The sequence below is a fragment of the Azospirillum tabaci genome, from assembly GCF_014596085.1.
GTDB lineage: Bacteria > Pseudomonadota > Alphaproteobacteria > Azospirillales > Azospirillaceae > Azospirillum > Azospirillum tabaci.
In genome coordinates this window covers 1-56170 of the sequence record NZ_JACCJY010000039.1, presented here as the reverse complement: position 1 = coordinate 56170, position 56170 = coordinate 1, and the positions used below count along the sequence as shown (strand labels likewise).

General features: G+C 68.8%; 54 protein-coding genes, 1 tRNA gene and 2 pseudogenes (1 of these 57 cut by a window edge). 27 read left to right on the top strand and 30 right to left on the bottom strand.

From position 1 onward, the window contains the following. The 9 genes and pseudogenes from H0B54_RS26220 to H0B54_RS30060 all read left to right on the top strand — a co-directional run. On the top strand, positions 1-858 hold the 3' portion of the coding sequence (locus H0B54_RS26220) for an ABC transporter substrate-binding protein (RefSeq protein ID WP_188262766.1). Its footprint begins 729 nt before the window's first position; the window shows 858 of its 1587 coding nt (coding positions 730-1587); the start codon falls outside the window, past its left edge; its stop codon occupies positions 856-858. 163 nt (positions 859-1021) lie between these two features. Next, positions 1022-1963 (top strand): ABC transporter permease, encoded by a 942-nt coding sequence (locus tag H0B54_RS26215; RefSeq protein WP_137143262.1) that lies wholly within the window; start codon positions 1022-1024, stop codon positions 1961-1963. Between the two features lie 14 nt (positions 1964-1977). Continuing rightward, positions 1978-2886 carry an ABC transporter permease gene (locus H0B54_RS26210; RefSeq protein ID WP_211109563.1) on the top strand — a complete coding sequence of 303 codons (909 nt, stop codon included), beginning with the start codon at positions 1978-1980 and terminating at the stop codon, positions 2884-2886. A 1-nt stretch (position 2887) separates the two neighbouring features. Continuing rightward, a complete protein-coding gene (locus H0B54_RS26205; RefSeq protein ID WP_188262765.1) occupies positions 2888-4492 on the top strand; it encodes an N-acyl-D-amino-acid deacylase family protein in 1605 nt (534 codons plus the stop codon). Between the two features lie 22 nt (positions 4493-4514). Continuing rightward, entirely contained in the window at positions 4515-4898 is a 384-nt protein-coding gene (locus tag H0B54_RS26200; RefSeq protein WP_094304977.1) for a RidA family protein, read from the top strand. Between the two features lie 94 nt (positions 4899-4992). Then, entirely contained in the window at positions 4993-6051 is a 1059-nt protein-coding gene (locus H0B54_RS26195) for an alanine racemase (RefSeq protein WP_188262764.1), read from the top strand. 29 nt (positions 6052-6080) lie between these two features. Next, the gene (locus H0B54_RS26190) at positions 6081-7085 is read left to right on the top strand and encodes an ABC transporter ATP-binding protein (RefSeq protein WP_188262763.1); all 1005 of its coding nucleotides are present in this window, start codon (positions 6081-6083) and stop codon (positions 7083-7085) included. Beyond that, positions 7082-8083 carry an ABC transporter ATP-binding protein gene (locus H0B54_RS26185; RefSeq protein WP_188262762.1) on the top strand — a complete coding sequence of 334 codons (1002 nt, stop codon included), beginning with the start codon at positions 7082-7084 and terminating at the stop codon, positions 8081-8083. The genes H0B54_RS26190 and H0B54_RS26185 overlap by 4 nt, the downstream gene beginning before the upstream one ends. Before the next feature lie 220 nt (positions 8084-8303). Next, positions 8304-8729 (top strand): annotated as a pseudogene (locus tag H0B54_RS30060) (IS6 family transposase); the annotation flags it as partial. Between the two features lie 137 nt (positions 8730-8866). Here H0B54_RS30060 and H0B54_RS30055 read toward each other — a convergent pair. From H0B54_RS30055 to H0B54_RS26135, 9 genes and pseudogenes are all read right to left on the bottom strand, one after another. Then, positions 8867-9697 (bottom strand): annotated as a pseudogene (locus tag H0B54_RS30055) (type I-C CRISPR-associated protein Cas8c/Csd1); the annotation flags it as partial. 68 nt (positions 9698-9765) lie between these two features. Next, positions 9766-10338: a type I-E CRISPR-associated protein Cas5/CasD gene (locus H0B54_RS26170; protein WP_211109562.1), complete on the bottom strand. Its 573-nt coding sequence runs from the start codon at positions 10336-10338 to the stop codon at positions 9766-9768. A gap of 217 nt (positions 10339-10555) precedes the next feature. Next, positions 10556-11308: a TlyA family RNA methyltransferase gene (locus tag H0B54_RS26165; RefSeq protein ID WP_188262759.1), complete on the bottom strand. Its 753-nt coding sequence runs from the start codon at positions 11306-11308 to the stop codon at positions 10556-10558. An 89-nt stretch (positions 11309-11397) separates the two neighbouring features. Further along, positions 11398-12306, bottom strand: coding sequence for a histidine kinase dimerization/phosphoacceptor domain -containing protein (locus H0B54_RS26160; RefSeq protein WP_188262758.1), 909 nt, complete (start codon positions 12304-12306; stop codon positions 11398-11400). Between the two features lie 248 nt (positions 12307-12554). Continuing rightward, entirely contained in the window at positions 12555-14471 is a 1917-nt protein-coding gene (dxs, locus tag H0B54_RS26155; protein ID WP_188262757.1) for a 1-deoxy-D-xylulose-5-phosphate synthase, read from the bottom strand. Between the two features lie 18 nt (positions 14472-14489). Beyond that, positions 14490-15356, bottom strand: coding sequence for a polyprenyl synthetase family protein (locus H0B54_RS26150; protein ID WP_094305460.1), 867 nt, complete (start codon positions 15354-15356; stop codon positions 14490-14492). 25 nt (positions 15357-15381) lie between these two features. Beyond that, on the bottom strand, positions 15382-15636 hold the full coding sequence (locus tag H0B54_RS26145; protein ID WP_094305390.1) for an exodeoxyribonuclease VII small subunit: 255 nt from the start codon (positions 15634-15636) through the stop codon (positions 15382-15384). 156 nt (positions 15637-15792) lie between these two features. Further along, positions 15793-16722, bottom strand: a complete 930-nt coding sequence (locus tag H0B54_RS26140) for a histone deacetylase family protein (protein WP_188262756.1) — start codon at positions 16720-16722, stop codon at positions 15793-15795. Between the two features lie 165 nt (positions 16723-16887). Next, positions 16888-17115 carry a sulfurtransferase TusA family protein gene (locus tag H0B54_RS26135; protein ID WP_094305388.1) on the bottom strand — a complete coding sequence of 76 codons (228 nt, stop codon included), beginning with the start codon at positions 17113-17115 and terminating at the stop codon, positions 16888-16890. Positions 17116-17385: 270 nt separating this feature from the next. Here H0B54_RS26135 and H0B54_RS26130 point away from each other — a divergent pair, with 270 nt between their 5' ends. Continuing rightward, positions 17386-17745, top strand: a complete 360-nt coding sequence (locus H0B54_RS26130; RefSeq protein ID WP_094305386.1) for an ArsR/SmtB family transcription factor — start codon at positions 17386-17388, stop codon at positions 17743-17745. 18 nt (positions 17746-17763) lie between these two features. On the opposite strand, the gene H0B54_RS26125 is transcribed toward H0B54_RS26130, so the two are convergent. Then, positions 17764-18171, bottom strand: coding sequence for a DUF423 domain-containing protein (locus tag H0B54_RS26125; protein ID WP_246472825.1), 408 nt, complete (start codon positions 18169-18171; stop codon positions 17764-17766). Between the two features lie 180 nt (positions 18172-18351). On the opposite strand from H0B54_RS26125, the gene H0B54_RS26120 reads away from it, so the two are divergent. After that, the gene (locus H0B54_RS26120) at positions 18352-18909 is read left to right on the top strand and encodes a response regulator (protein WP_188262755.1); all 558 of its coding nucleotides are present in this window, start codon (positions 18352-18354) and stop codon (positions 18907-18909) included. On the opposite strand, the gene H0B54_RS26115 is transcribed toward H0B54_RS26120, so the two are convergent. From H0B54_RS26115 to petA, 4 genes are all read right to left on the bottom strand, one after another. After that, a complete protein-coding gene (locus tag H0B54_RS26115; protein WP_188262754.1) occupies positions 18884-19435 on the bottom strand; it encodes a DUF924 family protein in 552 nt (183 codons plus the stop codon). The two genes, H0B54_RS26120 and H0B54_RS26115, sit on opposite strands and share 26 nt — an antisense overlap. Positions 19436-19553: 118 nt before the next feature. Next, complete coding sequence (locus H0B54_RS26110) at positions 19554-20318, bottom strand: cytochrome c1 (protein ID WP_188262753.1); 765 nt, start codon at positions 20316-20318, stop codon at positions 19554-19556. Further along, positions 20318-21586: a cytochrome b gene (locus H0B54_RS26105; protein ID WP_094305383.1), complete on the bottom strand. Its 1269-nt coding sequence runs from the start codon at positions 21584-21586 to the stop codon at positions 20318-20320. The genes H0B54_RS26110 and H0B54_RS26105 overlap by 1 nt, the downstream gene beginning before the upstream one ends. A gap of 29 nt (positions 21587-21615) precedes the next feature. Next, complete coding sequence (gene petA / locus H0B54_RS26100; protein WP_094305382.1) at positions 21616-22185, bottom strand: ubiquinol-cytochrome c reductase iron-sulfur subunit; 570 nt, start codon at positions 22183-22185, stop codon at positions 21616-21618. Positions 22186-22441: 256 nt separating this feature from the next. Here petA and H0B54_RS26095 point away from each other — a divergent pair, with 256 nt between their 5' ends. Together H0B54_RS26095 and hemF are read left to right on the top strand one after the other, a co-directional pair. Continuing rightward, positions 22442-22915 carry a tRNA (cytidine(34)-2'-O)-methyltransferase gene (locus H0B54_RS26095; RefSeq protein WP_188262752.1) on the top strand — a complete coding sequence of 158 codons (474 nt, stop codon included), beginning with the start codon at positions 22442-22444 and terminating at the stop codon, positions 22913-22915. Between the two features lie 20 nt (positions 22916-22935). Beyond that, positions 22936-23823: an oxygen-dependent coproporphyrinogen oxidase gene (gene hemF, locus H0B54_RS26090; RefSeq protein WP_246472824.1), complete on the top strand. Its 888-nt coding sequence runs from the start codon at positions 22936-22938 to the stop codon at positions 23821-23823. 10 nt (positions 23824-23833) lie between these two features. On the opposite strand, the gene H0B54_RS26085 is transcribed toward hemF, so the two are convergent. From H0B54_RS26085 to H0B54_RS26070, 4 genes are read right to left on the bottom strand one after another with little or no spacing between them, the layout of a single operon-like run. Continuing rightward, complete coding sequence (locus H0B54_RS26085; protein WP_188262751.1) at positions 23834-25072, bottom strand: CCA tRNA nucleotidyltransferase; 1239 nt, start codon at positions 25070-25072, stop codon at positions 23834-23836. 25 nt (positions 25073-25097) lie between these two features. Continuing rightward, positions 25098-25403 (bottom strand): DUF6111 family protein, encoded by a 306-nt coding sequence (locus tag H0B54_RS26080; RefSeq protein WP_188262750.1) that lies wholly within the window; start codon positions 25401-25403, stop codon positions 25098-25100. A 13-nt stretch (positions 25404-25416) separates the two neighbouring features. Beyond that, complete coding sequence (locus H0B54_RS26075) at positions 25417-26091, bottom strand: CoA pyrophosphatase (protein WP_188262749.1); 675 nt, start codon at positions 26089-26091, stop codon at positions 25417-25419. Further along, complete coding sequence (locus H0B54_RS26070) at positions 26088-26660, bottom strand: DUF1285 domain-containing protein (RefSeq protein ID WP_094305377.1); 573 nt, start codon at positions 26658-26660, stop codon at positions 26088-26090. Before H0B54_RS26070 ends, H0B54_RS26075 begins: the two co-directional genes overlap by 4 nt. A gap of 190 nt (positions 26661-26850) precedes the next feature. Here H0B54_RS26070 and H0B54_RS26065 point away from each other — a divergent pair, with 190 nt between their 5' ends. The 5 genes from H0B54_RS26065 to H0B54_RS26045 all read left to right on the top strand — a co-directional run bounded on the left by H0B54_RS26065 (position 26851) and on the right by H0B54_RS26045 (position 33973). After that, positions 26851-27894, top strand: coding sequence for an AAA family ATPase (locus H0B54_RS26065; protein WP_094305376.1), 1044 nt, complete (start codon positions 26851-26853; stop codon positions 27892-27894). Positions 27895-27904: 10 nt separating this feature from the next. Next, positions 27905-28804 carry a DUF58 domain-containing protein gene (locus H0B54_RS26060; protein WP_188262748.1) on the top strand — a complete coding sequence of 300 codons (900 nt, stop codon included), beginning with the start codon at positions 27905-27907 and terminating at the stop codon, positions 28802-28804. A gap of 168 nt (positions 28805-28972) precedes the next feature. After that, positions 28973-31723, top strand: coding sequence for a DUF4159 domain-containing protein (locus tag H0B54_RS26055; protein WP_188262747.1), 2751 nt, complete (start codon positions 28973-28975; stop codon positions 31721-31723). Further along, entirely contained in the window at positions 31720-33819 is a 2100-nt protein-coding gene (locus H0B54_RS26050; protein ID WP_188262746.1) for a glutamine amidotransferase, read from the top strand. The genes H0B54_RS26055 and H0B54_RS26050 overlap by 4 nt, the downstream gene beginning before the upstream one ends. 79 nt (positions 33820-33898) lie before the next feature. Beyond that, positions 33899-33973: transfer RNA gene (locus H0B54_RS26045), tRNA-Gln, on the top strand. A 473-nt stretch (positions 33974-34446) separates the two neighbouring features. Here the strand turns inward: H0B54_RS26045 and H0B54_RS26040 are convergent. The 3 genes from H0B54_RS26040 to H0B54_RS30050 all read right to left on the bottom strand — a co-directional run bounded on the left by H0B54_RS26040 (position 34447) and on the right by H0B54_RS30050 (position 36729). Further along, complete coding sequence (locus tag H0B54_RS26040; protein WP_188262745.1) at positions 34447-35268, bottom strand: hypothetical protein; 822 nt, start codon at positions 35266-35268, stop codon at positions 34447-34449. Positions 35269-35340: 72 nt separating this feature from the next. Beyond that, positions 35341-36045 (bottom strand): glutathione S-transferase C-terminal domain-containing protein, encoded by a 705-nt coding sequence (locus tag H0B54_RS26035; RefSeq protein WP_188262744.1) that lies wholly within the window; start codon positions 36043-36045, stop codon positions 35341-35343. 339 nt (positions 36046-36384) lie between these two features. After that, a complete protein-coding gene (locus H0B54_RS30050; RefSeq protein WP_425490090.1) occupies positions 36385-36729 on the bottom strand; it encodes an ATP-binding protein in 345 nt (114 codons plus the stop codon). A gap of 137 nt (positions 36730-36866) precedes the next feature. Here H0B54_RS30050 and H0B54_RS26025 point away from each other — a divergent pair, with 137 nt between their 5' ends. From H0B54_RS26025 to H0B54_RS26005, 5 genes are all read left to right on the top strand, one after another. Continuing rightward, on the top strand, positions 36867-37373 hold the full coding sequence (locus tag H0B54_RS26025; protein WP_188262742.1) for a sigma-70 family RNA polymerase sigma factor: 507 nt from the start codon (positions 36867-36869) through the stop codon (positions 37371-37373). Then, complete coding sequence (locus tag H0B54_RS26020) at positions 37373-38320, top strand: FecR family protein (protein ID WP_211109559.1); 948 nt, start codon at positions 37373-37375, stop codon at positions 38318-38320. The genes H0B54_RS26025 and H0B54_RS26020 overlap by 1 nt, the downstream gene beginning before the upstream one ends. Positions 38321-38431: 111 nt before the next feature. After that, positions 38432-40927 (top strand): TonB-dependent siderophore receptor, encoded by a 2496-nt coding sequence (locus H0B54_RS26015; RefSeq protein ID WP_246472822.1) that lies wholly within the window; start codon positions 38432-38434, stop codon positions 40925-40927. Continuing rightward, entirely contained in the window at positions 40927-42150 is a 1224-nt protein-coding gene (locus H0B54_RS26010) for an efflux RND transporter periplasmic adaptor subunit (RefSeq protein WP_246472820.1), read from the top strand. Before H0B54_RS26015 ends, H0B54_RS26010 begins: the two co-directional genes overlap by 1 nt. After that, positions 42147-44084: a MacB family efflux pump subunit gene (locus tag H0B54_RS26005; RefSeq protein ID WP_188262739.1), complete on the top strand. Its 1938-nt coding sequence runs from the start codon at positions 42147-42149 to the stop codon at positions 44082-44084. Before H0B54_RS26010 ends, H0B54_RS26005 begins: the two co-directional genes overlap by 4 nt. A 31-nt stretch (positions 44085-44115) precedes the next feature. Here H0B54_RS26005 and H0B54_RS26000 read toward each other — a convergent pair whose 3' ends face one another. Genes H0B54_RS26000 through H0B54_RS25965 form a run of 8 tightly spaced genes read right to left on the bottom strand, consistent with a single transcriptional unit; the run spans position 44116 to position 50019 of the window. After that, positions 44116-44979 carry a metal ABC transporter substrate-binding protein gene (locus H0B54_RS26000; protein ID WP_188262738.1) on the bottom strand — a complete coding sequence of 288 codons (864 nt, stop codon included), beginning with the start codon at positions 44977-44979 and terminating at the stop codon, positions 44116-44118. After that, positions 44976-45866 (bottom strand): metal ABC transporter permease, encoded by an 891-nt coding sequence (locus H0B54_RS25995; protein WP_188262737.1) that lies wholly within the window; start codon positions 45864-45866, stop codon positions 44976-44978. Before H0B54_RS25995 ends, H0B54_RS26000 begins: the two co-directional genes overlap by 4 nt. After that, the gene (locus tag H0B54_RS25990; RefSeq protein WP_188262736.1) at positions 45863-46591 is read right to left on the bottom strand and encodes a metal ABC transporter ATP-binding protein; all 729 of its coding nucleotides are present in this window, start codon (positions 46589-46591) and stop codon (positions 45863-45865) included. The genes H0B54_RS25995 and H0B54_RS25990 overlap by 4 nt, the downstream gene beginning before the upstream one ends. Beyond that, positions 46588-47520 carry a metal ABC transporter solute-binding protein, Zn/Mn family gene (locus H0B54_RS25985; RefSeq protein ID WP_188262735.1) on the bottom strand — a complete coding sequence of 311 codons (933 nt, stop codon included), beginning with the start codon at positions 47518-47520 and terminating at the stop codon, positions 46588-46590. Before H0B54_RS25985 ends, H0B54_RS25990 begins: the two co-directional genes overlap by 4 nt. Then, positions 47517-48068, bottom strand: coding sequence for a DUF6162 family protein (locus tag H0B54_RS25980; RefSeq protein ID WP_188262734.1), 552 nt, complete (start codon positions 48066-48068; stop codon positions 47517-47519). The genes H0B54_RS25985 and H0B54_RS25980 overlap by 4 nt, the downstream gene beginning before the upstream one ends. Positions 48069-48090: 22 nt before the next feature. Next, positions 48091-48408 carry a hypothetical protein gene (locus tag H0B54_RS25975; RefSeq protein WP_094305361.1) on the bottom strand — a complete coding sequence of 106 codons (318 nt, stop codon included), beginning with the start codon at positions 48406-48408 and terminating at the stop codon, positions 48091-48093. Then, positions 48405-48863 carry a hypothetical protein gene (locus H0B54_RS25970; RefSeq protein WP_188262733.1) on the bottom strand — a complete coding sequence of 153 codons (459 nt, stop codon included), beginning with the start codon at positions 48861-48863 and terminating at the stop codon, positions 48405-48407. The genes H0B54_RS25975 and H0B54_RS25970 overlap by 4 nt, the downstream gene beginning before the upstream one ends. A 7-nt stretch (positions 48864-48870) precedes the next feature. Next, entirely contained in the window at positions 48871-50019 is a 1149-nt protein-coding gene (locus H0B54_RS25965; protein WP_188262732.1) for a PepSY-associated TM helix domain-containing protein, read from the bottom strand. Positions 50020-50346: 327 nt separating this feature from the next. Between H0B54_RS25965 and H0B54_RS25960 the strand changes: the two genes are divergently transcribed. Continuing rightward, on the top strand, positions 50347-51690 hold the full coding sequence (locus H0B54_RS25960; protein ID WP_343069034.1) for a sensor histidine kinase: 1344 nt from the start codon (positions 50347-50349) through the stop codon (positions 51688-51690). 395 nt (positions 51691-52085) lie between these two features. Here the strand turns inward: H0B54_RS25960 and H0B54_RS25955 are convergent, their stop codons facing one another. Continuing rightward, positions 52086-53123 carry an amidoligase family protein gene (locus H0B54_RS25955; RefSeq protein ID WP_188262731.1) on the bottom strand — a complete coding sequence of 346 codons (1038 nt, stop codon included), beginning with the start codon at positions 53121-53123 and terminating at the stop codon, positions 52086-52088. A 135-nt stretch (positions 53124-53258) separates the two neighbouring features. Between H0B54_RS25955 and H0B54_RS25950 the strand changes: the two genes are divergently transcribed. The 3 genes from H0B54_RS25950 (at position 53259) to H0B54_RS25940 (ending at position 56006) form a co-directional block, all read left to right on the top strand. After that, the gene (locus H0B54_RS25950) at positions 53259-53732 is read left to right on the top strand and encodes a hypothetical protein (protein ID WP_188262730.1); all 474 of its coding nucleotides are present in this window, start codon (positions 53259-53261) and stop codon (positions 53730-53732) included. Between the two features lie 978 nt (positions 53733-54710). Then, a complete protein-coding gene (locus H0B54_RS25945; protein ID WP_094305355.1) occupies positions 54711-55208 on the top strand; it encodes a sigma-70 family RNA polymerase sigma factor in 498 nt (165 codons plus the stop codon). Between the two features lie 3 nt (positions 55209-55211). Next, on the top strand, positions 55212-56006 hold the full coding sequence (locus H0B54_RS25940) for an anti-sigma factor family protein (protein WP_188262729.1): 795 nt from the start codon (positions 55212-55214) through the stop codon (positions 56004-56006). Positions 56007-56170 lie beyond the last annotated feature (164 nt).

Here is a 56170-nt window from a genome sequence, read left to right as displayed (position 1 = left end):
GAGTTGCGCTTCGTCCCGGTGCCGAACGCCGCGACCCGGGTGTCGGGCGTGCTGGCCGGCCAGTACCAGTTCGCCGACAGCCTGCCGGCGGAAACCCTGCCGCGCATCAAGGACGCCGCCGGCGTCAAGCCGGTGATCGTCAAGCCCTTCGGCTTCCCGCTGATGATCATGAACACCAAGACCGGGGTGATGGCGAACCCGAAGGTGCGTCAGGCGGTTCTGGCGGCGCTGGAACCGAACGACATGCTGCTGGCCGGCCTCGGCGATCCCGCCTTCGTCCAGGCGGAGGGGTCGATCTACGCCCAGGGCACGCCCTATTTTGATGCGGCCAGCGCCAAGCCCTACAGCGACCATGCCGCCGGCAAGGCGAAGGATCTGCTGAAGGCGGCCGGCTACAAGGGCGAGCCGATCCGCATCATGACCTCGGTCCAGTACGAGTTCCTGTACAAGATGAGCATGGTGGCGCAGGCCCAGCTCGAAATGGCCGGCTTCAAGGTCGATCTGCAAGTGCTGGACTGGGCGACTCTGCTGCAGCGCCGCGGCGACGACAAGGGGTGGGACGCCTTCTTCACCTACCACACCTTCGTGCCGGAGCCGTCGCTGATCACGGTGCTGAACCCGAGCTATCCCGGCTGGTGGGACAGCCCGGCCAAGCGCGAGGCGCTCGCCGCCTTCAACCGCGAGATGGACCCCGCGGCCCGCAAGGCGAAATGGGTGACGTTGCAGACGCTGTTCTACAGCGAGGTGCCCAGCGTGAAGGTCGGCGAGTTCTACAACCTCGCCGCCAGCAGCGACAAGCTGACCGGCTACACGCCGACGCCTTGGCCGTTCTTCTGGAACACCGACCTGAAGGGCTGAGGGCAGTTGAAAGCTCCCTTTCCTGAATGCCCCCTCTCCCCCCGGGGAGAGGGTCGGGGTGAGGGGGATTTCAGTACGTGGCTATCCCGAGAATCCCTGCCGCGCGCCCCCTCACCTTAACCCTCTCCCCGGGGGAGAGGGGATTTCTTCTGGGACCGCAACCATGCTCGTTTACATCGTCCGCCGGTTCGCCGGCATGATGATCGTCATGCTGCTCGTCGCCATGGTGGTCTTCGTGATCGCCCGCGTGGTGCCAGGTGATCCCGCCGCCGTCATGCTGGGGTCTTCCGCCACGCCGGACGACATCGCGGCGTTGCGCAGCCGGCTGGGGCTCGATGAGCCGCTGCTGACGCAGTTCCTGCTCTATCTCGGGCAGATCGTCCGCTTCGATCTTGGCGAATCCATTTTCCTGAACCGCCCGGTGGTGCAGGCGCTGGCCGAACGGTCGGAGCTGACGGGTCTGCTGACCATGATGTCAGTGGGGATCGCCATGCTGATCGGCGTGCCCATCGGCATCCTGTCGGCGGCCAAGCGCGGCGGGCTGATCGACCAGGCCGCGGTCGGGCTGGCCATGCTGGCGGCGAGCATTCCCAGCTTCTGGATCGGGCTGACGCTGATCAAGTATCTGGCGGTCGACCATGCCTGGTTCCCGGTCGCCGGCTATGGTCCGCCCGAAGCCGATCTGATGGAGCGGATGCGCCATCTGGTGCTGCCGGCCATCGCGCTCGGCATCCCGAACTCGGCGCTGATCCTGCGCTTCACCCGCACCAGCATGCTGGACGTGATGAGCAACGATTACGTCCGCACCGCGCGGGCCAAGGGGTTGCCGCCGCTGGTCGTCGTGCTGAAGCATGCGTTGCGCAACGCGATGATCCCGATCCTGACGGTGATCGGCCTGACCACCGCGGTGATGATCGCCGGCGCCATCGTGACGGAGACCGTGTTCGGCCTGCCCGGCGTCGGCAATCTGATCGTCTCGGCCGTGCTGCGCCGCGACTATCCGGTGATCCAGGGCGCCCTGCTGGTGGTGTCCGCCATCTATGTGCTGATCAACCTGACGGTCGACCTGCTCTATGCCGTGGTCGATCCGCGGGTCCGTTATTGAGAGGGAGGGTTCCAATGGCAAGCGTCCCCGCCGGTCACGGCAACGTCTCCCTTCCCTCCCCGGCCAAGCCTCACCGCAGCCGCTCGCCGGCCGCCCTGCTGATGCGCCAGCTGTTCCGCCGCCGACTGGTGGTGCTGTCCTTCCTGATCATGCTGACGATCCTGGCGGTGGCGCTGCTGGCGCCGTGGATCACGCCGTTCAACCCGATGAAGATGGACATCCTTGGCCGGCTGAAGCCGCCGTCGGCCGCCCACTGGTTCGGCACCGATGAATATGGCCGCGACGTGCTGTCCCGCGTGATGCTGGGCGCCCGGCTGTCGCTGCTGGTCGGGCTGCTGGTCGTGGTGGTGGCGACGCTGATGGGCACGCTGCTGGGGCTGGCCGCCGGCTACATCCGGCCACTGGACGGCGTGCTGATGCGGCTGACCGATGCGCTGATGGCCTTCCCGGACATCCTGCTGGCCATCGCCTTCATGGCGGCGCTGGGGCCGTCGCTCTACAACGTCGTGCTGGCGCTCGGCATCGTCTATACGCCGCGTGTCGCCCGCGTGGTGCGCGCCGCCTGCCTCGTGGTGCGCGAGATGCCGTTCATCGAGGCGGCGACGGCGTTGGGCGCCTCCACGCCGCGCATCGTCTTCCTGCACATTTTGCCCAACCTGATCTCGCCAATCCTGGTGCAGGCCACCTTCATCTTCGCCTACGCCATTTTGACGGAGGCGGCACTGTCCTTCCTCGGCGTTGGGGTGCCGCCAACAACGCCGACCTGGGGCAACATGATCGCCGGCGCCCAGCAGTATTTCCAGCAGGCCGACTGGCTGATCCTGTTCCCCGGCTGCGCCATCGTCCTGACCGTGCTGTCGCTCCAGATCGTCGGCGACGGGCTGCGCGACGCGCTCGACCCCCGGCTCCAGAAGGCGAAATGAGATGAGTGCCACTTTCCTCATTAAGGGCGCCCGCGTCATCGACGGCACCGGCGCCCCCTGGTTCCCCGCCGACGTGCTGGTGGAACGCGGACGCATCACCGCCGTCGGCCCGATGCTGGACGCGCCCGACGCCGAACCGCTGGAGGCGCAGGGACGCTTCCTGGCTCCCGGCTTCATCGACGCCCATTGCCACGACGACCTGATCCAGTTGCGCCAGCCCGGCCGGCCGGAAAAGGTGGCGCAGGGCGTCACCACCGTGGTGGTCGGCAACTGTTCCTTCGGTCTCTACCCGCAGAGCCCCGACAGCGACGGCCCATTGCGCGAGCATTTTGGCAACCTGCTGGGCACCGTTTCGGATCAGGAGACCTTCGCCGATTTCGCCAGCTACCGCTCCGCACTCGACGGGCGCGGCACCGCGATCAACCTCGTCTCGCTGGTCGGGCACGCCGCCCTGCGCCTCGCCGTTATGGGCTGGCAGAACCGCGCCGCCACCGCCGAGGAGCGCGAGGCGATGGCGGCCCTGCTGGCCGAGCAGCTTCGCCAGGGCGCGCACGGCCTGTCGCTCGGCCTCGTCTATCCGCCCAGCGCCTGGGCCGACCGCGCCGAGCTGGTGCGGCTGACGGAGGTTGTGGCCGAACATGGCGCGCTGCTGACCGCCCATGTCCGCTCCTATGAAGGCGGGCTGATCGCCTCGGTGGACGAGTTTCTCGAACTGCTGAAAGCGGGTGGAGCGAGCGGCCTGCTGTCCCATTTGCAAGCGGCTGGGCGGCCCTACTGGGGCAGCCTGCCGCGGGCGGTGGAGCGGCTGGAGATCGCGCGCAAGGGCGGCACCGACGTCAGCTTCGACATGTACCCCTACCCGGCCGGCTCCAGCACCATCCTGCAACTGCTGCCCCCCTCGGCTCTCGCGGGCGGGGTGGTGGCGCTGCTGGCGCGCATGGCCGATGCGGACGGGCTAGCGGCCTTGCGCCGCGCCGTGGAAGACGGAGAGGCGCCCGGCGATGCAGGCTGGGAATCCAAGATCCGCCTGATCGGCTGGGAAAATGTCCGTATCGGCGGCGTCGGCGAGCCGAGCCTGCGCACGCTGGAAGGGCTGTCGCTGACCGACATCGCAGAGGTGGCGAAGGAACAGCCCTTCGACACGCTGGTCCGCCTGATCCGCGCCGACCGTGGCCGCACCAACATCGTTATGTTCCAACTGGACGAAGCCGATCTGGAAGCCGCGCTGTCGCACCCGCTGCACATGCTGGGGTCCGACGGGCTGCCGCGCGAAACCGGCAAGCCGCATCCCCGCGCTTTCGGCAGTTTCCCGCGCTATCTCGCCCGTGCCCTGAACGGCGAGGGCAAGCTGGGGCTGGAGGATGCCGTGCGCCACATGACCGCCGTCCCGGCGCAGCGCTTCGGCCTGTCCGACCGCGGGCTGATCCGGCCGGGCATGGTGGCCGACCTGACCCTGTTCACCGCCGATGTGGCGGACCGCGCGACCTTCCAGGACCCGACGCGCCCGCCCCACGGCATCACCGACGTGCTCGTCGCCGGACAGTTCGTCCTGCGCGACGGCGGGCACACCGGCGCGCGTCCGGGCAAGGCCCTGGTCCGCGTCTGATATTCAAACCTGTGAGGACCGAATGACCAACCGCAAGCCGATCTTCGCCGAAAAGGGTGCGAAGCCCGCCGGCCAATACAGCCACGCGATCGTCGCGAACGGCTTCGTCTACGTGTCGGGCCAGGGGCCGCACCATCCGGAGACCGGCGCGCTGCCCGAGGATTTCGCCGGCGAGGTGCGCCAGACCCTGCGCAACCTGGAAATCATCCTGAAGGCCGCCGGCACAGACCTTGCCCATGTGGTGAAGGTCAACAGCTATCTCAGCGATCTCGGCCGCTTCCAGGAATACAACGCGCTCTATTCGGAGTTCTTCCCGACCGAGCCGCCGGCCCGCACCACCATCGGCTGCCAGCTGAACAACATCCAGGTGGAAATCGACTGCATCGCCGTCCTGCCGCAAGCATAGGTATGGCGGCGTAACATCTTCTACACACGGCCGATCCCATGGCTCCGCCGCCGGGATCGGCCCATTTCCCGAATTCGTGTTCCGGAGCGGTCCCATGCGCGTCGACGATCTCGACACTCCCGTCCCCGTCATCGACCTCGACAGGGTCGAGCATAACCTGACCAAGATGCAGGCCTATTGCGACCGGCACGGGTTGGCGCTGCGCCCGCACATCAAGACCCACAAGCTTCCCCAATTCGCGCTCCGCCAGATCGAGCTGGGCGCCGTCGGCATCACCTGCCAGAAGATCAGCGAGGCGATGGTGATGGCGGAGGCCGGCTGTGCCGACATCCTGCTGACCTACCCCATCGTCGGCGCCGCCAAGGTGAAGCCGCTCGCCGAGCTGGCCGGCAAGACGAAACTGACGGTGGCGCTCGACAACGCCGTGGCCCTCGACACCGTGGCGGCGGCCGCGGCGGAAGCCGGCGTCGAGATCGGCATTCTGGTGGAGTTTGACAGCGGCGACGGCCGCTGCGGCGTGCAGACCCCGGATGAGGTTCTGACACTGGCCCGCCGCGCCGCCGGCAACGGCCTGACCCGCTTCCGCGGCCTGATGACCTACCCGCGCGGCCCCCGCACCGTTCCGTTCGTGGCAGAGACGCGCGCCCTGCTGGACGGCGCCGGCATAGCGGTGGAGACGGTATCGGTCGGCGGCACCCCCGGCTGCTGGGACACCCACGAGCTTCCCGGCGTGACCGAGCTGCGCGTTGGCACCAACATCTATCACGACCGCGCCACCGTCGGCGCCGGGGTGGCGACGCTGGACGAGTGCGCCGTGCATGTCCACGCCACCGTGGTCAGCCGCCCCACCCCTGACCGCGCCGTGCTGGATTGCGGCAGCAAAACGCTGTCGAGCGACCGCGTCGCCCCGTCGGTGGGCGAAGGGTTCGGCCTGATCCTCGACTGCCCCGACGCGGTGATCGTCCGCGTCAACGAGGAGCACGCGGTGGTCGACCTCAGCAAGTGCGCGGAGCGGCCGGAAATCGGCGACCGCGTGCGCATCCTGCCCAACCATGTCTGCGTGGTGACCAACCTGCACGACCGCATGGCGATCAGCCGCAACGGCGAGGTCGTCGGCGACTGGCCGGTGCCGGCCCGCGGCTGCACCCGCTGATCCGCTGAACCCAATTCCGGGATCCCGTCATGGACACTGACCTCACGCTCGACATCCGCAACCTGCAAACCCACTTCACCGCCGATCCCGGCGTGTCGAAGGCGGTGGACGGTGTGTCCTTCGCCGTGCGCCGCAACGAGACGTTGGCCGTCGTCGGCGAATCCGGCAGCGGCAAGTCGGTGACCAGCCTGTCAGCGATGCGGCTGATCCCGTCGCCGCCTGGCATCATCGCCGGCGGCGAGATCCTGTTCCGCGGCCGCGACGGGCAGGTGCGCGACCTCGCCCGCCTCAGCGAGCGCGCCATGCGCAGCGTTCGCGGCAACGAGATCGGCATGATCTTCCAGGAGCCGATGACCTCGCTGAACCCGGTCTACACCGTCGGCGACCAGATCGGCGAGGCGCTGCGCTACCACCAGGGGCTGGACCGCCGGGCAGCGCGGGCGGAGGCGCTCGCCATGCTGAAGAAGGTCGGCATCCCGGCGGCGGAGCGGCGATTGGACGAATATCCGCACCAGATGTCGGGAGGCATGCGCCAGCGCGTGATGATCGCCATGGCGCTGGCCTGCCGCCCCACCCTGCTGATCGCCGACGAGCCGACCACCGCGCTGGACGTGACCATCCAGGCGCAGATCCTCGACCTGATGCGGCGATTGCAGGAGGAGACCGGCACCTCCATCCTGTTCATCACCCACAATCTGGGCGTGGTGGCGGAGGTGGCTCACCGGGTAGTGGTGATGTATGCCGGTCGCATCGTCGAGGAAGGCGATGTCCGCTCCCTGCTGAAATCGCCGAAGCACCCCTACACCCGCGGGCTTCTGGCCTGCATGCCGCATCTGGGCCAGCGCCGCGGCGACGGCGGCCGGCTGCACGCCATCCCCGGCAGCGTGCCGAGCCCGTTGAACCGCCCGCGGGGGTGCACCTTCGCCACGCGCTGCCCGCTGGCCGAGCCGGCCTGCACCGCCGCCGAACCCGTTCTGGAGCCGGTCGGCCCCGACCATTCCGCCCGCTGCCGCCGCTGGAGAGATGTGCAATGACCGCCGTCACCGTGTCCGAACAGCCCCTGTTGAGCGTGCGCAATCTGGAAAAGCGCTTTCCCGTACGCGGTGGGCTGCTGCAACGGCCGGTCGGCTGGGTGAAGGCGGTGGACGACCTGTCCTTCGACCTGAACCGCGGCGAGGTGCTGGGGCTGGTCGGCGAATCAGGCTCCGGCAAGACCACCGCCGGGCGCAGCATCCTGCGACTGATCGAGCCGACCGGGGGCTCCATCCGCTTCGACGGACAGGAGATCACCGGCCTGCCGACGGCCGAGATGCGGGCGCAGCGCCGCCGCATGCAGATCGTCTTCCAGGACCCCTATGCTAGCCTCGACCCGCGCCAGCGCGTGCGCGACGTGATCGGCGAGGCCCTGGTGATCCACAACATCGGCACCCGCGCCGACCGCCGCGACCGTGTGGCCGCGCTCTTGGAGAAGGTCGGCCTGACCGCCGATGCCATGGATCGCTTTCCGCACGAATTCTCCGGCGGCCAGCGCCAGCGCATCGGCATCGCCCGCGCGCTGGCGGTGGAGCCCGACTTCATCGTGGCGGACGAGCCGGTGTCGGCGCTCGACGTCTCGGTGCAGGCTCAGGTGGTGAACCTGCTGGGCGACCTGCAGCGCGAGCTGGGGCTGGCGGTGCTGTTCATCGCCCATGATCTGGCGGTGGTGCGCTACATCAGCGATCGGGTTGCGGTGATGTATCTCGGTCGCCTGATGGAGATTGCTCCGAGCGACTCGCTCTACGAGCGCCCGCGTCACCCCTACACCATGGCCCTGCTGTCGGCCGCCCCCGACCCGGACCCGGATGCGCCGAAGTCTCGCATGCTTCTGGACGGCGACGTGCCGAGCCCGATGAATCCGCCGTCGGGCTGCGTCTTCCGCACCCGGTGTCCGTTCGCGTTGCCGGCTTGTGCGGCGCCAGAGGCGCGGACGCTGCGGGAGGTGGCGCCGGGGCATTCGGTGGCGTGCATCCGGGATGATGTGCGGGTGGGGTGAAGATCTGTATTACGCTAGATGTTCAGTCCCAGGGTGTTATGGTGGGGAATGGCCTTGAAACGATGTGACGTCCGAGCTGGCGTCGCGCCGCACGCCGGCCGTGATGCCGCCGATCGCCACCACGGCCATGACCGCCACGGACAGGAAGGTCGCGCGCCAGCCGAAGGCATGCCCGACGACGGCACCGAGCGCAGGCCGAGCGGGCGTTGTCACGGGAACGGTGGCGGCGCGCCAGTCGCGGGTTTATCTTGCTCGGAGGCCGCCGCTTTCGTATGCCCGCCATCAATTTCCGCCCGCGGTCATCCGGCACGCGATCTGGCTCTATCTCCGGTTCACGCTTAGTTACCGGGATGTCGAGGAGTTGTTAGCCGAACGCGGCGTGGAGGTGTCCTACGAGACCATCCGCCGCTGGGTCCTGAAGTTTGTGCCGGCCATCTCCGGCAACCTGGGGCGGCTACGTCCCAAGCCCAGCCCACGCTGGTACTTGGATGAAATGGCCGTACGGATCGGCGGCCGGCTGATGTATCTGTGGCGAGCCGTCGATGATGAGGGTGAAATTCTGGATTTGTTTATCCGGCGCCGCCGGGACAAAGCCGCGGCCGGTAAGTTGATGCGCAAGCTGCTCAAAAAGCATGCGTTTGTCCCACGCAAGTGACGACCGACCTGCCGGGGTCGATCCCGAGCCCAACGGCCTGGGCCGCAGACGGAACGCCCAGCCAATCCCAACTCCGGCCGGCTTGCCGCCGGTCGTTCCCGTCGCGTACGGGGATCAGGCGGTCCGGTGGGGCGCAGCGCGGCGGTCACCAACGCCTCGACCTGGCGGGCCGCTGCCTCGCCGTGAACGGCGGCGTCGGCCCAGAACACCGTGGTAGTGTCGCCGATGCGCAGCGTGGCGCGGCTGCCCGGTGCCAACAGGGCGTTGAGCGCGGCGCCGTACCGAAAGGCGGCGGCCTCCGACACCGGGGCGTTGTCCCCCTGGCGCTTGCCGTGGGAGGTGAAGGCGGCCTGATGGAAGGAGACCAGCGAGGCGCCGGTCTTGCGGGCTCCCGACACGCCTTTGATGACGGGATGCAGGCGGGCGGTCGGCGCGGTGCAGCCGCTGACCAGGCACACCGCCTCGGGCCGGTCGCCATCGCTGGCATGGGGCTCCCACACCGCTCGTGCCGCCGGGCGGTCGTGTAGGAAACGGGGGCGGCCGTCGGCATCGGTGTCGCCGACAAGGCGGAAGACAATGATGCGGTCGAGCAACGCCGGTGAGAACGGAGCCTGGCCGAAGCGCTCCGGGGTCTACGAGCGCAGGAAGCACCGGACGGCCAACAGACCGGGATCGTCCGTACCGTCGAACAGTAGCTCGTGCCAGTCGCGGAAGGCGGCGGCGCGGTCGGCGTAGGCCCGTGGTTCGCTCCCTTCTGCCGGGCGGCCAAGCCCGAGGACATAACGGCTGTTGTCCCACAGGAAGAACGGAGGAGGCTTGATCCCCGACCGCTTGAACGAGCGTGGCACCGTCATCGGCCGCCCGTGGCTCTGGCCCTTCGCCCCGAGCCGCAGATCGTTGCAGGCGATGGCTTCACCATTGGTGGACAGCACGAGGCCGAAGGTGATGCGTTCGCGGGTGAAGCCGAAGGGGTGTCAATGGCAGCGTTCCAGCCGGTCGTAATGGGCCGCAAGAGCGGCAAGGACGCTCATGGCCGCACCGCCGCCGCAACGAAAGGCGGAACGTCGATGACGCCGTCGCGCAGGACGGCAGGAAAGAAGCGGGAGGCATGATTGTTGGCGTAATTGATGTCCAGCAGCATGAGACCGAGGTCGCGGTCGCGCTGGTCGCCGGGGAGTTCGTGCATCGGCGGGGGGCCCTCCCAGAGCATGACGTCGGCCGGAAACTCGCCGGTGCCGAGGCAGGGAGAGCGGAAGCATTGGCCGCGGCGGGTGACGATAGTACGGGGGATGTCCAGCCGGTCCCCAACCGGGGCGTCATCGGTCAGGGTGAGGCGGGCGGTGATGAGATAATCAACCTCAACCAAGATGGTGGCGGCGCGTCGTTGCCGGTTGTCGGCGGCGACTCGCGGCAGGGTCTGAAAGGCACCGTTCCGCATGGCATGGCGCACCGAGGCAACCGGGATGCGGTCACCGATCTCGTTGCGGCTCAGCGACTGGAAGCGGATTGGCTTGAGGACATGGATGCGGTCGATGATCCAGCGCAGCCCGGGGTTGCCAATACACGCTGTCGCAGATACCGTGAGCGGTGGGCAGAGCAATCACATCGTAGGAGACGCGTCCGGTCTCGAACTCCGCGCGACAGAAGCAAGATCGGATCCCCGAGGAGCGCAATGCAACGCTGCGCGACATGGAGAGCCTCCTGCGGTGAGCGTTCACCAGCAGGACATTCATTTTTCATTTCGCTGAGAGCACACGATTGTTGCGGACCATTTCATGGTTCCGCGGAGTGCGGTTTATGGGTGCTCTCGCAACAGTTTACGGTTCTATCCAGAGGTCCTTGACCGCCCCGATCAGGAACTCCTTGTTCCCTTCGGGGCCGGTGATCGGGCTCTCGGTGACGTCGAGCACCCGCCAACCCGGAAGCGCGTCGAGCCAAGCGCGGATGCGGTCGCAGACCTCCTGGTGCAGGTGCGGCTCGCGCACCACCCCGCCCTTGCCGACGCGGCCCTTGCCGACCTCGAACTGCGGTTTGATGAGGGCGACGAGCCGCCCGCCCGGCACGGCCAGGGCGAGCGCCGCAGGCAGCACCACCTCCAACCCGATGAAACTGGCGTCGCACACCACCATGTCCACGGGGTCGGGAATCTCGGCGCTGGTCAGGTGGCGGGCGTTGGTCTTTTCCAGCACGACCACCCGCGGGTCATTGCGCAGCTTCCAAGCCAATTGCCCATGCCCGACGTCCACCGCGTAAACCTTGGCGGCGCCGCGGGTCAGCAGCACGTCGGTGAAGCCGCCGGTCGAGGCGCCCACGTCTACGGCGGTCAGGCCGGTGGGGTCGAAACCGAAGACGTCCAGCCCCTTGGCCAGCTTCAGCCCGCCGCGCGACACCCAGGGATGGTCCTGCCCCTTCACCGACAGCGGAGCGTCCACAGCGATGGGATCGCCGGCCTTGTCGATGCGCTTGGTGTCGGAATAGACCAGCCCGGCCAGGATCAGCGCCTGCGCCTTGGCCCGGCTTTCGGCCAGCCCGCGCTCCACCAGCGCCACGTCCGCACGCACCCGCGCCATCTCACATCTCCCCCGTCGGCAAGGGTGGATGCATGGCGCAGGACGCGGCGTTCGGCAAGAGGCGATGAACCGTCAACGACGGCGGACGGTCAGAAAGGAAGGTCGAGGACAAAGCGCGCGCCGGGAGCATTCGGCTCCGCGCGCAACTTGCCCTTCAATTGGCCGGCGAAGGCCCGCGCCACCTTCATGCCCAGCGAGTCGGCCCGCGCCACCTCGAAACCCGGAGGCAGGCCGCGCCCGTGGTCGGCCACGGTCAAGCGGCGGCCGCCTTCGTCGCGCGGCACGAGGCTGACCTCGATGTCTCCCGGGCTGCCCGCGGCGTAGGCGTATTTGGTGGCGTTTCCAACCAGTTCATTGAGAATGAGGGCGAGCGGGATCACCGAATCCACCGGCAGCATCGCCTGTTCCACCGTCACCGCGATGCGCCGTTCCGGCCCACCCACCGCAAAGTGGCTTTCCATCTCCCGGCAGGCGTCTCTCAGATAGGCTCCGAAATCGACAAGGCTGCCACGGGCGGCGGCGTGAACGCGCTGATGCGCCTGGGTCACCGTACCGATGCGGCTGCACGCCTCCTGAAAGGCACGGCGCATGTCCGGGTCCTTGGCCGACAGGGTCTGGAGCGTCAGCAGGCTGGATACGAGCTGGAGCGTGTTCTTGACCCGGTGGCTGACCTCACGCGCGTGATGGTGCGCGGTCTCGGTCGATTCGGATTCGGTGGGACGCAGGGTGACCAGCAACGACGGTCCGCCGTCCAATGCGGCCAAATCCAGGTTCCAGGACACTTCCTCCGGTCCGGCGATCCGCAGGCGGGCTCCCTCGCCGTTGCTCAACGTCTGGGCAACGCGCTCGGCGGAGACCTCCGGGAAGCGGTCTGTCAGAGGATGACCCGGCTCCAAGCCCAGGGCGCGCATGGTCGCGTTGGCATAAAGACAACGAAAGGACGCCCCGTCGATCACGGCGGTCGGCGTCGGAGACGACTCGACGATGGACCGGAACATCCCCGGACCATCCTGAGCCGATGCGCCGTTTTCGTCGGATGCGCGCCCAGCACCCGCTGCAAACACCTGAGGCATGTTCGACAAACCCAGTCCCGCCGGAAACGTTAATTATCTATTGTTTTCGAATTGTAAGACAGCGGTCCCAGCCGCACCAGAGAAAGCGCCCCGCTCAACCTTAGGCTAATGGCATTAGCCCCTTCGTCCAGGTTGGGATCTTGGGGTCGGGCGGCAGCGCTTTCCTTGAGGCTTCAGGCCCGCACCGCCGCCGCCTCGATCCCCAACGCCTGCAGCACGGTGGCGACGATGTGGCGGGCGGCCAGACCGGCTTCCTCATACTGCTTGGCCGGGTTGTCATGGTCGAGGAAGCGGTCGGGCAGGACCATCGGACGGATCTTCAACCCGCCGTCCAGCAACCCGGTCATCGCGAGGTGCTGCAGCACGAAGCTGCCGAAGCCGCCGACCGAGCCCTCCTCGATGGTGATCAGCACTTCGTGATCCAGCGCCAGACGGCGCACCAGTTCCACATCCAGCGGCTTGGCGAAGCGCGCGTCCGCCACCGTCGTCGACAGGCCACGCGCGCCCAGCTCCGCCGCCGCCTTGCGCGCCTCGGCCAGACGCGTGCCGTAGCTGAGGATCGCCACCTTGCTGCCCTCCTGAAGGATGCGGCCCTTGCCGATGGGCAGCACCTCGCCGCGCTCCGGCAGTTCCAGCCCCACCCCCTCGCCGCGCGGGTAGCGCAGCGCCGAAGCGCGGTCATCGATGGTGGCGCTGGTCGCCACCATGTGCATCAGCTCCAGCTCGTCCGCCGCCGCCATCAGCACGATGTCGGGCAGGCAGCCGAGATAGGCCACGTCGAAGGCCCCGGCGTGGGTCGCCCCATCCGCCCCGACCAGACCGGCGCGATCGAGCGCGAACCGCACCGGCAGGCGCTGCAGCACCACGTCGTGCACCACCTGGTCGTAAGCGCGCTGCAGAAAGGTCGAATAGATCGCGCAGAAAGGCTTGAAGCCCTCCGTCGCCAGCCCGGCGGCGAAGGTCACGGCGTGCTGCTCGGCAATGCCGACGTCGAAGCAGCGGTCGGGGAAGCGCTGGCCGAACAGATCCAGCCCGGTGCCGGACGGCATGGCCGCGGTGATGCCGAGGACCTTGGGGTCGCGTTCGGCCTCGGCGATCAGGGCGTTGGCGAAGACGCGGGTGTAGGTCGGGGCGTTGGACTTGGGCTTGGACTGGGCGCCGGTGACGACGTCGAACTTGGCCACCGCGTGCAGCTTGTCGGCCGACGCCTCGGCGGGGCCGTAGCCCTTGCCCTTCTTGGTGACGACGTGGATCAGGACGGGTTTGTCGTCCCCGGCGTCGCGCACGTTCTGGAGCACCGGCAGGAGATGGTCCAGATTGTGACCATCGATCGGACCGATGTAATAGAAGCCCATCTCCTCGAACAGCGTGCCGCCGGTGACCATGCCGCGGGCGTATTCCTCCGCCCGGCGCGCCGCCGTGCGCAGCGGGCGCGGCAGCTGCTCCGCGATGTCCTTCGCCAGGTGGCGCAGGCTGAGGTAGGGCTTCGACGAGATCAGCCGCGACAGGTACGCGCTCATCGCGCCGACCGGCGGGGCGATGGACATGTCGTTGTCGTTCAGGATGACGATCAGCTTGCTGTTCGCCGACCCCGCGTTGTTCATCGCCTCATAGGCCATGCCGGCGCTCATCGCGCCGTCGCCGATCACGGCGATCACATGGTTGTCGCGGCCCAACTGGTCGCGCGCCACCGCCATGCCCAGGCCCGCCGAGATGGAGGTGGAGCTGTGGCCGGCGCCGAACGGGTCGTACTCGCTTTCCGACCGATTGGTGAAGCCCGACAACCCGCCGCCGGTGCGCAGCGTGCGGATGCGGTCGCGGCGCCCGGTCAGGATCTTGTGCGGGTAGCACTGGTGCCCGACGTCCCAGATCAGCCGGTCGGCCGGGGTCTGGAACACGTAATGCAGGGCGACGGTCAGCTCGACCACCCCCAGCCCGGCGCCCAGATGACCGCCAGTCACCGACACCGCGCTGATGGTTTCCGTCCGCAGCTCGTCGGCCACCTGCCGAAGCTGTTCGGGCTTGAGCGCCCGCAGGTCGGCGGGGGTGCGGACGAGGTCGAGAAGCGGCGTCTTGTCGTTGGGGGTCACGTTCAAAACGTCCTCCGTTCAGGTCCGCCGCGCGACGACGAAGTCGGCGACCGCTTTGAGAATATCGGCGCGCCCGTCAAAGATCTCCAGGTGCGCCTTGGCCTGGACGGCCAGCATCGCGGCCTGCGAGCGGGCGCGGTCCCGCCCGAGGATGGACACGAAGGTCGACTTTCCGGCCTCCGCGTCGCGCCCGACCGACTTCCCGGTCTCTGCTTCCGTGCCTTCGACGTCCAGCAGGTCGTCGACGATCTGGAAGGCCAGCCCAAGATCGTGGGCGTAGGCGCGCAGCGCAAGGCGCTGCGGCGGCGGGGCCTTGCCCAGAATGCCGCCGGCCTCGCAGGAAAAGGCGATCATGTCGCCGGTCTTCATGCGCTGGAGCCGGGTGGTGGTGCCGAGGTCGAAGGCTTCATGCTCGGCGATCAGGTCGAGCATCTGGCCGCCGACCATGCCGTGCGGCCCGGCCGCCTTGGCGAGCGCCGCCACGAGCTGGCAGCGCACGTTCGGATCCTCGTGGGTCGCCGGATCGGCCAGAACCTCGAAGGCGTAGGTCAGCAGGCCGTCGCCGGCCAGGATGGCGGTCGCCTCGTCGAATTTGCGATGCACGGTCGGCTGACCGCGGCGCAGCTCGCCGTTGTCCATCGCCGGCAGGTCGTCGTGGACCAGAGAGTAGCTGTGGACGAACTCCACCGCCACCGCGACGCGCAGCGCGCAGTCCGGATTGACGCCGAACAGCGCCGCGGATTGGCACACCAGGAAGGGGCGCAGCCGCTTGCCGCCGTTCAGGCAGCCGTAGCGCATCGCCTCCAGCACACGCGATTCGGGGAGGTCGGTGGTCGGCAGGAGGTGCAGGATCGCACGTTCCACATCCGCCGCCATGTCGGCCATGGCTGTCTTGAGGTCGGTCTGCACGTCAGTCGATCCGGGCGGGTTCGGTGCCGAGGGTGCCGTCGGCGGCAATGGTGATGCGGTCGATCTTGGCCTGGGCCTCCCGCAGCTTCGCCTCGCAATGCCGCTTCAGCGCGGTGCCGCGCTCGTAGGAGGAGATCGCGTCGTCGAGCTTGCCGCGCCCGTCCTCGAGCTGGCGCACGATGCGCTCCAGTTCGGCCAGCGCGTCCTCGAAGCTGAGGGCGGCGATGTCGGGGGGAATGTTAGCGAGGTCAGCCATGATCCATCCGGCCAATGATCCATACGATGGGGTGCCCGCGATGGGACCGAAAACCGAAATTATGGCTCAACCCCCAAATGCGCAAGGCCCGCGGCGGGCGTATCACGCTCCCACCACGGGCCTAGCCGGAAGAATTGGCCGGAAGAATCGGAAAGTTCAGCAATACATCAATTCGCGCACATGCGCCGCGGAGGCCGACGCCAGGGCGCGCAGGTTGTAGCCGCCCTCCAGCACGGACACGATGCGGGCGCCGCAATGGGTACGGGCCAGATCGCCCAGCTTGCGCGTCGCCCAGGCGAAGTCGTCGTCGGTCAGGTGCAGACCGGCCAGCGGGTCGCGCGAATGGGCGTCGAATCCGGCGGAGATGATCAGCAGGTCCGGTTTGAAATGGTCAATGGCCGGCAGGATGATGTGGGTCATCGCGTGCCGGAACTCCGGCGAGCCGGACATGGCCGCGAGCGGCGCGTTGACGCAGTTGCCGTACTCGCCCTTCTCCCCCGCGTCGCCCGTGCCGGGATAGAGCGGCGACTGGTGGGTGGAGCAATAGAGCAGGTCCGGATCGCGCTGGAAGATGTCCTGTGTGCCGTTGCCGTGATGGACGTCGAAATCCATCACCGCCACCCGCTGGAGCCCGTGCACCGCCCGGGCGTGATAGGCGCCGACCGCGGCGTTGTTGAACAGGCAGAAGCCCATGGCCTTTTCATGCTCGGCGTGGTGCCCCGGCGGGCGCACGGCGCAGAAAGCGTTGCGCGAATGGCCCGACGCCACCGCATCGACCGCCGCAACCACCGCCCCGGCGGCGCGCAAGGCGGCCTCGCCCGAACCGGGAGACATCACCGTGTCGGCGTCGATGCCGGCGTGCTCCTGCTCGGGCACGAGGGCCAAGATGCGCTCCACATGCTCCCGCGGGTGCGCCCGGGAGAGCTGCTCCAGGGTGGCGAGCGGCGCCTCCTGCCGTTCGAGCATGTAGAATTCTTCGGTTTCAAGAGCCGCCAGCACCGCACGAAGCCGGTCGGCGCATTCCGGATGGCCCAGCCCTGTGTCGTGGTCCAGGCAGGCGGCGTGGGTGAACAGGGTGGTGAACATGCTTTTCTGTCTTTTTCGTTCGTGTTCGAGGCATTTCCCTGCACCCATTCTTCCTGGATCGCTAATGAAAGTACAGGCTGATTGCAGGGCTTATCGTCACATCCCCCAACCGCCGCTCCCACCCCTTTTTCGCGGCGGACGTGCAGGCGCGCCCCCTTTGCGGCCTCAGGCGCTGCGCTCGATCACAAAGCGGTAGACGCCCTCCTCCTCCACGCTGGAGGCCAGCCGGTTGCCGGTGGCTTCGCAGAAGGCGGCGAAATCCTTGGGCGCGCTGGGGTCGGTCGCCTCGACGGTCAGCGTGGATCCGATAGGGACCGTCTTCAGCGCCTTGCGCGCGCGCAGCACCGGCAACGGGCACTGCAGCCCTTTGGCGTCAAGCGTCTGGTCGGCCATCGTTCCTTGCACTCCTTCGGGTTCCGCCGCGACAATTCCAGGCCGCGAGTCTAGAACGGCGGCGCGCGCGCCTCAACCCGTTGAACCATGATTTCAGAACCGGGATGTCATGAACCGGGGAACATTCTTTCGACTACGGGACATCCACGGGTAGACAGCGCGGTACACTCTTCCATATGATTGAACACGAACGATAAACGGCGGTGCTGCGGCGCAAGGATTGGGCGCAACGGCTCGCTGTTGCCAGACGCCGACAGAAACGGTCGTTTCATGAACATTGCCGATCTGCAGAGCAACGCACGGCGGGCCAGCACGTTGCTCAAAGCCATGAGCAACGAGCGCCGTCTGCTCATCCTGTGCTACCTGACCGAGGGTGAGAAATCGGTCGGCGAGTTGGAGGAGTTGGTCGACCTCAGCCAGTCGGCGCTGTCCCAGCATCTGGCCCGCCTGCGCCGCGACAAGCTGGTGCGGACGCGGCGCGCCGCCCAGAACATCTACTACTCGCTGAACGGGCACGAGGCGCAGACCATCATGGCGACGCTCCACGATCTGTTCTGCGCACCCGTCGCCCGCAAGAAGGACGAGGGTTCCCCCGCCTCCGCCGAAGAACCCAGCAGCGCGTCGGCCTGAGCACCCTTCCTTCTCGCCTCAGACCCGTCCGAAGAAGCGCCGCCCGAACAGAAGAACCGCCAGCGCCAGGATCAGCCAGCCCAGGATAAAGGCGCTGCCGCCGGTCGGGGCCGTCATGGCGATGGGCAGCGGGCCGCTGGTGGCCGTGGCGTAGAGCGTTCCGCTGAAGAGCAGGATCCCGGCCACGAAGAGCCATCCCGACAGGCGCAGCGCCAGACGCGCCGGACCGTCGGCGGTGCGCAGCAGCGCGACCAGGGCGACCAAGGCCAGCGCGTGCCACATCTGATATTGCCCGGCCAACCGGAACAACTCCTGCTCGCGCGGGTCGCCGGCAAGCCCGTGGCTGGCATAGGCCCCAGCCCCCACCGCGACGGCGCCGTTCAGGGCCGCGAAAGCCACCCAGAGCCGATCAACCAGTCCCATCATTCCTCTCCACGCTGGCGTTCCCGATCCCTCCCAGTGCGGGCGGCGGGAAAAGTTCGATCTCGTAACCAATTGGCCCACCCTTTGCTTGGCACGGACGGGCCGGCCATCTTATCGTCTCGGAAAACCGAGGGTCTGTGGCGGTTCGGCGCAATTTGATTTGCAAAATGCCAAAGGCTCGTCGTGAACCACACCATTCTGCACCGACAGCCGCAAGACGCTTCTCAGACCGAGGCGGTGCCGCGCGCCGCGCCGGCGTCCTCCGGAATGCCGCAGTCGCCCGATGAGGATCGGCTGATCGCCTGGTCCCTGGCGCGCGGCGGGCGTCTGCTGGTGGTGGACGACAGCCCCACAAACCGGCTGCTGACCGCGGCGCTGATGCGCAAGGCCGGCTTCACCGTTGACACCGCGGACGGCGGGGCGGAGGCCGTCACCTCCGTCGCCACAGCGAAGGCGCCCTACGACGCCGTGCTGATGGACGTCGCCATGCCGGAGGTGGACGGGATCGCTGCGACCCTGGCCATCCGGGCGATGACCGGCCCCCGCGCCGCGGTGCCGATCATCGCGGTCACCGCGCACGGCTTCGCCGAGGACCGCGACCGCTGCGTGTTCGCCGGTATGAACGATTACGTGCCCAAGCCGGTCCGTCGCCCCGAATTGCTGGCCGCCCTGAAGCGCTGGCTTGACCCCGGGGTTTCCGAGGGTGGTGACGCCGTCAGAAGGACGAGCCCGGTTCCTTGAGGAATTCCGCCTCCTCCGGCGTCGTCTCGCGGCCGAGGACGGCGTTGCGATGGGGGAAGCGGCCGAAGCGGGCGATGACCGCGCGGTGGCGTTCGGCGTAATCCACGACCTCCGGGTCGCTGACCCGTTCCCGGAACAGGGTGCAGGACAGCTCCTGGCAGTCCATGTCCTCCTGATGCTCGAACGGCAGATAGAGGAAGATCCGCTCGTCCTCGCTGCATTCCAGGTCGTAGCCCTGCTCGACCACATGGCGCGCCACCGCCAGCGCCTTGCCGTCGGTCGCGAAGGCCCGCGGCGTGCCGCGGAAGACGTTGCGCGGCACCTGATCCAGCAGGACGCAAAGCGCCAGACAGCCGTCCACATCCTCCAGCCAGTGATCGTACCGGCCCGCCGCCGCCGCCTCGTGATGGGGAAGCAGCGTGTCGCGCACCGTCCGGTCGAAACTGTCGGACTGGCGGAACCAATAGGGCTTCATCGCCTCGTCGAACCAGAAATCCACGATCTCGTCGATCAGCCTGTCGGTCATCTGCACCACCTTCGCCTGGGAATGGGGTCGTCGGGAAAAGAACCTCGGCCACAAAAGAACAGGGCGCCCGAAGGCGCCCTGTCCAGTCTCAAGCCTCCGCACAGAGCCGGACAACGGCTCAGTGCAGGGTGCTCCACAGCTTGCGCTTGGTGGCGTACATCAGGCCGGCCAGCACGATCAGGAACAGGATCACCTTCACGCCCATCTGCTTGCGCGCATCCATGTGCGGCTCGGCGATGAAGGTCAGGAAGGTGCTGATGTCGTGGGCCTGCTGCTGCACCGTCGCCGGGGTGCCGTCGGCGTAGGTCACGCCGTCCGGCATCAGGATGTTGGGCATGCCCACCTGATGACCCGGGAAGTACTTGTTGTAGTTCATGCCCGGCATCAAGGTCACGCCTTCCGGCGGGTTCTCCTCGAAGCCGGTCAGGAAGGCGTAGAGGTAGTCCTCACCGCCGACGCGGGCCTTCGCCATCAGCGACAGGTCCGGCGGCAGGGCGCCGTTGTTGGCGGCGCGGGCGGCGTTGTCGTTGGGGAACGGCGACGGGAAACGGTCGGCCGGGATGCCCGGACGCATGAACATCTCGCCCGCGTCGTTCGGACCGGCCTGGACCTCATAGCCGGCGGCGATCGCCTTCAACTCGTCCTCGTTGAAGCCGATGCCGGCGAGCGTGCGGATCGGGACCAGCTTGGCCGAGTGACAGGTCGAGCAGACTTCCTTGTAGATCTGGAAGCCGCGCTGCGCCGAGGCCTTGTCGATGGTGCCGAAGACGCCGCTGTGCGACCACTCCTGCTTGGGAATGTGCACCGCTTCCGACGCCTGCGCGGCGCCGGCCAGGCCCAGGGCGAAGGCCGCGGAGAGGATGGCAGACTTCAGAGAGCGCATTATGCCTTCTCCATGGGCTTGGCGTGGGCGCCGGCGGCAACGCGGCCACCGCCCTTCAGAACCGGTTCGCAGATGCTGGCGGGAAGCGGCAGCGGACGCTCCAGCTTGCCCAGCAGCGGCAGCAGGATCAGGAAGTGGAAGAAGTAGTAGGCCGTGCCGATGCGGGCGACCAGCAGCCACACGCCTTCCGCGGGCATCGCGCCGGCGTAGCCAAGGACCAGGGCGTCGATGGCCAGGATCCAGAAGAACTGGCGGTAGATCGGACGGAACTTGCAGCTGCGCACCTTGGAGGTGTCGAGCCACGGCAGGGCCGCCAGCACCGCGATGGCGCCGAACATGGCGAGCACGCCGCCCAGCTTGTCCGGGATTGCGCGCAGGATCGCGTAGAACGGCAGGAAGTACCATTCCGGAACGATGTGCGCCGGCGTGACCAGCGGGTTGGCCGGAATGTAGTTGTCCGGGTGGCCGAGGTAGTTCGGGGCGAAGAAGACGAAGGCCGCGTAGAAGATCAGGAACACGACGACCGCGAAGCCGTCCTTGATCGTGACGTACGGGTTGAACGGCACGGTGTCCTGCGGGCCCTTGGCGTCGATGCCCAGCGGGTTGTTGGAGCCGGAGACGTGCAGGGCGGCGGTGTGGAGGATCACCAGGCCCAGCAGCACGAACGGCAGCAGGAAGTGCAGCGCGAAGAAGCGGTTCAGCGTCGGGTTGTCGACCGAGAAGCCGCCCCACAGCCAGGTCACGATCGGGTCGCCGACCAGCGGGAAGGCCGAGAACAGGTTCGTGATGACGGTGGCGCCCCAGAAGCTCATCTGGCCCCACGGCAGCACGTAGCCCATGAAGGCGGTCGCCATCATGGCCAGCAGGATCAGCACGCCGAGGATCCACAGGATCTCGCGCGGCGCCTTGTAGGAGCCGTAGTAGAGACCGCGGAACATGTGGATGTAGACGGCGATGAAGAACATCGACGCGCCGTTGGCGTGGACGTAGCGCAACAGCCAGCCGTAGTTGACGTCGCGCATGATGCGCTCGACCGAGTCGAAGGCGATGGTCGTGTGCGCGGCATACTGCATCGCCAGCACGAGGCCGGTGGCGATCATGATGACCAGCATGATGCCGGCGATGGCACCGAACGCCCACAGATAGTTGACGTTCCGGGGCATCGGATACTGGTTGTACTCATGGTCCAGCATCGTGAAGATCGGCAGGCGGCTGTCGATCCACTTCACGACGGGATTCTTGAACTGGGGGGCGTGAGCCTGAGCCATCTTGGGGTCTCCAGAACCTTAAGGGCCGCTTAGCCGAGCCGGACCGCGGTGTCGCTCGTGAAAGCGTACTGCGGAACGACGAGGTTGGCCGGGGCGGGACCCTTGCGGATGCGCCCTGCGGTGTCGTAGTGCGAGCCGTGGCACGGGCAGAACCAGCCGTCGTAGTCGCCGCGCGGATCGGTCGGCTTCTGCCCCAGCGGCACGCAGCCCAAGTGCGTACAGATGCCGACGACGATCAGCCATTCCGGCTTCTTGACGCGGGCGTCGTCGGCGGCCGGGTCGCGCAGCTCGCCGAGGTTGACGGTGCGGGCCTCCTCGATCTCCTTCGCCGTACGGTGGCGGACGAAGACCGGCTTGCCGCGCCAGGTGACGGTGATCGCCTGGCCTTCCTGGACCGGGGCCAGATCCACGTCGATCGAAGCCAGCGCGAGGGTGTCGGCGGCCGGGTTCATGCTGTCGATGAACGGCCAGACGGCCGACGCGACACCAACGGCACCCACGGCCCCGGTGGCGAGGTAGAGAAAATCACGGCGGGAAGCCCCCTCGCCGCCGGGGGCCGCGTGGCCACCCGTCCCGGGCGGATGCGTGGTCTGAGCCATAAGCGTTAATCTCCTCAAGGCATACGCGGCGCGCCGAAGCGCCCTATGACACGTGGACCAGTGTTTATCACGACTTGACGGGCATGTCCGCTCACTGGGTGGGTGGGTGCGCGCCGCGTCGACCGGGGTTGTATCTCCCGGGTATCCGGGGTGCGGTATACAGTCGCGGCAACGCCTTGAAAAGGTTTTGTCATCGGGACAACTTGTCGCGCTTTGCAGTGCACCATTAGACTTCGCTGAACCAAAAGGGAATTTCATGCGCCTCGTTCTCTTCGAACCGGACATTCCCCAGAACGCCGGGACTCTGATGCGTCTGGCGGCGGGACTCGGGGTGCCGCTGGACCTGATCGAGCCCTGCGGCTTCGTTCTGGACGACCGCAAGCTGCGGCGGGCCGGCATGGACTACATCGACCAGCTTGCCCTGGTCCGGCACAGCTCCTGGGCCGCCTACCGGGCGCTGCCGCAGACCGGGCGGCTGGTCCTGCTGACCACCCGCGGCGCCGTTCCCTACACGGAGTTCGCCTTCGCGCCGGACGACCGCATCATGGTCGGGCGCGAGAGCGCCGGGGTGCCCGACGACGTGCACGAGGCCGCCGACGCCCGGCTGGTCATTCCCTTGAAGCCGCCCGCCCGGTCGCTGAATGTTGCGCTGAGTGCCGCGATGGTGTTGGGTGAGGCCCTGCGGCAGACGGCCGCATTGCCGAGCCCCTCGCCCCTTCCTTTGCCCTGACCGACGCCGGACGCCCGCCCATGACCACCTCCCCCACCGACGCCATGGACATCAAAGCCGCCCGTCAGGCCCGGGCCAGCGCCTGGTTCGCCGAGCTGCGCGACCGCATCTGCGCCGAGTTCGAACGGATCGAGGACGAGCTGACCGGCACCCATTCCGACCTGCCGCCGGGCCGCTTCGAGCGCAAGAGCTGGCAGCGCCCCGACCATGGCGGCGGCGAGGGCGGCGGCGGCGTGATGTCGGTGATGCGGGGCCGCGTGTTCGAGAAGGTGGGCGTCAACGTCTCCACGGTGCACGGCACCTTCAGCCCGGAATTCCGCGCCAACATTCCCGGCGCCGCGGAGGACGGGCGGTTTTGGGCGTCGGGGATCAGCCTCGTCGCGCACATGCGTTCGCCGCTCGTGCCGGCCACCCACATGAACACGCGCCACATCGTGACCAGCATCGGCTGGTTCGGCGGCGGCGCCGACCTGACCCCGATGGTCCCGGACGAGCAGGACACCGCCGACTTCCACGCCGCCTTCCGCGGCGCCTGCGACCGCCACGACCCGACCTGCTACGCGCGTTATAAGGAGTGGTGCGACCGCTACTTCTTCCTGCCGCACCGGGGCGAGGCGCGCGGCGTCGGCGGCATCTTCTACGACAACCTGGATTCCGGGAACTGGGAGGCCGACTTCGCCTTCACCCGCGACGTCGGGCTGGCCTTCCTGGAGGTCTTCCCCGCCCTGGTCCGCCGCCACATGAACCGGCCCTGGACCCCGGAGCAGCGCGAGCACCAGCTGATCCGACGCGGCCGCTACGTCGAGTTCAACCTGCTCTACGACCGCGGGACGACCTTCGGCCTGAAGACCGGCGGCAACACCGAGGCCATCCTGATGAGCATGCCGCCCGAGGTGAAGTGGCCGTAACGGCGGCGCTTCACCCCAGACGCCGCCTCGCCTCTGCCAGACATTCCTCCCGTCCCGGCCGGAAGTCCTCGGCGATCCACCACGCCTCGACCTGCTTCAGCAGAGCGCCCACCGCCGGGCCGCGCGGCATCCCCATGGCCAGCAGGTCGCGCCCGGCGATGGGAAGGACCAGGGACGGCAGATCCTCGCCGGCCACCAGCGCCGCCTTCACCCCGTCGAGCGCCATCGGTCCGGGGGCGTCCACCGCCGCCAGAAGCACGAGATCGCGGTACAGCCCGGCGTCGCCCAGCCGATAGAGCGCCTGCCGCCGCTTCACCGGACCATCGGACGGCGACACGGCCATCGGTGGCTCGGTCAGGGCGGCGAGCCGGTCGCGGTCGGCATTGGACAGGCGCAGAGTCTGCGCCACGGCCAGCGCCCCCGCCCGGTCGGTGTCCAACACGGCGGCGAAGCGGCGCACCGCCTCGGCCGGCTCGTGCAGATCGTGTTCCAGCCGGACCAGACCGTCCAGCCGGGCGGTGCGGACCGCGTCCGGCAGCAAATGGGCCATCACGCCGAGCCCGATCATCAACTCCCAGGCCGACGCCGGGTCAGGCGCCGCCAGCAGGCGGGACAACTCGCCCCGCACCCGTTCCCCGGACAGGGTGGGCAGGCGGGGGGCCATCTCCGCGCAGGCGGCCAGCGCCGCCGCGTCCGGAGCGCCGCGTCCGTAATGGGCGTGGAAGCGGAAGAAGCGCAGCAGGCGCAGCACGTCCTCTTCGATGCGCTGGCGCGGGTCGCCGACGAAGCGCACCCGCCCGGCGGCCATGTCCGCCAATCCCCCGAAGGGGTCGTAGACGCAGCCGTCCAGCGTGCAGCTCAGCGCGTTCATGGTCAGGTCGCGCCGGGCGGCGTCCTCCCGCCAGTCGTCGGTGAATTCGACGCGGGCATGGCGCCCGTAGGTTTCCACGTCGCGGCGCAGCGTGGTGATCTCGTAGTGCGCTTTCCCGACCACGGCGGTGATGGTGCCATGCTCGATCCCGGTGGGTATGGCGCCGATGCCCGCGGCCTTCAGCAACGCCATCACCTGCTCCGGCGGGGCGTGGGTGGCGATGTCGATGTCCTTGACCTTGCGGCCCAGCCACGCGTCGCGCACGCAGCCGCCGACGAAGCGGGCGTCCGCCCCTCCGGCGGCCAGGGCGTCGAACACGGCGCGCGTCTCGGGGGCGGTCATCCACGGTTGGGGAGCGATGCGGGCGTTGACGGTCATGGCGGCAGGCTAGCCCGCGGAACGCTCAATTGCCAGATTGTGCGCTGCCGGACGCCCCGCCGCCGATCACCCGTCCGTCTTCGAGATGGGCCGGCGTGTAGGGCGTGTGCGGCGGCGCTCCGCTGGTCAGGGCGACGGACCCCAGAGTCACGGCCATCGCCGCCACCCCGGCGAAGACCAGCCAGGGCCAAGGCGCGGTCGCCCACCAGGGGGCCGGGCTGTGCGCCTCCTCCGCCTCGCGGCGGCGGCGCTCGACCACCAGCACATACAGGGCATAGCCGACCGTGGGCAGAACCAGGGGCAGGATGACCGTCAGGAAAATCCGCAGCACCGCGCCGTCCGCCTTACGGTGTTCCGCCGGCGGGAAGATCGCCCAGACGGTCGCCTCCCAGGCAATCGCCCCCCAGGCCGTCGCCGCGCAGGACGTCGCAGAGATTCACCAGCATCCCGGCCGTCGCCCCCCAGATGAAGCGCTGCTGGTAGGGGAAGGCGTAGAAATAGCGTTGCGCACCCTGGAACTCGCGGCTGTGGCGCTGCGGGTTGGTCGGGTCGAGGATGGCGGCCAGCGGCACCTCGAACACCTCCGCCACCTCGGTCGGGTCGGGAGTCACCTGGAAGGGCGGGCGCACCAGGCCGACCACCGGGGTCACCCGGAAGCCGGTGCGCGTCACGTAGGTGTCGAGCCGCCCCAGCACCTCGATGCGGTCGCGCGCCAGTCCGATCTCCTCCTCGGTCTCGCGCAGGGCGGTGTCTTCCGGATCGCGGTCGTCGCTCTCCATCCGCCCGCCGGGGAAGCTGATCTGCCCGGCATGGGCCGTCAGGTTGGCGGTGCGCTGGGTGAAGATGACCGTCAGCTCCTCCGGACGGTCGACCAGCGGCACCAGGACGGCGGCCTCCCGCAGCTTGACCTGGGAAGGCTCGAAACCGGGATTGAGATCATGGTCGCCGCGCACCTTGACGGGGCGCAGCCCGGCGGCGGCGCTTCCCGGAAAGCGCCTGCGGACCTCGTCGAGACTCACTCGCCAGGCAGCCTGCCCAGCGCGAAGAAGACCTTCTTGCTCCATACCCCCACCTCAGCCTCACCATCATGGCCGCGCGTATCGGCCCGGTCCACCATTTCGTAGTAGACCGGCCGGAGAATTCGCGCTTCGAGCCCGTTTCTTATGAGGATATAGGGCGTCGGTTCGCCATTTTCAGGATTGTGGGCGACCCTGATCGGATGATCCGGTCCACATTCGACCCATTCGTCTAAATTTGTACGGAAAGACAGCACCTGTTCGTCTCCACCTCCGCTTGCGGCCATTTCCACGGCGACGAACGGCGTGTCCTCGACCACGATCCGCCCGCGCTCGACCGGGGTGACCAGCCAGAAGTCGCCCGCCTCGTCCCGCCGCAGGACCGTGGCGAACAGCTTGACCAGTTCGATCCGCCGGATCGGGTCGCCCTCGTGGAACCAGGTGCCGTCGCGGGCGATGCGGATGTCGAACCGCTGCTCCCTTGCGGTCAGGGGCAGGCTTTCGACGTTTGCCCCACCTGGGCGCGTTTCATTTGGGCGCTTGTCATTCGCCCCGTCATTGCCGACCTTCATCGCTAGCCTTCCCGTCTTTTTCGGGCGTGAGGGGCACAGAGGAAACTGGCCGCGCAACGTAATTTCGCCATACTCGTCACATAAGTCCGGACTGGCGGATTTGCCACGATGGCCGTTTCGACCCCAGCGGTCATGATTGAGCGGTCATGATTGCCCACCAGAGTGCATGGTCTTAAACGGGAGCAGAGACGTGAGCGCAACCGACGCCGTCAATCCGGGGGCCAATCCGGGCCAGAACTTTCCCGCCGGCGAGAACCCGCACCAGCTCATGGCGGAGATCGAGGCGCTGGGCGGTCGGCTGACCCATGTCCGCGACCGCATCGGGCGGATCATCTTCGGCCAGCAGGAGGTCGTCGACCTCACGCTCATCACGCTTCTCGCGGGCGGCCACGTGCTGCTGATCGGCGTGCCGGGCCTCGCCAAGACGCGGCTGGTCGAGACGCTGGGCACCGTGCTGGGCCTCGCGGAGAAGCGCATCCAGTGCACGCCCGACCTGATGCCCGCCGACATCCTGGGGTCGGAGGTGCTGGAGGAGAACGAGCAGGGCCGCCGCTCCTTCCGCTTCATTCCCGGGCCGGTGTTCAGCCAGCTCCTGATGGCGGACGAGATCAACCGCGCCAGCCCGCGCACCCAGTCCGCCCTGCTCCAGGCGATGCAGGAGCGGCGCGTGTCGGTCGCCGGCCAGTACCACGCCCTGCCCCAGCCCTTCCACGTGCTGGCCACCCAGAACCCGCTGGAGCAGGAAGGCACCTACCCGCTGCCGGAAGCCCAGCTCGACCGCTTCCTGATGCAGATCGACGTCGATTACCCCGACCGCGACGCCGAGCGGCGGATGATGATCGCCACCACCGGTTCGCTGGACGAACAGGCGGTGACGGTGCTCTCCCCCGCCGACCTCCAGGCCGCGCAGCGTCTGGTCCGCCGCGTGCCGGTCAGCGAGGGGGTTGTGGACGGCATCCTCGACCTCGTGCGGCGGGGCCGCCCGGAGACCACCGACCTGCCCGAGGTGCAGCGCCACGTCGCCTGGGGCCCCGGCCCACGCGCCAGCCAGGCGCTGATGCTCGCCGCCCGCGCCCGCGCGGTGCTGGACGGGCGGCTGGCGCCGTCGCTGGACGACGTGGTGGCCCTGGCGAAGCCCGTGCTGCGGCACCGCATGGCGCTGAACTTCGCCGCGCGGGCGGACGGGATCACGTTGGACGACATCATCAACCGCCTCTGCGCCCCGCTGTCGTAAGGACCCGCCGATGGCCTCCCCCACCCTCGGCGCCACCACCCTGCGGGCGCAGCAGCGCGCGGAGGGGCTGGCCGCCACCCTGCCGCCGCTTCTGGTCGCGGCGGAGCGCGTCGCCTCGACGGTGGCGCAGGGCGTGCATGGGCGCCGCCGCGTCGGGCTGGGCGAGACCTTCTGGCAGTTCCGCCGCTACCAGCCGGGCGACTCGCCGCAGATGATCGACTGGCGGCAGTCCGGCAAGACCCAGCCCGTCTATGTGCGCGAGAACGAGTGGGAGGCCGCCCAGACCGTCTGGCTGTGGCGCGACCGCTCGCCCTCCATGGACTACCGCTCGGTCAACGGCCTGCCGACCAAGCGGGAGCGCGCCGACCTGCTGACCCTCGCCACCGCGGTGCTGCTGGTGCGCGGCGGCGAGCGGGTCGGCCTGCTCAACTCCGGCCAGCGCCCGGACCATGGAAAGTTCGCCCTGAACCGCATGGCCGGTCAGATGACCGACCCGCGCAACGCCCATTCCCCCGACGCGCTGCCGCAGCCCGAACCGCTGCCCCGCCACGCCCAGGTGGTTCTGGTCGGAGACCTGCTGTCGCCGCTGCCGGAGATCCACGCCACCGTGTCGGCGCTCACCGGACGCGGCGTGCGCGGCCATCTGCTGCAGATCCTCGACCCGGCGGAGGAGACCCTCCCCTACGAGGGCCGCGTCGAGTTCGAAGGCTTCGAAGGCGAGGAGGAACTGCTGGTGCCGCGGGTCGAGGCGGTGCGCGACACCTACCTGGAGCGGCTGCGCGCCCACCAGGACGGCTTGGACGCGCTGGCCCGCACCGCCGGCTGGACCTACGCCGTCCACCGCACCGACCGGCCGCCCCAGACCGCCCTGCTCGGGCTGTGGGGCGCCCTGGCGCGCGAGGCGGTTTAGGTGGGGTGGGCGCCCTCGGACCCCTCTCTAACCCTCCCCCGCTGCGCGGGAGAGGGAATCGTGGGCATCGCCGCATCCGTTCCCTCCACCTCGAAGAGGGGGAGGGTTAGGGAGGGGGCCGGCCCACTGAATCGCCATACCTATCATCCTCCAACAGCGTAGACGCCGATGCTGGGTTTCGGACCGATCGCCTTTGCCGTTCCGTGGGTGCTGGCCGCCCTGGTCGTCCTGCCGGTGCTGTGGTGGCTGCTGCGCGTCACGCCGCCAGCCCCGCGGGTGGTGCGCTTTCCCGCCATCCGGCTGCTGCGCGACCTGACGGCGCGCGAGGAGACTCCCGCCCGCACCCCGCTGTGGCTGCTGATCCTGCGCCTGATCGTCGCCGCGCTGCTGATCCTGGCATTGGCCGGGCCGCTGCTGAACCCGCGCGCCGCTCTGCCGGGCAGCGGGCCGCTGCTGCTCCTGATCGACAACGGCTGGGCGTCGGGCCGCGACTGGACGAGCCGCCGCGCGGCCATGGAGGAGCTGGTGTCCCAGGCGGAGCGGCAGAACCGTCCGGTCGTCCTGCTGCCGACCGCCCGGCCCGCCGGGGGAGAGGCGGTGAAGGCCGGCCCGCCCCTGCCCGCCTCGGAAGCCCGCCGCCTGATCCAGGCGCTGGAGCCGCACCCCTGGCCGACCGACCGCGCCGGCGCGCTGGAGGCGGTGCGCGGACTCGCCGCGCGCGGCTCCGCCCACACCGTCTGGCTGTCGGACGGCATCGGCGACCGCAGCGCCCGTGGCCTCGCCGAGACGCTGCAGCGCATGGGCTCTCTTGAGATCCTCGACGATTCCGCGGAGAAGCCGCCCCACCTGCTGCTTCCCCCGTCGTCGGAGGGCGCCGGTCTGACGGCCCGCGTGGTGCGCGCCGACGCCTCCCGTCCGGAAAGCGTCACCGTACGCCTGTCCGGCGCCGACGGCCGCCTGCTGACCCGCCAGCCCGTCGCCTTCGACGCCGGGCAGCTCACCCGCGAGGTGCGCTTCGAGGTGCCGGCGGAGCTGCGCAACGACGCCGCCAGCCTGCGCGTGGAGAACGACACCACCGCCGGGGCCACCGTCCTGCTCGACGAGCGCTGGCGCCGCCGCCCGGTCGGGTTGGCCTCGGGCCGCGCCAACGGCGAGAACCAGCCGCTGCTGTCCGACCTGCACTATCTGGAACGGGCGCTGGCCCCCTACAACGAGGTGCGCCGCGGCGAGCCGGACGAGCTTCTCAAGCGCGACCTCGCCGTGCTGGTGCTGTCGGACATCGGCGCCCTGACCGGGCAGGAGGCCCAGACCATCGAGGACTGGGTGCGCAAGGGCGGCGTGCTGCTGCGCTTCGCCGGGCCGCGGCTGGCCCAGAATCCCGACCGTCTGGTCCCGGTGCGCCTGCGGCTGGGCGACCGGGCGCTGGGCGGCGCCCTGTCCTGGTCGGAGCCGGCGAAGCTGCAGCCCTTCGACGGACGCAGCCCCTTCGCCGGCCTGCACATCCCCGACGACGTCGCCGTTTCGCGGCAGGTGCTGGCCGAGCCGGCGCTGGACCTCGCCGACCGCACCTGGGCGCGGCTCCAGGACGGCACCCCCCTGGTCACCTCGGAAAAGCGCGGAGACGGCTACATCGTGCTCGTCCACACCACCGCCAGCCCGGAATGGTCCAACCTGCCGATGTCCGGCCTGTTCGTCGACATGCTGCGGCGTCTGGTGACGCTGAGCGGCGGCGTCGCCGGGGGCGCCCATGGCGGCACGCTGGAGCCGCTGGAGGTGCTGGACGGCTTCGGCCGGCTGGTGCCGCCGCCGGCCGCCGCCTTCCCCATCGCCGGGGACGCCGGCGCCGACGTGCTCGGCCCGCGCCATCCGCCTGGCTTCTACGGCACGGAGGAGGCCCGCCGCGCCCTCAACCTGACCGCCACGCTGACGCGGATCGAGCCGCTGGGCGCCATGCCCGGCGGGGTCGCCCGCGGCCCCTACGGCACGCGGGGCGAGGTGGCGCTGAAGCCGGCGCTGCTCGGCGTCGCTCTGTCGCTCGCCATGATCGACCTGCTGATCGCCCTGGCGTTGCGCGGCCTGCTCGGCGGCTGGCGCTTCGGCGGCAAGGGGTTCGGCGGCAAGAGGCGCCGCGCCGGGGCCGCCGCCGCGGTCCTTCTGACGCTGGGCGCAGCGCTCCCCATGGCCGCGACGCCCTGGCAGTCCGCCCGCGCCGACGACGCGCAATCGACCAAGGTGACGGCGGAGACCTACCTCGCCTATGTGCGCACCGGCAACGGCGCGGTGGACGACACCTCGCGCGCCGGTCTGGAAAGCCTCGTGGACGTGCTGACCCGCCGCACCGCGGTGGAGGCCGCCGGGGCGGTGGGCGTCGATCCGGAAACCGACGAGCTGGCCTTCTACCCCCTGCTCTACTGGCCGGTGTCCGGCGGCCAGCGCGCGCTGACCGACCATGCCCGCGCGCGGCTGAACGAGTACATGCGCAACGGCGGTACCATCCTGTTCGACACGCGCGACCAGTCGGCGGGCGCGGTCGGCGGCAATCAGGCGCTCCAGGGCATGGTGCAGGGGTTGGACATCCCGCCGCTGGCCCCGGTGCCGCCCGACCACGTGCTGACCAAGTCCTTCTACCTGCTGAACGACTTTCCCGGCCGCTACAACGGCGGCAATTTATGGATCGAGGCGCGCGAGGGCCGCGCCAACGATGGCGTCTCCCCCGTCCTGATCGGCGGCAACGACTGGGCCGCCGCCTGGGCGGCGAACCGCAACGGCCAGCCATTGTACGCCGTCGTCCCCGGCGGGGAGCGGCAGCGCGAGATGGCCTACCGCTTCGGCGTCAACCTCGTCATGTACGCGCTGACCGGCAACTACAAGGCCGATCAGGTCCATGTGCCCGCGATCCTTGAGAGGCTCGGCCAGTGACCCTGCTTGACGGAACCTCCATCGCTCTGGCACCGCTGCTGCCCTGGATATTCCTGGTGCCGCTGTTCGTGGTTGCGCTGGCGATCCTGGCGCTGGCCGTCTTCCGCCGGGCGCGCGGCGTCTGGCTGCGCGCGCTGGCGGTGGCGGTGCTGGCACTCGCGCTGATCAACCCGTCGCTGGTGCAGGAGAAGCGGGAGCCGATCAAGGACGTGGCCGTCGTCGTGCTCGACGCGTCCCCCAGCCAGAACATCGGCGACCGCCGCGCCCGCGCCGAGGCCGAGCTGGAGCGCCTGACCGAGCGGCTGAAGGCCTTCGACGATCTGGAGCTGCGGGTGGTCCGCGCCGGGGACGCGGAATCCGGCGCCTCCGCGATCAACGAGACGCACCTGTTCGACGCGCTGAACCGCGCCATGGCCGACGTGCCGCGCCGCCGCATGGCCGGGGCGGTGCTGATCACCGACGGGCAGGTTCACGACGTCCCGGAAAACCTCGCCCGGCTGGCCGAGATCGGCCCGGTGCACACGCTGCTGACCGGCAACCGCGACGAGGGCGACCGCCGGCTGGCCATCGTCCAGGCGCCGGCCTACGGCCTCGTTGGCAAGCCGGTGGAACTGACCATCCGGGTGGACGACATGCCGGGCCGCCAGTCGGCCGACGCGGCGGTGACTCTGCGCCAGGACGGCGGGCCGCCGCGCACCATCCGCGTGCCCGTGGGCCAGGACTTCCACATGGAGCTGCCGATCAACCATGGCGGCCAGAACGTGCTGGAGATGGAGGTCGAGGCGGCGCGGCAGGAGCTGACGCTCGCCAACAACCGCACCGCCGTGGTGGTGAACGGGGTGCGCGACCGCCTGCGCGTCCTGCTGGTGTCCGGCGAGCCGCACGCCGGCGAGCGGACGTGGCGCAACCTGCTGAAGGCCGACCCGTCGGTCGATCTCGTCCACTTCACCATCCTGCGCCCGCCGGAAAAGCAGGACGGCACGCCGATCCGCGAGCTGTCGCTGATCGCCTTCCCGATCCGCGAGCTGTTCGAGATCAAGCTGGACGAGTTCGACCTGATCATCTTCGACCGCTACCGCCGGCGCGGCGTGCTGCCGCAGATGTATCTGGAGAACATCGCCGAGTACGTGCAGAAGGGCGGCGCCCTGCTGGAGGCGTCCGGCCAGGGCTACGCCACGCCGCTGTCGCTGTTCCGCACGCCGCTGGGCCAGGTGATGCCGGCGGAGCCGACCGGACAGGCGATCGACCGCCCCTTCAAGCCGACCGTGACGGAGGTCGGCCGCCGCCACCCGGTGACCGCCGGCCTGCCCGGCGACCGTCCGGACGGCGAGCCGAGCTGGGGCCGATGGTTCCATCAGGTGGAGGTCGTGCCGGGCAACGGCGCGGTGGTGATGAACGGCGCCGACGACCGTCCGCTGCTGATCCTCGACCGCGTCGGCAAGGGCCGGGTGGCGCAATTGGCGTCGGACCAGATGTGGCTGTGGAGCCGCGGCTTCGAGGGCGGCGGCCCCCAGGCCGAGCTTCTGCGCCGCCTCGCCCACTGGCTGATGAAGGAGCCGGAGCTGGAGGAGAACGACCTGCGCGCCCATGTGGACGGCAACCGCATCACGGTGGAGCGCCGTTCCCTGGAGCCCGACCCGCGCAGCATCACCCTCACCACCCCCTCCGACGAGACCCGGACGCTGGAGATGACCGAGGACCGCACCGGCCGCGCCAGCGCCACCGTGGTCGCCGGCGAGCCGGGCATCTACCGCATCACCGACGGCGAGCGCACCGCCCTGGCCGTGGTGGGTGCCGTCAACCCGCCGGAACTGGCCGACGTCCGCTCCACCGGCGACCGACTGTCGGGCGTCGCCGACGAGACCGGCGGCGGGGTGCATTGGATTTCCGACACGGAGGGCGGCGTGCGCCCCGGCATCGACGTGCGCCGCACCCGCCCCGACCGGACACAGACCGGCAACGACTGGATCGGCCTGCGCGCCAACGGTGATTTCACGGTGACGGGGGTGTCGGAGGTGCCTTTGCTGCCGGTGGGCGCGGTGCTGGCCCTGGCGCTGGGCGCGCTGTTGATGGCGTGGCGTCGCGAGGGGCGGTAAGGGTCAACGAAGCTGTTGCAATCGGGTCGGGTTTCCGCTTATGGTCCCGACCCTTCCGGCGCTGATCGCGCCGTTCGGTTGGGGCGTCGCCAAGCGGTAAGGCAGCGGTTTTTGGTACCGCCATTCCCAGGTTCGAATCCTGGCGCCCCAGCCAACCTAACCCGCTGATTTTTTTAGTTTTGGGGTTGGTTGGGGTCCCTTTCCGTGCGCACAGGACTGTGCACAGGCAGCAATCGAGGCCCTTGAAAATCCTCAGTCTTCAATTTTGTACGAGAATTTCCTGTGCACACCATGTGCACATGGGGGAGCCCGATTTTAGCTCCTGTGGGTCTGACGAGCGGTGTTGAGCGAGTCGGGCGCCCAGCCGTGCGGCGGCCGAATCAACACACCTTGACCAGCTCCCCCACCTCCTTCTCCAGCCCTTCGGAGCAGGCAAAGATTTCTGCGTGATTCCCGTCGAGGCTCTTGCGGCTGCCGCCCCTCGTCAATGGCAGCCGGGCCAGCCTCGCCGTGCACCAGCCGGCGGAGGTCTTCGAGGACCGACACAATGAGCTGACGATTCCCGCCCAGCTTGCGCATGGTTTGGATGCTTGGGAGGCCGAACTCGACCGCAAGCCGACGGGCGGTTCAGGGTGCGCGACCATTATGCAACCCATTGCCCGGCACCGGATTGGGGGCGACCGAGAGGCCCAGGCACCAGCCAAGGTAAAAGCGAATATCCTCGTAGAACGCCTCCGGCGTGTAAAGCTGCAAGCCTGGGCCGTCGATCAGTTCGGAGCCCGCCTGAATTCCCCAGGCCAGCAGCATCCACCCCCCTGCCACCCCCGCCGTGAGCCGCGCCAACACCGGAATGGTGCTCGCATCCCAATGGCGAAGCACGATCCTGCTGCCAAGCAGAGCGATCAGAAAGCCCGGCACTGCACTCGTCACCACGACCGGCCAACCCCATCCATAAGAGTGGCCGATGAAGACAATCCAGATGCACGCCAAGCCCGTCGCCGGAAGAGCTAGCCGGCGAGACGTGCCCGCGACGAACCAAGCGGCCGTGACCGCTGCCGGGATCGAGGCCCACTCGCAGGCGCTGTCGATCGCTCGTTCCAAACTGGCTTGCTTGGCCTCGTCACCGGCGTGTTCAGCGCCGAGATACGCAATCATCGCTTCGTGGATGCAAACGACGACAATCCCAAAGACCAGCGACACCAGAACGCCAAGCAGCATTCCGCCGGGTGGCGCGTGCGCCAAACGCCACCGCCCGGCCTTGAGCCGCTCCACCAGCGGTTCGACGAAAAAGGCGAAGAGCGTGCCGATGAACAGTGCGGAAAACAGTTCCGCGGCCCCGAAATGGCTTCGCATCAGCACGAACCCTTGCCAGAGGAGCTCCGGGGCGAAAGCGCAAACCGAAACCCACAGCGTGTAGACCGCATAGGCCAAGGCACGAGTGAATGGCACGGATTGCCTCCATCAAACGGCCACGCCGACATGATGCTGGTGCCCGTCCAGATTCGCCAGCCAAGGCTTTCCCTATGCTGGCTGTGTCAAACTCACCAACGGAGCCGTGCGATGGCAGAAGTCGACCAGGTTGGGCTGCGCCGCGACAAAAGCGCGCAACGGGGTATCGATCTCGTACCGGTAAATGTTGGGCAGAAAGCCCATCAGCGCCGTGTCGATACTGTGTGGGGTGTCGCCGAACAGGAAAGGCCGGTCCGCCAAGGTGCCAGCGATGGCGTTCAAATCAGCGAGACCGCGGTCGTAGACTTGGTCAGGATCGTAACGGCCGATGCCCTGGAAATGGTAGCGCTTCAGGTTGTATTCCCGTGCTGCCTCCAGCAGTGCTTCGGTGAGGGCTGGATGCGTGCTGAGCAATTGGTTCCGAAACAAGGGCCAGAACCGCGCATCGGACCATCGGGAGTATGACATCACCCAATACAGATCATCGAGCGTACGCCGGATCATATGGTCGATGCGTCGTTCGTCCTCACTAAGGCCATCGTCGACCGGCAAGCGATGGTGAAGGATCAGGTGCGCGATGATGAGATCACTGTCTCCGATCATAGTGCCGCCATCCAGGATATACGGCAGCTGCCCGCGGGGGGCGTCATGGGCGTCGACGATGTGCTTTTGCTGATAGGGCAATCCACACAGGCGCAAAAACGCCACAACCTTGAGGCCGTACGGATTGTTGTCCGCCAAGCCATAAAGGGAGGGGTAGGTGTACAGCGTGATCATAGCCGGCTCCGTCCACTTGCAGCCAGGCTGGGGCCACGATCCGGTACCGCCGGGGTTCGGCCACGGCGACATCCCCTGCGGCCCGCCATTCAGCTTGGCATGGAGTGGCAACCGTTGAATATCCGATCATTGGAACAGGGGGCGGTTTTGACCGGCGCCAAATGAGGAGCAACCAGCGGGAGGTCGAGGCGCCCCCCAGCGCCAGAGGAGAGGAGCAGCGCCCCTCCCCTCCCGGCTGGCGAGCTGCCTTCCGATCGTCACCATGCAGGTGCGGCAGTTCCTGTCAAACGACTTCAGGAACTGGACGGGGGACGACACGAGGAACCGGACCCTCGAACGTCATAGCGTGTTCTCGGCGGCCGCCGGGGCCGGACTGGTCTTGATCAGACCGGCCCGCCGCTTCTCGCGCAGCCGGTAGCTGTCGACGCGGATGGTGATGACGTGGCTGTGATGAAGCCGCCGGTCGAGAATGGCGGTGGTCACCAGCGTTGAGCCGCGCTCATAACGGCGCGACACCAGCTGGAAGAACAGGTGTGCGGCATTGGGCTCGAAGGGCGGGTGGCCGAACTCATCGACGATCAGCAGCGTGGCTTCGGCGCAGCGGGCCGGCTTGTCTCCTCCAGCCGCCCCGTAGGATACGCCCCTGAAAGGCGCTCCGGTGATCGCGCATAAAACGCCCGACATAACGACGATCACCGCCAGCCGCCCCCTCACCTTTCCCCAGCAAAGAATTTTTTTCCGGCCAATGTATAGATTGCGAACGATTCGCATTCGTGGTTAGGAGGGATCGCAAGCTTCTGGGAACGGGTGTTGTCCACGTCATGGCTGAAAGAGACCGGACTTCCCTGCTGGGTCTGCTGCTCGACCACTACGAAGAGATAACCGGCCATCTGGCCCGGCGTCTGGGGTCGCTCTGCCTGGCCGAGGATGTCGTTCAGGACACCTATCTGCGGCTGCGCGGCCTGACCGCCCTGCCGGAGATCGACAACCCGCGCTCCTACCTGTACCGCATGGCCGACAACATCGCGCTCGACCGGATGCGCGCCGAAACCCGCTGGGGACGGCGCTTCGCCCCGGAGGACCTGGGACTCGACCGCCCGCTGGACGAACCGGACGCCGAAGCCACCCTGGAGCACAAGCAGCGGCTGGAACGGCTGAGCCGGGCGTTGGCCGAACTGCCGCCGCGCTGCCGTGAGGTGTTCCTGCTTCACAAATTCGACGGGCTGAGCCATGCCGACATCGCCGCGCGCCTCGGCATCTCGCGCAGCATGGTGGAGAAGCATGTGATGAAGGCCCTGGCCCATTGCCGCGACCGGCTGGCGCTCTGATGGAGCGCAACCGCGACCAACCGGACTTATCGGGCGACCCGCGTGACGCGGCCCTCGCGTGGTTCGTGCGCATGGAGTCCGGCGACGCCGACGCGGCGGACCGCCGGGCCTTTCACGCTTGGCTGGCGCGGGACCCGGCCCACCGCCGCGAATACGATCGGCTGGCCGGGCTGTGGGGCGATCTGGACCGGGTGGCCGATCCCCGCAGGAATCGCCGTGCCGCGCCGACGCGGCGCCGTTTCCTGGCGTTCGGCGCCGTCGGCGGGGCGGCGGCCTGCGCCGCGGCGCTGGGCGGAGCGGTCGTCCTGACCGGTTGGCCGAGCGATCTGAAGACCGGAATCGGCGAGCGGCGGACGGTGGCGCTGGACGACGGCTCGGTCCTCACCCTGGACGCCGACAGCGCGCTGTCCGTCGAATTCTCCGCCGGAGAACGGCGCGTCCGTTTGACCGAGGGTCGGGCGCATTTCGTCACCGCTCCCGATCCGGACCGCCCCTTCGTCGTCACCTGCGCCAACGGGCGCGTCACCACCACCAACGCCAGCTTCGTGGTGCATCGCTGCCTGGACTCCGTTGTGGTGGCGGTGGAAGCCGGAACGACCAGCCTGGCCACCGGGACGGAGCCTCCGCTTTCGGTCACCGCCGGGCAAAGCCGGTCCTACGGCCCCGACGGTCCCGGGCCGCTGCTCAACCAGGGCGTGGCGGTGGAGAACGCATGGCGGCACGGCCGGTTGGTCTTCCAGGGGCAGCCGCTCGACGCGGTGATCGCGGACCTCAACCGCTACCACCCCGCCCGTATCGTGCTGTGGGACCGCCCGCTCGCCGGCCTGCGTTTCGACGGCAGCGTGGACATCAGCCGGCCGGACGCGGCATTGAATGCCATTCTTCGCACGCTTCCCTTGCGCACGCTGCGCCCCGTTCCCGGCCTGATCATCATCCGTTCCGTCTAGCCGGTTCGTAGCAATTTTTTCAAAATCGAGGTGAGGTGGTGCCCACCGGGCAACGTCGTGACTTGCATACGCGAAAATGCAAATCATTCTCAAAACGACGGGGTCTTGGTGATGATCGATGGTGGGTGGCGCCTGCTGCGGGGGCAGACGGCGCAGGGCAAGACGGTGCGGGGTGGCTGGACACCGGCGTTGTTGGGCATGCTGCTGGCATCGACCGCGCTCCACGGTGCCTTGGCGGCGCCCGTAACGAGCGGGGAACCGCACACGCAGGTCGCCCAACAGGGACGGACCACCGCCTTCGCCATTGCCGCCGGACCGCTGCCGGGCGCGCTCGCCGCCTACGGGCAGGCCACCGGATTCCAAGTGCTCTATCCCTCCGACATCGCACAGGGCGTTTCCTCGCCGGGGGTGACGGGCACTCTGACGCCCCAGGACGCGTTGAACCGCCTGCTGGCCGGCACCGGCCTGATCGCACGCTTCGTCGATCCCGATACGGTGACGCTGGAGAAGCTGCCGGCCCAGGCGGGCGGTGCCACGGTGCTCGACCCGGTGACTGTGCAGGGCGGCATCTCCAGCGATCCGGGCCGCAGCGAGGGAACCGGCTCCTACACCACCGGCACGACCGACAGCGCCACCAAGCTGAACCTGTCCCCGCGCGAGACGCCGCAGTCGGTCAGCGTGATGACCCGCCAGCGCATGGACGACCAGGGGCTGAATGAGATCCGCGACGTCCTCGACCAGACGGTCGGCGTGGCGCGGTTGCAGGCTGGCGCGCTGGGCAGCGACGGCACCGAAATCTACTCGCGCGGGTTCGCGGTCAAGAACTTCCAGGTGGACGGCATTCCGCGTTCGACCGTCTACGGCTTCGACGATTCCATCTCCGACATGGCGGTGTTCGACCGCGTCGAGGTGGTGCGCGGGGCGACCGGCCTGCTGAATGGGGTCGGCGATCCCTCCGCCGCGGTCAATATGGTCCGCAAGCGCCCAACCCCGGTCCTCCAGGGCTACGCCGAGGGGCAGATCGGCTCCTGGAACCGCTACCGCGGCGAGGCCGACCTGTCGGGTCCGCTGGTCGAGAACGGCCGCCTGCGCGGGCGCGTCGTCGGCGCCTATCAGGACAACGACAGCTTCATCGACCGCCTGCACGAGCGCAAGAAGGTGCTCTACGGCATCCTGGAGGCCGACATCACCGAGGACACGACCTGGAGCGTCGGCGTCGAGTACCAGAAGCACCGGTCCGACGATGCCTCCCGCGCCGGCTTTCCGCTGTTCTACGCGGACGGGACGAAGACCAACTTCCCCCGCTCCTACAACAGCGGCGCCAACTGGGCGTATTTCATGCACGACAACCTCACCGTCTTCAGCGACCTGAAGCACCGCTTCGGGAACGGCTGGACGGCGACGCTGAACGTGGAGCGCAACAACCGCGAGTATGACGGCCTGCTCGGCTACGCGGTGCGCGGCAACCTGAACCGGGACGGGTCCGGCATGGGGATCTGGCCGGGCCGCTGGAACTCGGATCTGGAGCAGACTTCGGTCAACGCCGACGTCAGCGGACCCTTCGAACTGTTCGGACGGCAGCACGAGCTGATGGCCGGCGTCGGTGGCTACTACGCCAAGCGCAAGGGACTCGACTACCCGCTCTGGTACATCACCGGCTACGACTACTCGATCCCCAACTACTTCACCTGGAACGGCAACATCGCCCAGCCGACGCTCAACCCGACCGGCTGGTCGCAGACGGACGAACGGCAGATGGCCGCCTACGCCGCGACCCGGCTGCGCCCGACCGACGCCCTGTCGTTCATTCTGGGCGGCCGCATCAGCCGCTGGTCGCAGGACGAGAAAAGCCATCCGAACACGGGCGTGGCGACCGTCAAGAAGCGGTCGGAGAACGGGGTGTTCACGCCCTACGCCGGCATCGTCTACGACGTGACCGACATCTGGTCGGTCTACGCCAGCTACACCAGCATCTTCAAGCCGCAGGACTACAAGGACGTCAGCGGCCAGACCCTCGACCCCCTGGACGGCAACGCCTACGAGGCGGGCGTCAAGGCCGAATTCTTCGGCGGCCTGCTGAACGCCAGCGCCGCCGTGTTCCTGATCCAGCAGGACAATCTGGGCGAGGTCGATTCCGGCCGTTTCACCCCGGACGGCGGGCAGGCCTACCGGGCGGTCAAGGGTGCGGAAAGCAAGGGCTTCGAGCTGGAAGTGGCCGGCGAGGTGATGGCGGGCTGGCAGGTCGGCGGCGGTTACAGCCACACCACGGTCAAGAACGCCAACGGCCAGCGGATGATGACCTACGTGCCGCAGGACACGTTCAAGCTGTTCACCACCTACCGGCTGCCGGGCGCCTGGGACCGCGTGACGGTGGGCGGCAACATCAAGTGGGAAGGCGACATCTACAACGGGACGGGTGCCCGGCGGTATGACCGGGACGGCTACGCGGTGGTCGATCTGATGACGCGCTATCAGATCACCGAGAAGGTGGCGGCCACGCTGAACCTCAACAACCTGTTCGACGAGAAGTACCTGAGCAGCATCCAGACCAACGGCTATTACGGCCAGCCGCGCAACGTCCTGCTGTCCCTGCGGGCGAGTTGGTGATGACGGCGCGGCGGGCGGCGCGCGCGCCGGGCACCGGACGGCGCCGCCACCGCGGCTTCATCGCCGCCGCGGTGGTGCTGGCCGGATTGGGCTCCGCCGCCCTGCTGCGGCCAAACGATCCCGCCGCCTCCGCGGAGGTGGCGGTGGTCGGGCGTGGCACGGTCGAGGACACGGTGACGGCGCTCGGCAAGATCCAGCCGCGCGCCTACGTCGATGTCGGCGCCCAGGTGTCCGGCCAGTTGACGCGGCTGCATGTGGCGGTCGGGCAGATGGTCCGCGAGGGCGATCTGCTGGCAGAGATCGATCCCGCCCTGCAACAGGCCAAGGTCGAGGCCGGACGCGCCGAACGCGCCCGCCTGACCGCCCTTCTGGCCGAGCAGCGGGCGCGCGCCGACTTCGCCGAGGCCCAGCTGTCCCGTCAGGCGGCGCTGCGGCGCAGCGGGTCGGGGCGTGGCGAAGCCTACGACCAAGCCCGGATGGAGGCGCGCATCGCCGCCGCCCAGGTCGAGGCCACCCAGGCGCAGATCCGCCAGACGGACTCGACCCTCCAGGCCGACGAGGCGCAACTCGGCTACACCCGCATCTACGCGCCGATGAGCGGCACGCTGATTGCGGTGGATGCCCGCCAGGGCCAGACCATCAACTCCGCCTACGAGGCACCGGTGCTGATGCGGATCGCCGACCTGTCGGCCATGACCGTGTGGACCCAGGTGTCGGAAGCCGACGTGACACGGCTGACGGACGGCATGCCGCTCTATTTCACCACGCTCGGCCATCCGGGACGGCGCTGGACCGCAAGCCTGCAAGAGATTTTGCCCGCACCGCCCAAGCCGCCAGCTTCGGGGAATGGCGGCGGATCATCCCCCTCCGGAAACAGCGGGGCGGCCAACAGCATCGTGCTCTACACCGCGCTGTTCGAGGTCGCCAATGAGCAAGCGGAACTGCGCCCGGACATGACCGCACAGGTCTTCTTCGTGGCCGCCGCGGCCAAGGACGCCGTCACCGTTCCGGTCGCCGCGCTGACGCCGGCCGATGAGGCGGCGGAGCGGCACCGCGTGACGCTGATCGGCAGCGGTGGCGCCATCGAGACGCGCGAGGTCCGCGTCGGGGTGCGCGACCGCTTCAACGCCCAGATCCTGGAGGGGCTGGCCGAAGGCGAGCGGATCGTCGTGGGCTGGAAAACCGACGACGGCCGTCCGCCCAAGATCGGGTTCCGGTTGTGAGCGGGCCGCTTCTCGTCCTGGAGGACATCCGCAAGACCTACATCAGCGGTGGCGGCTTGGCGGTCGAGGTGCTGCGCGGCGTCTCCCTGACCATCGAGGCGGGGGAGTTCGTCGCCATCGTCGGCAGCTCCGGCTCCGGCAAATCGACGCTGATGAACATCCTCGGCGGGCTCGACCGCCCGACCTCCGGGCGCTACCACGTCGACGGGCGCGACGTGACGGCGCTGGTGGGCGACGAGCGGGCGGCGCTGCGGCGGGACGGGTTCGGCTTCGTCTTCCAGCACTACCATCTGATCCCCGGCACGACGGCGCAGGAGAATGTCGAGATGCCGGGCCGCTACGCGGGCCTGCCCGCCACGCTGCGCGAAAGCCGCGCCGTGGAGTTGCTGGGCCGCCTGGGGCTGGGGGAGCGGCGCCATCACCGCCCCAACCAGCTTTCGGGCGGCCAGCAACAGCGCGTGTCGATCGCACGGGCGCTGATGAACGACGCCCCGGTGATCCTGGCCGACGAGCCGACCGGTGCTCTGGACAGCGCCAGCGGGGCGGAGGTGGTGGCGCTTCTGCGCGAGCTGTCCGCCGCCGGGCGCACGGTGATCCTCATCACCCACGACCGCAAGGTGGCGGAGGCCGCCGGCCGGGTGATCGAAATGCGCGACGGCCGAATCGTCGCCGACAGCGGCCGTCCGGCCCCGTCACCGGCAGACCCCTCCCCCACCCCGGCGGAGCGCGCGGCGAACGGCGCCTCCCTGTGGACCGACGCGGGGGAAGCCCTGTCGGCGGCGTTGCGGTCGCTGGCGGCCAACGGCTTCCGCACGGCGCTGACCCTGCTCGGCATCGTCATCGGCGTGGCGTCCGTGATCGCGCTGCTCGCCATCGGCGAGGGCGCCAAGCAGGCGGTCATGGCGCGGGTCGGCGCGCTGGGGGTGAATCTGGTCTTCGTGCTGGCGGGCAGCGGCGATCCCCGACTGCCGGTCACCCCGCTGACCGAAGCGGACGGCGAGGCCATCCTGCAATTGCCCAACGTCGAGAGCGTGATGCCTTACCTCGACACGCCGGTGATGGTCCGCCATGGCAACATCGACCACCGGACCAGCGGTCTGGCGACCTCCGCGTCGCTGCCACTGACCCACCGCTGGCCGGTTTCTCAGGGGTCCTTCTTCACCCGCGCCGACGAGCGGGCCGGGGCGGCCGTCGCCGTCCTCGGGCACAGCGTCGCCGAACGGCTGTTCGCGCGCGGAGAAACGCCGCTGGGCAAGCATGTGCTGGTGAACAACACCCCCTTCCTGGTGACCGGCGTGATGGCGAAGAAGGGCGACCTGACCGGCAGCCAGAGCACCGACGACTGGGTGTTCGTGCCGTTGTCCACCGGCGTGCAACGCCTGATCGGCAAGCCGGACCTTCAGCTGATCCTGGTCTCGGTGCACGACGTGGGACGGATCGAGCAGACCCGCGACGCCATCCATGCCCTGCTCTCCAAACGCCACGGCCAGGAGGATTTCCAGATCCGCGACGTGACCACGCGCATCCAGGCGGCGGCGGAGACCCAGGACACCATGACGCTGCTGCTCGGCTGCGCCGCGGTCATCACGCTGCTGGTCGGAGGCATCGGGGTCATGAACATCATGCTGGTCAGCGTGACCGAGCGGACCCGCGAGATCGGCATCCGCATGGCCGTCGGCGCCCGCGCCGCCGACATCGAACGGCAGTTTTTGATGGAGGCGGCGCTGGTGGCCGGGCTGGGCGGTCTGGTCGGGGTGGCGCTGGGGCTGGCGGGCGGCGCGGTGATCGGGCTGCTGGCGATGCCGGTGGTCTTCACGGCGTCCGCGATCGCCGGAGCGGTGGCCTCCGCCGTGCTCACCGGCATGGTCTTCGGCCTGATCCCCGCCCGCCGCGCCGCGCGGCTCGACCCGGTGACGGCGCTGGCGAGCGAGTGATTGGGGTGTCGGGGTGGGAGCACCGTACCTTTCAGCGCAGCCCCGCCTCCACCTGCTCCGCCATTCGCCCCAACGCCGTGTCCATCGCTGCCGGCGGACCGTTCTCCAGACTGTCCAGAACGATCAGCCGGGCTCCGCCGTCCGCCACGGCCTGAGCGACCTCCGGTGCCGGCTGGCGGTGGTGCAGCACCACGGGAATCGCCTCCGCCTTCAGGGTCGCGGTCAGCTCGGCCAGACGCTCCGGCGTCCAGTCGCGGTCGTCGCGGGTCCAGACCCGGCGCAGGTCGAGCCCGAGATCGGCGGCCAGCGTGGCGAAGCGGTCGGACAGCGCCGCCGCCGACGGGTCCGGCAGCGCGGCGAAGGCCTGCGCCGACCGGGACGACACCGTCAGCAACCCGCGCTTCAGGGCGGCGAGATTCGCGTCGATGGCGTCGGCGGACCCGGGATAGAGGCGCCGCAGGTCGGCGGCCAGGATGTCGGCCATCCGCCCGGCGTTGGCGATGCCCAGCCAGGGGAAGGCCGCGCCGCTGGTGATGGCGATCCCCGGCAGGGCGCCGTCCACCGGCCGGGCGGCGTCGATCTCGACGAGGCGGATGTTGGCCCGCCGCGCCAGCGGATAGAGCGGGTCCTCGGCCCAGGCGGAGCGCAGGGTCAGCACCGCGTCGGCCTTGCGGGCGGCCTCCGCCAGCTTGGCCTCGCCGCGCCCGCTCAGGAAGGCGTGCTGGCGCCCCATGGGGATGGCCGGCGGAACCAACGCCTCCACCACCACCGGCGTGCCCTTCGTCAGCGCCTGGGCGAGGCCGGCGGTGACCGGGTGACCGGCCAGCACCGTCTCGGCGGAGGCGCCCGCCACTGTGGACAGCAGCAGGAGCGCCGCGAGCGTGGCGCGCTTCATCCCTCTTCCCCTTTCATGAACAGACGCGCCAGCAGCGCGCCCAGGAACAGCAGCCCCGCCGCCAGGATGATGGCGCCGCCCGACGGCACCGGCAGGGCGAGTTGCACGGGCAGCAGGATTCCGGCCACCGCCGCCACGCTGGCGAAGGCGACCGACAGCAGGAAGAAGCCGCGCAACGACGAGGCGACGACCCGCGCCGCGGCGGCGGGAATGACCAGCAGCGCCCCCACCAGGATGGCGCCGATGATCTTCACGGACGCGACGGTGACCACCGTCACCAGAACGATGAACAGATAGTCCAGCCCCTTCACCGGCACGCCGCGCACCCGCGCCAGCGCCGGGTTGAAGCTGGCCAGCAGAAGCCGGTTGAACAGCGGCAGCATCAGCGCGGTCACCCCGACGGCCACCGCCAGGAGGACGGTCAGGTCGCGGTCGTCCACCGTCAGGACCGAGCCGAACAGCACGTTCTCCAGGATGTGGATGTTGACCCGGCTGGCCAGGATCAGCAGCAGGCTGGCGCCCAGCGCCAGCGACACCGACAGGAAGACGCCGATCAGCGTGTCGGCGGTCAGGTTGCTGCGGTTGCGCGTGTAGTTCACCAGCAGCGCGAACAGCAGGCAGTAGCCGAACAGGCTGGCGTAGGGGCCGGTGTAGGGCTCCCCCACCAGGATGCCGATGGCGACGCCGGTCAGCGCGGCGTGGCCGACCGCCTCGGAGAAGAAGGCCAGCCGCTTGGTCACCACCAGCGTGCCGAGCCCGCCCAGAACCGGGCCGATGACCAGCCCGGACAGCAGCGCGTTGACGAGGAAGCCGTGGGTCAGCCCGGCTGGCAGCAGCCCGGCCCCGGCCCAGCCCTGGACCAGGGCGCGCAACGCCTCGAAGCTCATGACGCGATCCTCTCGGCTTCGGTCCGGCGCGGAACGGCCGAGAACAGGTCGAACACCCGCTCCGGCGACAGCATCTCCAGCGGGGCGCCGTCGAACAGCACGCGCCGGTTCAAGCCGGTCACCCGCGTCGCCAGCCGGCGCACCTGGGCCAGATCGTGCTCGACCCACAGGACGGTGGTCCCGGCGGCGGACAGCTCGGCCAGCAGCGTTTCGAAGATGGCGATCCCGGCCTCGTCGAGCGCGGTCATCGGCTCGTCCAGCACGATCAGGTCCGGCGCCGGGATCAGCGCCTGGGCGAGCAGGACGCGCTGCCGCTCGCCCCCCGACAGGGCGCCGAAGCGGCGGCGAGCCTTGCCGGCCATGCCGACGCGGTCCAGCGCCGCGCCGTAGTTCATGCGGCGGTCCGGCCCGAGGAAGGCGGGGCGGCGCTGGCACAGCACGGCCAGGAAATCCTCCACCGTCAGCGGCAGCCCGCGGTCGAACTCGACCGATTGCGGCACGTAGGCGACGGTGCCCGGCCCGTCGCCCGGCCAGTCCAGCCGGATGGTCCCGCGGTGCGGCGCCTGCCCGAGCAGAGCGCGGATCAGCGACGACTTGCCGCCGCCGTTGGGGCCGACCACCGCGTGCACCGTGCCCGCCGCGACGCGCAAGGACACGCCGTCGAGGATCACCGTGCGGCCCAGCGTCAGGTCCACCCGGTCGAACAGGATGGCGGGTCCCGTCATGGTGACGCCTCGGCCATCGCCAACACCAGCGTGTCGAGGTTGCGGGCCATCTCGCGCTCGAACAGGTCCGGCGCGTAGTCGCCGTGCGAGATGTGGGAGAAGGCATAGAGCCGGATGCCGGTCTCGCGCCGGATCGTCTCGACATAGGCGCTCGGGAAGTTCAGCTCGGAGAAGATCACCTGCACGTCGAGCTTGCGCATCGTCGCGATGGTCTCGGCGAGCTGGGCCGGGCTGGGTTCGATGCCGTGCGCGGGCTCCACGACGGCGGAGACCTCCAGCCCGAACTCCCGCAGCAGGTAGTCGTAGGCGCCGTGGATGGTGGCGACGCGCAGGGTGGCGGTGCCCGCCGTCGCCAGCTTCGCCAGCGCGTCGGCCCGCAGCTGGCGCAGGCGGCGGGAATAGGCGCGGGCGTTGGCTGCGTAGGCGGCGGCGTTGTCCGGGTCGAGCCGCCCCAGCTCGCGCGCGATGGTCGAGACCTGGAGGACCGAATTGGTGATCGACAGGAAGCTGTGCGGGTTGACCACCTTCCCGGCTGCCCGTGCCGCTGTTCCCGCGGCGGGCAGAAGCGGCACGTCGGCGTTGGCTTCGACCACCGGCAGCGACGGCTTCGCCGAGGCGGCGATCATCCGCCCGGCAAAGTCGTCGTGACCGATGCCGTTCAGCACCATGGCGTCCAGCCCGCCGATGCGCTGGATGTCCTCCGGGCGCGGTTCGTAGGCGTGCGGGTTGAAGCCGGCCGGGATGACCGGCACCACCTCGGCCGCGTCGCCGACGATGTTGGCGACGTAGGAATAGTAGGGGTGCAGGGTGACGCCGAAGCGTCGGCGCCCGGCGGGAGCTGCGAAGGCGCGAATGGGCGCGGCAGTGGCGGCCAGGGCGCCGGCCAGGATCAGGCGGCGGTTCGGGCCGCGGTTTGGAAGGATGGTCATCGGGTCACCCCGGCGGTGAAGGTGGAGACGATCCGCTTCCAGCCGGCGGCGGACAGGGCCGCGTCCTCCGGCGGAGCGGGCGGGGCTTCGGCGGCGCGCTTCAGCCAGATTTCGGCACCATGGCCGTCCAGCCGCAGGACCAGGGACCCGGCCAGTTCCGGTGCGGCGGAGATGCCGACGTAGGCGATCCCGTGGCCGGTCTCGGCGAGGATCCAGGCGTGTCCGCCGCGCGCCGCGGCGCTGGGGTCGGCGGCGAAGGGCGGCAGGGCTTCGGTGGCCAGCTCCGCCGGCGTCGGCGCCCTGCCCTCCGCCGTCCGCAGGGCGGCGATCTCCTCCCCCGCCGCCTTCAGGTCGGCGTAGAGGCCCTGCTCGGCGGCGGTCAGGCCGGTGCGGGAGTCGATGAGGTGGGCGGCCAGCGGGGCTTCCGCGTCCGGAGCGGCGCGCAGCCCGACCGCCAGGGTGGCGGATACGAGAATGGCGCCCGCGGCCAGCAGGACCCACAGGGTCTCGCGCTCGGCCCCCGCGCGGCGAACGATCTGGTGATGCATGGTTCCGGCTTCGCTGAGGGCGCTACTTGATCGCCGTGTGCTCGATCTCGACGGTGTGGCCGGGCCCGGCGTCGAACAGGACGTAGAAGTCCTGCGCGGGGCGCTGGAAGGACAGCGTGGAATCCGGCCCCAGCTTGCCCTTGACCAGCACCTGCTCGTCGTAGGCGATGACGTCCAGCACCACGCCAGGCGCCTTCGACCCGTCGGAGAAGCCGCCGGTGCACTGCACCGTGTCGCCCTCGACCATCCGGCATTCGCAGATCGGGTAATGGGCCTCCGCCGCACCGGCGGCGCACAGGGCGAACAGCCCCGCCAGGGCGAACAGGCGGTGGGTCTTCATCGCTTTCCTCCGAAAATCTCGCCCAGCGGAAGGGACGCCTGATGCACCCCGCCGCTCCAATCCTCCATGGTCACCCACAGCTCCTCCGTGCCGGCCAGTTCGTCCGGCACGGTCACGTCGGCCTCCCGCTCATAGGGGTTGCCGAAGGCGAGCGCGCCCGCGGTGCGCAGACTGCGCGGCTTGCCGACGCGCAGGAAGACGCCGCGCACATGGTCGATGTCGGCGGGACGGATGTGGATGCGGTATTCCTTCATCCGTTCCCCCGTCGGCATGCGGCCGGGCGCCTCGTCGTAGGTCGCCAGCGTCACCGAGAAGGGGCCGACGGCGACGTCCCGCCGGACCTCGGGCGGCACGAAGATCGGTTTCGGGCTGAAATAGCCGGGGAGGAAAGGCAGCGGCACCAGCATCATCAGGGCGCTGAGATGGAACTTGCCGCGCTGCCAGAGCCTACGCATTGAGTCATTACGCATTGGATGGGCCCTCCGCCAGCCGGGACCCGCGCCGGACGTCGCGCACCGCCTCGACCGTGGCGCGGGCGGTCCGCTTCATCCAGATCAGCATGCCGCTGAAGACCAGCGTGGTCATCAGCAGGCCGAAGGCGAACCACACCAGCTTGACCGGCAAGCCGCCGAAATCGCCGGTGTGCAGCGCGCGCATGATGGTGCGGGTCAGCTCGATGCCGGACGCCGCGTCCATTCCGCCCTCGATGATGATCACCTCGGCGGTGAAGGGATTCACCCGCACGTAGTCGGGCAGCAGCGGCACCTGCCCGCTGGACCCCGCCACCGTCGCCGGGTCGTAGGCGGTGCCGGGCAGCCACAGGTAGCGCAGCCGCATGTCCGGCAGGGCCGCCTTGGCGCTGGCCAGGACGGCATCGACGTCCGGCTTCGGCGCGGTCGCGGCGACCGGGATCTGGTCGCGGGCCAGCAGCACCGGCACCTTCCCGCCGCCCAGCCCCATCCCGAGATGGAACAGCATCATGTAGATCAGGAACCACAGGCTGGTGACCGAGATGACCGCGATGAACCAGATCGACCATGTGCCGGCGACGCGGTGCAGGTCGCCCCACATCACGCGCGGCGCCTGCCGCCAGCGGATGCGCGGCTGGTAGAAGGATTTCCAGAACCGCTTGTAGACCACCAGCCCGGTGACCAGCGACCCGACGAGCGGAATGGCCAGCAAGGTCACGAGGTACCAGCCCACGGGAAAGGTCATGAGCCAGCCGTGCAGGGCGCGGAAGAAGCTCTGAAACGAGTTGCCGGTGGACACCCCCTGCACCACCCCGCTGACCGGATTCACCCAGGCGGTGGTGGAGGTGCCGTCGGGCATCGCCAGCCGGGCGCTGACCGCCATGTGGGAACCGCCCCAGCTCAGCGAACTCACCCGCCCGCCCGGCGCGGCCGCTTCCGCCGCGGCGATCAGGGCGCTGGGCGGCAGGGCCTCGCCTCCGCCCGATGCCCGCATCGCGGGGTTGACCAGCCACATGATCTCGGTGCTGACCACGGCGATGGTCCCGGTCAGGCAGACGAAAAACAGGAACGCCCAGATGGGCATCGCCAACCAGGAGTGCCATAGGAACCACAGCCGCGTGCGCGACTTGCCAACGCTCATCTCGTCCTCTCCGAAGGAACCACCGGTCCTTCTGTTCAGACGAACGGGGGGACCTCCCGCCTCATGTCCAAATGCGAAGAATTCTCATTTTCGTTTGGAGGCTCCCGGCCGGGCATCCTCGCATCGACTTGAGCGGGGCAATGGAGGGTCGCTCGGCCACGGAAAGCCACCCTCGGCGCCTCATTCTGCGGGCGGAGAAATCCGGCCCGAAGCGTGAACGGGCGATCGCCGCGCAAGAACCGAAGATCAGCCTCGGCCGCCGCTGTCGCCTGGCCCGGGCATAGACCGTGAACGTCGCTGGCGTTTCGTGCTGCGAAGGCGTATTCCGTGCGTTACAGTTCGGGCCATGAAGCGTTCACGCGCTTCCTCACGCCAACATGTGTTGGCATGGTGAACCGCCAGGGAGCCGTGCTGATGCCCGCTACTGAAACCGATGCTCCGCAACTGTCCGCCCTTCGCGACGCCGACCATCTGGCGGGGATTGTCGATCTCAACGAGCGTCTGTTTTTTGCCCATGATCTGCCGGCTGTGGTCTCCGTCCTGCGGACGGCAGCGCGCCGTTTGACGGGGGCCGACGGCGTCACCATCGTGCTGCGCGACGGCGACCTGTGCCATTACGTCGATGAGGACGCGATCAGCCCACTGTGGAAAGGGCAGCGGTTTCCCATGGGCACGTGCATCTCGGGCTGGGCCATGCTGACCGGGCAGCCGGCGGTCATTCCGGACATCTACGCCGACCCGCGCATCCCGCACGAAGCCTATCGCCCCACCTTCGTGCGGAGCCTCGTCATGGTGCCGGTCGGCGCGCCCGATCCCATCGCCGCCATCGGTGCGTATTGGGCGACGCGGCACACACCCGACGCGGGCACCGTCACCCTTCTGGAGGCCATCGCTCGATCTGCGGCCCTGGCGCTGTCCAACGTCCGCCTCCTCGAATCGCTGAAGGAGGCGGCCGAAGCCGCACGGACCCAGGCCCTGGAGGTGGCGCGGGCCAACGCGGCGCGCACCCGGCTCCTCGCGACGTTGAACCATGACCTGCGCCAGCCGGTCCATGCCCTGACCCTCGCCACCCATGCCCTGTCGTCCCGGGTGACCGCCCGCGGGGAAATCTACGTGTCGACGATGAAGCACTGCCTGGGCGTGGTGAAGCGTCTGATGGATGGCGTGCAGGACTTGGTGCAGATGGACAATGGCGTTATCGCCGTCCGGATCGAAGACGTCACGCTGGACGATCTGACGACGCACGCCACGGCGACGTTCCAACTGGCTGCCGAAGCCAAGGGGTTGCACTGGCGCGTGGACGGGTGCGGCGGTGGCGTGACGGTGCGTACGGACCGGTTGCTCGCATCACGCATTCTCCATAACCTCATCGACAACGCCATCAAGTACACCGACCGGGGGGAAATCCGGATCGTGTGCCGCACCGCCGACGACAAGCTGTGGATCGACGTCTCCGATACCGGCCGAGGCATCCCGGAGAGTTCCCTGAGCGACATTTTCGAGGAGTTCTACCGCGTCGAGGCCGGAGACGGCGTGGTCGGCCTTGGCCTGGGCCTGTTCATCGTAAAGACGCTGGCGGATCAACTCGGCTCCGCGATCAAGGTGGAGTCCCGCCCTGGAATGGGGACGACGATCAGCATCGCCCTGCCGCTGGCTTCCAGCCAGTGCTGAAGGAATTGGCAGCCGTCGCACTTCCGGCGAGATGGCACGACGCTTGTCGGACCCTGCGACGCCATCTCATCGCAACGCGGTCCTCCGGACATGGTCCGGAACGGTCATGCCGCTCGACCCAGGCAGGCCGACATCAAGCACGGTGCCGTCGTACTGCATGATCCCGATGGCCGTGATCGCATGCTCCGCGGGGCCGACGGGGTCCACCGCGACACCGACCTTTTTCCAGATGGCTGGCGACCATGGCGGGAAGGGCTCGATGGTCCTCCACCAGCAGCCGCTTCACATCGCCCTCGCCGGGACATCGTCGAGACCGCGACAGAATCCCAGGCTTCCACCGCGTCGATGGCCGCGCGGCGTGAGGCCACCCGGCTCGCTTGGCACCTCATCGGACGTCAACCCATCCGTTCACGCAGAGACTGCCAGAGCAGCACGAGCCGATCCCGGTCGCCGGCCAGCGTTTCCACACCGGCCCAGCCGTTCCAGGCGCCCGCGATGCTCCAGGCCGGATCGCTGACGTGAGCCTGCGGCAGGCGGTAATGGAAGACGGCGCGGCTTCCGATTTTCTCGTAGGGGAGTTTCGCTCTGACCTGGGCCGGGTAGAGGTACAGGAACAACGGCAGCAGATCGAGATCACGGTTGCGCGTCGGGTTGGCGGCGAGGTAATCCCCGGCCAAGGTCGGCAGGTCCGGCCAGTAGTCCGGGGCAATGACACGGCGGACATAGTCATCCGGATAGGGCGCGGGAAGGAAGGCCATGGCCGAGGTCTTCCCCGTCGTCTCCCGGCGCAGTTGGGTGCTTTGCAGGAGGAACGCCTTCAGCACGGCGGTGATCGTGTCGGCGTCGAGGCTGGGCGGATCGATGTTGAAATGCAGCCCCAGCGACCCGAGCCATGTCGTTCCTGCGCCTCGGGCACCCGCGGCACGCAACGCACGCACGGCGTCGTCCACGCCGTGCAGTTCATCGATCGGGAGCGGTGCGGTGATCAGTTCGCAGGGCACGACGCCGCCCAGAGCCGTGCCGAGCCATGCGGCCCCCACCGGGCTCAGGCGGACGCGCGACGCCGATGCCGCCCGCCGCGGGTGTGCATGGCGCACATCGAGTTCAACGCTCAGATCCCCGATCGCCGTGTCCGAAATATGGAAGGCGTGCGGGTCCTCCTCCACACAGTTCCCGCCGAGTGCAACCGCCAGCGCTTGGGCGGCAGCCCGGGCGCTGATGCCCTGAAACTCGATTTCGACCCCCACGCGCCGGATCACTCCCTGAGCAGTTCGCATCGATGGCGGTCGCTGGAAGCGGAGCGAAGCCTCGGGACCGCTTCTGCGACGTTCGGGCAGACAATCGACCGCCTGCGGGGGGGCATGGTTGTTCATGCCCCCCATGTGGCCCTGCCGTTCGGCTTTCCAAGGTGAGCCGCCGTGGCGCACGGCCATGACGCACAACGCTCCCCTTTGTGCGCCCCCAGTGCGTGCTCCGGGGCCTGAACGTCCATAAGGCTCGTCAAGCGCGACTGGACGCACGACGTCCACACTCCCAAATACGCCAGGCCACTTGAGGAAGCCCGTCTTATGCTGTTCATCTCGCGCGCCGCCGCATTCGTCGCCGCCGTCAGCCTGTTCACAGCCGCCGCTCCCGCCCTGGCGGCCGATCCGACGCCGGGAACCGGACCGCTGTGTTCGCCGACGGTATCGGCTGCCCTGACCAGCTGGGACATGGGCCTGCAGGCCGCCGGCAAGTTCGGCGACCGCGCCGTCGCCTTGGCGCAGGAGAAGGGGCGGGAGTACATCCTGCCGCTGCTCGGCATTGATCCGGCGGTCTCACCGCCTGGAAGCGAAGATGGGACCGGCGCCATCGGCCGCTTGCTCGAATCCACCCGGCATGATCCTCAGCAGCGACTGGAGTTGTGCATGGCGATCACCGAAGCGGTCGAGTCGGCAAAAGGATCGGCGGCGGCGGGCCTGGAGGCGCTGAAGCGGGCCTTGGATGGATTCGTTCCGGAGGCGCCGGCGGGAAAGCCGACCGACGGCCTGATCAGGACCTGACGGCGTCCTTTGCAGGGGAAAACAGAGCGGGTCTTCCGCGGTCGTCCACGGCGCCCGGCAACGATCGCAGACCGTTGCCCGTTCATCGCGGTTGCGGGAAGGCGCAGCGAAACCGCATGATCGAAGCCGGTGCAACAAAGACGGAGCGCCCCCGGCGGCCGGCCGGGGACACCATGGACGTTTCCAGTGGCCCTTGTTGGCCGCAGGGTACCCGGCCCGTCCGGATGTCCTGCGGCGTTTCTCCGCAGCCCGATCCGGGCGATTCCCAAGACGCAGACCTGTGGCCCGACACAGCACGGCAGCCAAGCCGGGCGTTGAGCCGGTGCTTGGATCAGGCCGGGGCGCCGGTCAGTCCCCGGCGTCGTGGTTGGGAACATGACATCGGACATCGCGGGGGCCACGCTCCGCGACCTCCGGTTAGCCAGTGATGCCGTTCGCCCTGCCGCAGAGGGCCTGGGTCACGGCGAACCGAACGGCAGGCGGGCGCCCGGCCACGACGGGCTCAGGCGCTCGCTCCGATCGATGGTACTGCGTGGACTGCGTTTGCCCCGGCGTGGAGGACGGCTGCGCCGCCGGGGAAGAGGCCTGATTTCCGCTGTTCTGCTCCCCGCAGGCCGCCAGACCAAGGGCGGGCAGACCGGCGATGAGCATGCGCTTGGTGCAACTCATGACATTTGCCTCGATGATTGTCCCTGTGACGCCCGCGGCTCCATGCGAGCAGGGTGTCAGTGCGGGCCTATGGCCATGATTTGCAAGACGCCAATATTCTATTAGGCGAAATCCCTCATTTCGTTTTTTTTGGCGTTCCATGCCAATTTTACTTTCAGACAGATCAAACATACTCCCGAGGCCATGGGATTATTCCAACGGCATCGCGCATGATGAACCGCCTCCGCCGTCGAAGTTTTTTAGAGGCCCGCGGGATGAAAAGGTGGGGGGCGTCGGTATGCTGCGGTCGAAACTGAACTGTTGGGGAGCATGGACATCTCTCGCCACCTCGGGGTGCTGCGTCGCTACGCGTTGGTGCTGACGCGCGATCCCGAGCGCGCTGAAGATCTGGTGCAGGAGGCGGCCCTGCGTGCGTTGGAGGGCGCTCACACCTGGCGGGACGGCAACGATCTGAGGAAATGGCTGCTGGCCATCGTGCACAACACCCACGCCTCCCGATGCCGTCGCAAGCACACCGAGAACGCCGCCGAAGCGACGCTCGCGGCACAGGCCGTCAAAGCCCAGGCACCCAACCAGACCGATCGGGTGTCCCTCGGCGAGACGGTGGCGGCCCTCATGATGCTTCCCGAAGAGCAGCGCGAGGTGCTGATGCTGGTTGCGGTCGAAGGCATGAGCTACCGGGACGCTGCCGAGTGCCTCGGCATACCGTTGGGCACGCTGATGTCCCGACTCAGCCGGGCACGCGCGGCGTTGCGCGCGGCGGCCGACCAGGACGCGCCCGCTCCACATTTGCGACTGGTGAGGTGACCCATGGCGACGCCCGTGACCGAAGACGACCTGCTTGCCTACGTCGACGATCAGCTTCCCCCGGAGCGGCGCATCGAGGTCGAGGCTTATCTTCAAGGGAACCCGGCTCTGGCCAGCCGCGTGATGCAGGACCTGCGGCAACGGGACAAGCTCCGCCTGTATCTCATGGACGATCCGGCCGGCGCCGAGGCGCCGGGGCCGGCGCTCGCCGTGAGCGCCGAAGCTCCGCCATCGGCGCTTTCCGTCCGTTCCGCCGCCCGCCGTTTTCCCAAGCTCCGCAGAGCCTTGGCCGCGGTCATCCTGATCGGCGTCGGGTGGACGGCCCACACGCTGCTCGGCGACGTGCTGGCCGATCCGGTCGCCGCCGCCCATCCCATACCGGTGTTCGCCGATGAGGCGGTCGAGGCGCACCGCGCGGCGATGACGATCGGCCCGTCCTTCAGCGGGCTGCCGCCCGACGAAGCGCCCCGTCTGGCGCAGGTCGTCTCGCGGGTGATCGGCGGCCATCTGCCCCTGCCGCGGTTCCCGGCCGATCTGCAGCCCCTGGCCTCGCGCATCGTTCCCTGGGACGAAGGCAGCGCGGTGCAGGTTGTCTACATGACGCCCGCCTTCGAACGCGTGACATTGTTCGCCGCCGAGGACAAGACCTTCACCGTCACCACGCCGACGGCGGCCGAGTTGCATGGCGTGTCGGTCGTCTACTGGCGGCACGGCCATCATGTGTACGCGCTGTGCGCCAGCGTTCCGGGCGAGCGACTGCTCGACTTGGCGGATGCCGTGCAGGCGTCCTGGTTCTGAACCCGTTCCGACAAAACAGAAGGGGAGGTTTTCATGTTCGACCAGTATCCCAACCAGAGTCGTTGGGGCGCGGGCGCCGCGGGCGTGGACCGTGCGGCGTTCGACGAGGGCCTGCGCAAGCACATGCTGCGGGTCTACAACTTCATGATGCTCGGCCTGGGCGT

Bases quoted from the DNA above. Each gene is read 5' to 3' on its own strand.
- H0B54_RS26215 (WP_137143262.1), top strand. From the start codon at position 1,022: ATGCTCGTTTACATCGTCCGCCGGTTCGCCGGCATGATGATCGTCATG.
- H0B54_RS26210 (WP_211109563.1), top strand. From the start codon at position 1,978: ATGGCAAGCGTCCCCGCCGGTCACGGCAACGTCTCCCTTCCCTCCCCG.
- H0B54_RS26205 (WP_188262765.1), top strand. From the start codon at position 2,888: ATGAGTGCCACTTTCCTCATTAAGGGCGCCCGCGTCATCGACGGCACC.
- H0B54_RS26200 (WP_094304977.1), top strand. From the start codon at position 4,515: ATGACCAACCGCAAGCCGATCTTCGCCGAAAAGGGTGCGAAGCCCGCC.
- H0B54_RS26195 (WP_188262764.1), top strand. From the start codon at position 4,993: ATGCGCGTCGACGATCTCGACACTCCCGTCCCCGTCATCGACCTCGAC.
- H0B54_RS26190 (WP_188262763.1), top strand. From the start codon at position 6,081: ATGGACACTGACCTCACGCTCGACATCCGCAACCTGCAAACCCACTTC.
- H0B54_RS26185 (WP_188262762.1), top strand. From the start codon at position 7,082: ATGACCGCCGTCACCGTGTCCGAACAGCCCCTGTTGAGCGTGCGCAAT.
- H0B54_RS26165 (WP_188262759.1), bottom strand. From the start codon at position 11,308: ATGGCGCGGGTGCGTGCGGACGTGGCGCTGGTGGAGCGCGGGCTGGCC.
- H0B54_RS26160 (WP_188262758.1), bottom strand. From the start codon at position 12,306: ATGTTCCGGTCCATCGTCGAGTCGTCTCCGACGCCGACCGCCGTGATC.
- H0B54_RS26150 (WP_094305460.1), bottom strand. From the start codon at position 15,356: ATGGCCGACATGGCGGCGGATGTGGAACGTGCGATCCTGCACCTCCTG.
- H0B54_RS26145 (WP_094305390.1), bottom strand. From the start codon at position 15,636: ATGGCTGACCTCGCTAACATTCCCCCCGACATCGCCGCCCTCAGCTTC.
- H0B54_RS26140 (WP_188262756.1), bottom strand. From the start codon at position 16,722: ATGTTCACCACCCTGTTCACCCACGCCGCCTGCCTGGACCACGACACA.
- H0B54_RS26135 (WP_094305388.1), bottom strand. From the start codon at position 17,115: ATGGCCGACCAGACGCTTGACGCCAAAGGGCTGCAGTGCCCGTTGCCG.
- H0B54_RS26130 (WP_094305386.1), top strand. From the start codon at position 17,386: ATGAACATTGCCGATCTGCAGAGCAACGCACGGCGGGCCAGCACGTTG.
- H0B54_RS26125 (WP_246472825.1), bottom strand. From the start codon at position 18,171: ATGATGGGACTGGTTGATCGGCTCTGGGTGGCTTTCGCGGCCCTGAAC.
- H0B54_RS26115 (WP_188262754.1), bottom strand. From the start codon at position 19,435: ATGACCGACAGGCTGATCGACGAGATCGTGGATTTCTGGTTCGACGAG.
- H0B54_RS26110 (WP_188262753.1), bottom strand. From the start codon at position 20,318: ATGCGCTCTCTGAAGTCTGCCATCCTCTCCGCGGCCTTCGCCCTGGGC.
- H0B54_RS26105 (WP_094305383.1), bottom strand. From the start codon at position 21,586: ATGGCTCAGGCTCACGCCCCCCAGTTCAAGAATCCCGTCGTGAAGTGG.
- petA (WP_094305382.1), bottom strand. From the start codon at position 22,185: ATGGCTCAGACCACGCATCCGCCCGGGACGGGTGGCCACGCGGCCCCC.
- H0B54_RS26095 (WP_188262752.1), top strand. From the start codon at position 22,442: ATGCGCCTCGTTCTCTTCGAACCGGACATTCCCCAGAACGCCGGGACT.
- hemF (WP_246472824.1), top strand. From the start codon at position 22,936: ATGACCACCTCCCCCACCGACGCCATGGACATCAAAGCCGCCCGTCAG.
- H0B54_RS26085 (WP_188262751.1), bottom strand. From the start codon at position 25,072: ATGACCGTCAACGCCCGCATCGCTCCCCAACCGTGGATGACCGCCCCC.
- H0B54_RS26070 (WP_094305377.1), bottom strand. From the start codon at position 26,660: ATGAAGGTCGGCAATGACGGGGCGAATGACAAGCGCCCAAATGAAACG.
- H0B54_RS26060 (WP_188262748.1), top strand. From the start codon at position 27,905: ATGGCCTCCCCCACCCTCGGCGCCACCACCCTGCGGGCGCAGCAGCGC.
- H0B54_RS26055 (WP_188262747.1), top strand. From the start codon at position 28,973: ATGCTGGGTTTCGGACCGATCGCCTTTGCCGTTCCGTGGGTGCTGGCC.
- H0B54_RS26035 (WP_188262744.1), bottom strand. From the start codon at position 36,045: ATGATCACGCTGTACACCTACCCCTCCCTTTATGGCTTGGCGGACAAC.
- H0B54_RS30050 (WP_425490090.1), bottom strand. From the start codon at position 36,729: ATGTCGGGCGTTTTATGCGCGATCACCGGAGCGCCTTTCAGGGGCGTA.
- H0B54_RS26025 (WP_188262742.1), top strand. From the start codon at position 36,867: ATGGCTGAAAGAGACCGGACTTCCCTGCTGGGTCTGCTGCTCGACCAC.
- H0B54_RS26020 (WP_211109559.1), top strand. From the start codon at position 37,373: ATGGAGCGCAACCGCGACCAACCGGACTTATCGGGCGACCCGCGTGAC.
- H0B54_RS26015 (WP_246472822.1), top strand. From the start codon at position 38,432: ATGATCGATGGTGGGTGGCGCCTGCTGCGGGGGCAGACGGCGCAGGGC.
- H0B54_RS26010 (WP_246472820.1), top strand. From the start codon at position 40,927: ATGACGGCGCGGCGGGCGGCGCGCGCGCCGGGCACCGGACGGCGCCGC.
- H0B54_RS26000 (WP_188262738.1), bottom strand. From the start codon at position 44,979: ATGAAGCGCGCCACGCTCGCGGCGCTCCTGCTGCTGTCCACAGTGGCG.
- H0B54_RS25995 (WP_188262737.1), bottom strand. From the start codon at position 45,866: ATGAGCTTCGAGGCGTTGCGCGCCCTGGTCCAGGGCTGGGCCGGGGCC.
- H0B54_RS25990 (WP_188262736.1), bottom strand. From the start codon at position 46,591: ATGACGGGACCCGCCATCCTGTTCGACCGGGTGGACCTGACGCTGGGC.
- H0B54_RS25985 (WP_188262735.1), bottom strand. From the start codon at position 47,520: ATGACCATCCTTCCAAACCGCGGCCCGAACCGCCGCCTGATCCTGGCC.
- H0B54_RS25980 (WP_188262734.1), bottom strand. From the start codon at position 48,068: ATGCATCACCAGATCGTTCGCCGCGCGGGGGCCGAGCGCGAGACCCTG.
- H0B54_RS25975 (WP_094305361.1), bottom strand. From the start codon at position 48,408: ATGAAGACCCACCGCCTGTTCGCCCTGGCGGGGCTGTTCGCCCTGTGC.
- H0B54_RS25970 (WP_188262733.1), bottom strand. From the start codon at position 48,863: ATGCGTAGGCTCTGGCAGCGCGGCAAGTTCCATCTCAGCGCCCTGATG.
- H0B54_RS25965 (WP_188262732.1), bottom strand. From the start codon at position 50,019: ATGAGCGTTGGCAAGTCGCGCACGCGGCTGTGGTTCCTATGGCACTCC.
- H0B54_RS25955 (WP_188262731.1), bottom strand. From the start codon at position 53,123: ATGGCCGTGCGCCACGGCGGCTCACCTTGGAAAGCCGAACGGCAGGGC.
- H0B54_RS25950 (WP_188262730.1), top strand. From the start codon at position 53,259: ATGCTGTTCATCTCGCGCGCCGCCGCATTCGTCGCCGCCGTCAGCCTG.
- H0B54_RS25945 (WP_094305355.1), top strand. From the start codon at position 54,711: ATGGACATCTCTCGCCACCTCGGGGTGCTGCGTCGCTACGCGTTGGTG.
- H0B54_RS25940 (WP_188262729.1), top strand. From the start codon at position 55,212: ATGGCGACGCCCGTGACCGAAGACGACCTGCTTGCCTACGTCGACGAT.